We start from the raw sequence: 57,671 nt of genomic DNA, 5'->3' as shown, positions 1-57,671 counted from the left end.
CGGTTGAACCGGATTTTTTATTTTAAGAATGAATAGCTCTATTTTCTGTGGCCGCGAGGCAGGCTTCTTTCATGGCCTCCAAATAGGTTGGATGGGCATGTGAAATTCTTGAGATATCTTCTGCAGATGCTCTAAATTCCATAGCAGTTACGGCTTCACCAATCATATCGGCCGCTCTTGCACCTATTATATGTACACCGAGTATTTCGTCTGAAGTTTTATCTGCTAAAACTTTTACTAATCCGTCCACATCGCCACTGGCTGTAGCTCTACCGAGTGCTTTGAAAGGGAATGATCCTAATTTATAGGCAATTCCAGCTTGTTTCAGTTCTTCTTCGGTTTTACCAACTGCGGCAACTTCTGGCCAAGTATATACTACGCCTGGAATCAAATTGTAGTTGATATGCGGTTTCTGACCTGCAATAGTTTCTGCAACAAAAACGCCTTCTTCTTCGGCTTTGTGTGCCAACATAGCTCCTCTTACTACGTCACCAATAGCGTAAATATTGGGTACATTTGTTTGTAAAGTATGATCATCTACCAAGACTTTTCCTCTTTCTATAGCTACACCCGCTGCTTCCAAGTTCAAATTGTCAACATATGGTCTTCTGCCAATACTTACCAAACAATAATCGCCTAATATCTCCACTTTTTTGCCTTCTTTATCTTCAGCAGTTATTTTTACTTCTTTACCCAAGTTTTCTATCAAACTCACTTTCGTATTGAAATAAAACTCTGCTCCAAGTTTCTTTATTGACTTCTGCAATTCCTTACCCATGGTTTTGTCCATGGTAGGTATCATACCGTCGGCAAACTCCACAAAAGTAACCTTTGAACCCAGTCTAGCATAAACCGAACCCAGCTCCGCTCCAATTACACCTGCACCAATTACAACCAAATGTTTTGGTAATTCTTTCAGTGTAAGGGCCTCTGTTGATGTGATGATTCTGGTTTTATCATAATTCATAAAAGGCAAAATAGTTGGCTTAGAGCCTGTAGCAATTATAATATTTTTGCCAGTAATTTGCTCTTCCGAACCGTCTTCTTTCGATATTTTAACAGTATTTTTATCTACAAAAGAACCAAATCCATTTTTAACATCTATCTTATTTTTTTTCATCAAATAAGATATCCCGTCGTTCATTTTTTTAACAACTTGGCCTTTTCTATCTATCATTTTAGATAAATCCACTTTTATCTTTCCAGTGGTTATACCATGCTCTTCGAAATGATGCGTGGCATTATAAAAATGCTCAGATGAATCCAAAAGAGCTTTTGAAGGTATACAGCCCACATTTAGGCATGTTCCACCCATTACATTATATTTTTCAATTATGGCTGTTTTAAAACCTAATTGTGCACATCTTATGGCAGCAACATATCCACCAGGACCTGAGCCTATCACTACTACGTCGTATTGCATATTTGTATTGTTTTTATTTCAAAAAAGGCATCCAAAAAGATGCCTTATATTAATTTATACCTGAAGAAGCATTCTCATTGGATCTTCTAACAATTGTTTTACTCTTACTAAGAAACTAACAGAATCTTTACCATCAATAGTTCGGTGGTCGTAAGAAAGAGCCACATACATGATTGGTCTAATTTCAACAGAACCATTTATAGCCACAGGACGCTCAACGATATTGTGCATGCCTAAAATTGCCGACTGTGGAGCATTGATGATTGGGGTAGAAAGCATAGAACCGAAAATTCCACCATTTGTAATAGTGAAAGTTCCACCAGTCATTTCATCTATAGTCAATTTATTATCTCTTGCTTTTAATGCCAACCTAACTACTTCACTTTCTATCTGAGCGAAGTTCATTTTTTCGGCATTTCTGATTACAGGAACTACCAAACCTCTCGGTGCTGAAACGGCAATCGAAATATCAGTAAAGTCGTTGTAAACAATTTCTTCACCATCAATAAATGCATTTACAGCAGGAAATTCTAACAAAGCTATTGAACAAGCTTTAGTGAAGAAAGACATAAATCCTAAACCCACACCGTGAATATCTTTAAATTTATCTTTGTATTGTTTACGAAGATCCATAATCGGCTTCATATCTACTTCGTTGAAAGTAGTCAACATGGCTGTTTCGTTTTTCACAGCTACCAATCTTCTAGCAATGGTCTTTCTAAGAGAAGTCATTTTCTCTCTTCTTGACCCTCTGTCTTCTTTCGGTGCAACAACACTTGGATTTGGCTCAGATTTTGGAGTTACTGAGGGTGTAGGTGCTGCTTTTGCATTTAATGCATCTTCTTTAGTTATTCTTCCACCAACTCCTGTACCATTCACATCGGATGAAGCAAGACCTTTTTCTGCCATTACTTTAGCAGCAGCAGGTGAAGGATGACCTTCTGCGTATGTCGCATTTTCTGCTGTTTGAACAGTAGTTGGAATTGAAACCTCACCTTTTGCTTCTTTTGGTGCTACTGTACTACCTCCAACAGCCACAGCTGCTAAAACTCCACCTATTGGCACAACAGTACCTTCTTCGGCTTTTATAGTTAATGTACCTGCAAATGGGGAAGGTAATTCAAATGTTGCTTTATCTGATTCTAATTCACAAATAATCTCATCTAAACCTACTTGATCTCCTGTTTTTTTCAACCAACTGGCAATTGTAACTTCTGTAATAGACTCCCCAACAGTTGGTACTTTTATTTCTAAAACTTCGGATTTTTGAACCACTGTATGGGCGACAGGATCAGAAACAACTGCAGGTCTAACCTCAAGAGGCAAAGGCTCAGATTTTTCTGTGCTTGCTGCATTTTGCGGTTCTATAGAACAAATAGCAGCACCAATTTTTAAGGTATCGCCTTCTTTTCCAATAATATGGAGAATACCATCTGCCTCAGCAGGAAGCTCGAAAGTTGCTTTATCTGACTCAAGTTCACATATAACTTCGTCCATTTTTACAAAATCACCATCTTTTTTTACCCATGCTGCAATCGTAACTTCTGTTACAGATTCCCCAACCGAAGGTACTTTCATGTCAATAGCCATAATTAATTCAATTGAAATGCTTTGTCTAAAATTTTATTTTGAATTTCGTTGTGATTTTTAGTATATCCTGTTGCAGGAGAAGCACTAAGTTTACGAGAAATTACATCATCTACTCCGCCAGAGAATTCCCTAACGATAAATGACCAATAGCCCATATTTAATGGTTCTTCCTGTACCCATATTTTTTCAGCAGAACCATATTTAGCCAATTCAGCCTGAATTTGTGTCTTTGGAAAAGGATACAACTGTTCGATTCTAATTATCGCAATATCCTCTCTTTTTTCGTCTTGACGTCTTTTATATAAATCGTAATAAATCTTCCCGCTACAAAGCAAAACTCTCCTAACTTTTTTAGGGTCTACTGTAGTGTCACCAATAATTTCTCTAAAAGTAGTATTTTCTAAAAATTCGCTCATTTCCGAAATTGCCATCGGGTGTCTCAGCATCGACTTTGGCGACATATGTACACATGGCTTACGAAATGGTAATGTAACTTGACGTCTGAGCATATGGAAATAGTTGCTTGGTGAAGTACAGTTACATACAAAAATATTGTATTCTGCGGCAAGTTGAAGGAATCTTTCTGGGCGAGCATTTGAATGCTCAGGACCTTGACCTTCATAACCGTGTGGCAACAACATCACCAATCCGTTCATGGAATTCCATTTTGATTCGGCCGCTACTAAGAACTGGTCAATCATAATTTGGGCACCATTTGCAAAGTCACCAAACTGTGCTTCCCAAATAACCAAAGCTGAAGGGTTGGCCAATGCATAGCCATATTCAAAGCCCATAACGGCATATTCAGAAAGGAAAGAGTTATAAATCTCAAACTTGCCCTGATTTTCGCTTATATGAACCAGATTGTTATAACGTTCAAAAGTCTTTATATCGTGTAAAACTGAATGGCGGTGAGAAAAAGTACCTCTTTGAACGTCTTGTCCTGTCATCCTAACCCAATTGCCTTGTTGTAGCAATGAACCAAATGCCATCAGTTCAGCCGCTGCCCAGTTAAATGGTTTATTGCCAGAAAATATCTCTTTTCTTTCCTCAAGTACTTTTTCAATTTGTTTGATCGGAGTAAAACTGTTAGGAACCGTAGAAAGTGCTTTTCCCACAATATCAATAACATCTTTTGAAATTCCAGTTTTAGGTGACTCCTCAAAATCTTCGATTGTAGATCTTCTCAATTTTGCCCAATCTCTTTCAAGTTTTGGCAATTCATATGGCAATTGATTTTGTTTTACTTTCGCAAGTATGTCTTGAAGATTATCGTCAAATTGGGCTTTAATCAATTTAGCATCATCTTCATTTATAGTACCATCTTCTTTTAGTTTTTCTATGTATAACTCTCTTGGAGTCTGATGTTTGCTGATTAGCTCGTACATACCAGGTTGGGTAAACCTCGGCTCGTCAGCTTCATTATGTCCATGTTTTCTGTAGCATATCATATCTACAAATACATCTTTATTAAATTCTTGACGGAACTCAATCGCTAACTCCATAGCGTAAACAACCGCCTCAGGGTCATCTCCGTTTACGTGAAGAATAGGCGTATCAAGAATTTTTGCTACATCCGAACAGTATAAACTCGACCTCGCATCAGCATTGTCTGTCGTGAAACCTATTTGGTTGTTAATGATAAAATGAATAGCTCCACCTACATAATATCCTGGTAGATTCGACATCTGGGCAATTTCATAAACAATCCCCTGACCTGCCAATGAAGCATCCCCATGAACTATAATTGGAAGAATTTTATCATATATGTCCTGAAATTCGTTTGGTTTTAGACCATGACTTTCAAAGTGAGCATCAGCTCTGGCTCTAGCGTATCCTAAAACCACAGGATCGACAGTTTCTAAGTGTGATGGATTTGCCATCAATTTCATAGAAACTCTTTTACCTTCAGGTGTTTGGATTTGACTAGAATAACCCATGTGGTATTTCACATCGCCGTCACTAAACTCAAGTGTAGGTACATTTTCCTCAAACTCATTAAAAACCTGGTCATAAGGCTTTTGCATCAAGTTTGTTAGAACGTTCAATCGACCACGGTGTGCCATTCCTATTACAACCTCTTCTACTCCTAACTCTGCCCCTCTCATAATAGCCGCATCGAGTCCAGGAATAGCAGACTCACCGCCCTCAAGCGAGAATCTTTTTTTACCTAAAAACTTCGTGTGAAGAAAATTCTCAAAAGCAACTGCTTGATTTATCTTCTTTAGAATTCTTTTCTTTTTGTCAAAAGAAGGATTGTAGTTTAAATAATCTGATTCGATTTTTCTTCTAAACCAACTTTTGATTCTTCTATCACGTATAAATAAATATTCGAAACCAATTTTACCACCATAAATAGTTTTAAGAGAAGTCTCAATTTCTCTCAATGTTGCAGGGCGACCGAAAACTTCAACACCTGCTTCAAAAACTGTATCTAAGTCTTTCTCAGAAAGTTGAAAATATGCTAAATCAAGATTTGCATTGTATTTCCTGATTGAATAAAGAGGGTCAATTTTTGACATCATGTGTCCTCTTGATCTGTAACCTCTTATTAAATGAACAACTTCTCTTTCTTTAAAAATTCGTTCTTTCTCCGATAAATTTCCTGAAGGCACTGAAGAAGATGTTGATGAATCTGTATTCCAAGATTTAGAAAACTCAAAACCTTTGAAGAAAAACTGCCAACTTTGATCGACAGATTCTGGATTCTCGAGGTATTGTTGATAAAGCGATTCTATGGCGGCCACATCGCCATTGGCTATAAATGAAAACTGATCCATTATTTTTATTATACTCTTAAAGCATTATTTTAAAAACATTAAACTAAATGTGTCAAGTATTTAAACGACAGTAATTTTAATTTAATGCGAACTAAATATTTTTATTTTTAATAAGCAAAAATTTGTGTTTTTTTTATAAAAAATGTCCTTAATATTTCGATTTATTGAACTTTTTAAAGAAAAACTCTAGAATTTTGGCTTTTTTTTTGAAATTTCATTTAGATACTTTTCTAAATATTAAAATTTATCAAATAACCAACTATCTCCACCATTCTCGTCATTGTTATATTTTATCATAAATTGAAAAATACCGCCTAGTTGTAAGTTATTTGAAGGATTACTGCTTGCGTTCACGGCATTTGAATTATATGACAAACCAAAATTCAATGACTTTGTGGCTTTATATTCTAAAAACGGAAGAACGGAAGTGCTTTTTTGGTAATAGGAATAAATGTTATTCACCCTATAAGATGCCCCCATAGAAAACCTTTTGTTTACCCACATTTTAAGATTAAAGTCAATATTGTTTTTCTTTGAATTGAAATCATAATAATACAATGAATTTAGATTAAAACTTAACAATGACTCATTTTCAAAGATGTAACCCAAGTTGGCTAAAAAGGGTTTAGGTTCATATATTCTTTTGGAAGCGAATAGCATTGTATTTGAAAGTCCTAAAAAAGCGTTTTTATAAAAACCAAAAACACCTAAACCTCCATGTGGCATAACTTTTTGTGAGATTTGCGTTGACAATAAATTTGGTTGAATAAAAAAACCAGCATTTGCACCAATTTTCAGTTTCAAATCCCCAATTTCATATCCTTTAGCATAGCTCATACCAAGGCCAGTATTTATGATATTACCAGAATTGTTTCTGTAGCCCTGAAAGGCTATCCCTGATTTTTTATACAATTGGCCATCTAAAACAAGCAGTTGATTAACTGAATTAAAGTTTACAGAACCATTGAACTGCTTACCCATCAAGCCTTTCAATGTGAACGGGCTATTCTCGCCAGCCAGAGCTGGGTTTAAAGCCAAATAATTAAACTGATACTGGTTTATTAAACCAACTTGGGCATCCGCTACACCAAATGTCAAAAAAAGCAACGCTAATATTTTTCTCATTTTATTTTTCTCAAAAAAAAGACCGTTTATTTCTAAACGGTCAATTTAAAGAACTTCTTATTTAATTAATCCATTTGAAGGATTTTTATTTCAGTACGTCTATTGGCTTGGTGCTCTTGTTCAGTACATTGTACTCCGTCGGCACATTTATTAGTCAACATTGTCTCTCCGTAACCTTTATATTCTACTCTAGAGCGGCTAATGCCTCTTTTGAACAAATAATCGGCTGATGCTTTTGCTCTTCCTTCAGAAAGTTTTTGATTGAAATCAGAAGGACTTCTACTATCCGTATGAGATCCTAACTCAATTTTCATTTTAGGATAATCACGCATTAACTTCACCAATCTATCCAATTCAACTCTTGCGTCAGACCTGATGTTACATTTTCCATAATCAAAATAGATATTTTCAATTTCAACAACATCACCTTTAGTAAACATCAATATATCAGAGCTCACATTTTCGTTGGCTTTGCAATTAAGCTTTTTAAGCACCTTAGACTTTGATGCCATGCTTTCTTTTTTGCCTTCGATAGTATAATCACAACCTTCTAAAGCAGTGAATTGGAAGTTTCCATTTTTGTCTGAAAGTGCTGTTACTGTAGAACCATCACACCCATTTCTCAAAGTTACAACTACACCTTCTAAAGTTTTCTTATTTGACTGTGAGGTTACTTTTCCTCTGATTATACAAGTTTTATCATTAAGTCCTGGAACACTTTTGCTTGAATTAGAACCATTTACACCATTTGGATCCATGTTAATGTCGGTACCATCTTCTCCTAGTTTGGTAGACGCTGGAATCTCAGTGATTCTTTCTAAGCTATCGGCTTCGCTAGGTCTTTCGAGCGGAATTTCTAATCTTGAAGGTTCGTTATCACACTCATCAGTTGAATAACTTACGTTATTATTACTATATCCTTCTCTGGTAGTTTTAAAAGTATATTCATAATCGACAGCAACATTATCCAAAGCAATAATTCCTTCAGAATTGGTTACTAACTCAATATTGTTACCTAACTCGTCAACGTAATTAATAGTAGTATTATCCAGTGGCATTTTTGTTTCCGCATCGTAAACAGCGATTAATAATTCACAACCTTCTTTAAGCTCGCACTCTCTATCAAATTTGTAAATGTCGTCATCATTTCCACCGCGTTTTCTGTTAGAACTAAAATATCCACTTTGTCTTAACCCATCAGTAATAACTCCGAAATCGTCTTTACTAGAGTTTATTGGTGCTCCAAGATTAATCACTCTTCCTTTTTGTGTAACACCATCTAATTGTGTAAAGAAAATATCTAATTCACCTAGGCCAGGTAGACCATCTGATGAAAAATATAAGTTTCCTTTCTCGTCGACATAAGGGAACATTTCGTTTCCTTTCGTATTGATTGTATTGCCTAAGTTGACAGGTGCCGACCAGTTTGTACCATCGTATCTAGTTACATAAATATCAGTACCCCCAAACCCTCCAGGCATATCTGATGCAAAAAATAATAATTTTTCGTCAGGAGAAAGAGCAGGATGACCAGTTGAATACTCATCAGAATTGAAAGGCAATTCAGTTATATTTCCCCAACTGTCTTTTTTAGCTTCACCCATATAAAGCTTAAGTTTGATGATACCATCAGAACTTTTTTTAGCGGAACCACTAGAACTAACATTGTTTCTTGTAAATAAAACTTTTGATCCATCTTTAAAAAACGCGGCAGGTCCTTCGTGATATTTTGAATTTATTGAACCACTCATTCTATCGCTTTCTGTAATTGGCTTGTCAGAATAACCATATCCTTGAGAGATGTTTTTTCCACCATAAGTACCAATTGTGCGGGAATCATTAGCAGTTGGCATTGTGTATTCGTCAGAACCAACCATTCCTCCAGAGCCTGATTTTGTTTTTTTAGAGGAACCGCCACCACCAAGACCCGCTTCAGTAGCAGAAAGGTAGGCCACATCTTCTAAGTGATATAAATCAAGAAAAGGGGTATTATTCCAATTGAAAACTCTTCTTACTCCTGAAGTTGTTCGGCGATTTGAAACAAATATCAAACCGTTTTGATAGCTAGTTGGGCTAAAATCGGCTGCATTGGTATTGATTGATAAATAATCAACTTTATAACATGCAGCATTTTTAGACAATACACTAACATCGTTGTAAAGCTTTGAAAATCCTTTTGCTCTTGTATCGTTATCTACAATACCAAGATATTTCTGGTATTGCTCTTGAGATTCTTTATACTTACCATTGGAGGCTAAAGCTTGAGCATAGTTTAATAAAACTTTTGAATTATCTCCTGAAAAATCACTTGAAGAGCTCATCATGTCTCTAAGTACTCTTTCAGCATTTACTGCATCTTTAACTTTTAGGTAACTTTCTGACAAGTTTTTCATTGCAGAAAACTTATCAGTATCTGAAATACCTTTCTTTTTTAAAGCTTGCTCATAAGCATCAATAGCCTTAATAAAACTGAGATTCTCGAAATGATGCTCTGCAGTTTTCAACAATGCATTTTGACCGATAGCCATTACAGACATCAATCCTGCACACGTTAATAGTGTAATTTTTCTTTTAATCCTGACAAACATAATTTTTATTATTTATATGGGGGACTTTGGTATCTTTTAGAAATACCTCGGTGTGAGAATTTTAGACTTTCCGTATCCAAACTCATACCTTAGTAACCACTCATGCGTTGGTGTTCCTACTAACTTATTGTATAAAACTGAATTACCTGAAGTTTTTGTATTCAGTCTATTATTGTTGTAGTCGTAAGCATAACCTAATCTTATTTGAGGCGTAAGCTGAAGTTCGAACATTCCAACTACTGCATCAATATTATCTTGACCCGACAAAACTGTTTGAGATTTTCTACCTGAAACACCAAGTGCAATTTTGTCTTTGAACCAGAAGTTAATGTTTCCGTCAATGCCAAGTGGTGAGCCATTGGTGTATCTCAACATCGTAGAAGGTTTGATTTTAAAATTACCTTTTCCGATAACAAATCCCATCATAGCAAAATAATGTCTTTTGATTTTACCAATACTATTGGGATCATCAGGAGATATTTTTTGTTCGATCATCTGCGGCACAGAAAAACCGAAATAGCTTTTATCATTACTGATAAACATACCTAAACCCGCATTAAACATAAATCTACTTCTATCAACAGAGAATATCGGATCATTTAAATCAACCAAATTATTAACTTTTGAAAGAGCTTGACTCACATTTGTAATGGTAGGTTGAAGCCCCAAAGACATTGTAGTTTTGGCTCCAATTTTAAATCTATAAGAATATGCAAGATTCAATCCGGTATTGTCTGCAACTCCAATAGCGTCGTTATAGGCAACAAGTCCAATTCCCATTTTTTCGTTTTTAATAGGCATATCCAAAGAAAACGAATAGGTAGTTGGCGAACCTGGAATGTTTCTATCAAGCCATTGGTATCTACCTAATGCTGTTAAACTTAATACATCTCTACTACCTGCATAAGCTGGATTGATAGCTAATGTATTAAACATATACTGGGAATACATTACTTCTTGTTGTGCGAAGATTTTTGTGGTAGATACAAGGCAAAGTATTAATAATACCATTACCTTATTCGGGACAGAATTTAGGTGTTTCATTGTCTGTTTATTTATAAATATTTTCCTGAAATTTATTTTCTAATTGATTACAATAAAAAGAATTGACAATCAACAGATTAGCAAAAATATAAATTTTTTTAGTTTTTATAATAAATGGGGAAATATTTTATTTCCCCATTTAAATATTTTAACGTTTAACTGTAATATAATTAACTACTGGCTTACCACCGAACAATCTAGCATTTGTACTTGTAACCACATAATAATAAGTACCATCTGCTACAAAAGCATCATTTTCAAGTCTTATTCCCTGATTAGATCCACCATTCCAGCCTTTGCCTGACTCAGTATCTCTAATGTAGTTTTCAGAACGGTAAATCAAATGACCCCATCTGTTGTATATAAACACTTCGATGTTATCGTCCGCTGTCAATGTAACCGCATTGTTTTTGTCTTTGATTACTAACAAGTCGTTTTGCGTGTCACCATTTGGCGATAAACCATTTGTGATCAATACTTCAACAGCTGAAGTATCTTCGGTAGCTGGCTCTATAGTGATTGCGGTCGGTTCATTATCATTTCCAGGATTTCCATCATTGTTTTTATCTGGAATCATACCTGTCGACGATTTATCTGTTACAATAGTTGTACCAGAAAGTGCAGTTCCATTCACAGTGTTCAAATAAGTTTGAGCTTCGGCATCCGTATTCAACACTTTCACTTTAAATGTAAGTGTATCAGATTGACCTGGTAGTAATGAACTTTCACTTGGCAACAACAATCCTTTAGTAGAATCACCATTAAATGCGGCATTAACTTTCAGTGTGCTTGAATCGTTAAGTGTCGGCACTCCCATTAACACATACTGCGTATTATTGCTAAACACATCTGCTAAATCATCAGTCAATTGAATACTATCTAAAGTAACAGAACCATAGTTTTTAACTATTACTTTATATGTTAACAAGTAACTTCCATCTGCACTACTTAAAGTATCCACCGACTTAGCAATACCTAAAGGCGTAACTGGCGTAAGGTCAAGTAAACCTGTAAAGTCAATTACTGTTGGATCCGAATCATCAGAAGGATCTCCTGAAAGATTCTTGTCTGGATTCAATCCATTCACTGAAGGGTCTGAAGTAGAACCACCTGTGAAGTATCCGATTGCCAAGGCAATGTTTTCGTATTTCAATGTATCGGCCAAGTTCATGTCTACTCTTACTACTAAGCCTATTGTCTTGGTAGTTTTCAGAGGAAGACTAGAAATAGAGTCTGCCAACATATTAGTCAACTCGCCTTTTCCTGTATAATTGCTATTAGCTACTATTCCAGTTTCTGCGTCTTTAATCATCACAGAATCAATAATTACCTTGTCTCCAAATGTGTAAGCTAAGTTGTCTTGCAATTGAACTTTATCAAATGGAACAATACCATAGTTTTTCATTACAAACTTAAACTCCACATCGAATACCTTAGGTCTATTATCTACTGGTGTTATCGAAACCAAATTTTTAGCTAAACCTATCAGCTCATCTGGAATATTATCGTTGAAGTTCAAGATGGTAGGATTAGAACCTTCTGGTGCTGGATTAATTCCATCATTAGAGATATCTGATACTACTTGGCCGCTCGGACTAATAGAAGTAACCGTTACATTATTTCTAAATGGTCCATTGTTGCTGTTCAACTTAATATTTATTGTCCATCTTAATGTATCTGTTTGAGCTGAACCTAAACTACTTACAGTCGATTTCAAAAGACAAGTATTATCCACACCATTGAATGAAGTATCTGCAACTAAGCTACTTCCAGCATTCAAGTATGGTTTTACTGTAACAACCACCTCAGTAGGAGATGAGAATGTATTACTTAAAGTATCACAAATAGCTACATTTGTTAGATTCAGGTTACCACAATTTTTAATTATCGCTTGGTAGGTCACATTGTAAGTACCATCTTCAAGCTTTTGTTTATTGATTGTAGTTAATGCTAAACCTACACAAGTTGTAATCTCTGAACCTTGGTCTTGTGTACCAAAAATCAACTGCGTAGGACTACTTCCTGGCTCATCAGGATTAACGCCTGAGTTAGAAAGGTCAACAACAGTAGAAGTTGTTCCATTAGTAAGTGTACCTGTTCCTTGTGCTATCGCTTGGTTTTGGAATTCTGTCTTACCACCAGTTACTAAATTAATAGTAAACCAAATAGTATCTTGTTTACCAATAGGAAGTGTGCTAGGTGATAGAGTTAACGCAGGGTCAGTGCTTCCATTAAAGTTTGGATTTACTGCCAGAGTGGTTGAACCAACCGGAATAGCTGTACCTACCATAGTATAAGACGCTGGGTTTCCAAAGTATTTAGACAATGTGTCTGTAACTATTACATTGCTCAAATCAAGAGAACCATTGTTTTTAACAATCGCTTGGAATGTTACATTGTAGCTATCATTTGCTTGCTTAACAGTATCAATTACTGCTAGTACAATAGCAATACTTGGTGATTTGAACAGTTTAACAACTGTTGGATCATCCAAATCTGCAACTACTATTGAGCCATCATTTGACACATCCGAAACATTTTGTGCAATTCCAAAGGCTGTCATACCCACTGCCTTTGCAATTGTATTTGTACTATATGGCCCTTCGGTACCCATTGGTAGTAAATTAATTACAAACGTAACCGTATCAATTTTTCCTACCGCTAGTGTACTGGTCATTTTATTTAATACTGCAATATCACTTGAGCCATTGAAGCTATCGTTTCCAACTAAACTACTTCCAGCATTAGGAGTAGGTTTTTGAATAACTGTGAATTGTGTTGGACTTGCAAACATATTGCTTAAGTTTTCAATCAATTCAATACCTGTCAAGGCTACATTTCCACAGTTTTTCAATAGTGCGGTAAACTTAATATTATAACTTCCATTAGACTGCAATGTTGTGTCAGCTTTCAAGGCAGTGGATATACAAGTTTCCTGACAAGAGGTACATTCTATAGAGAAGTCGTCAGTATTATTACTATTAATTGGGTCATTTTGATCTGCTGACACTTTATTAATAACATTTACAACAGCACCAGCTTTTGTCAATTTAGCTACATAAGTGTAGGTTTTTGTTACACCTACAGCTAAAGTTGGGATTACAACTTTTAGATTGTTTCCTTCTGTTAACAAGCCTGGAGTTCCTCCTACTAACTCTAACCCTTCAGGAATTAAATTTATAACTTCAACATTCGTAGCATCTGATGGACCATTGTTTTTAACCTGTAATGTATAGGTTACCTGATCTCCGATTACAACACTTGTTTTGTTTCCAGTAATATTTACCTGAATATCTGCATCTCCTTGAACAACATTACAATCATCAATTGTTACTGTAATTGAAGATGAATTACTATAACATCCTGTCGCAGTTTTTTCGAAGACATAATAAGTTCCTTCACCAACTGCATTCGCTGTTGCCAACATCGATGACGTAGGACTATTACTTACGTGGAATTCAAATACTCCACCTGAAGTTGTAGGGTTACCCGTGATCTTACTAACCAAATCAACAGTTGTAGTAGGGCATGTATTTGCTGTTTGAGATGTTACAGTTGGAGCTGCCAAATTATTAGACATGTCAACTTGAATTCCCTCAGAACTTAAAGACATACATGAACTTCCATTTATGTATTTAACCGTATAGGTACCTGGAGTTTTTACAACAATCGACTTTGTAGTTGCACCATTACTCCACATGTATCCAAATGTACCTTCTTCACTCGCTGTAAGTGTTACTGAATCTCCCAGACAAATAATTGGTGATTTGCTAGAAGTAAGAGTTGGAATAGAACCAACACCATTTAAAGTAACAACTTTAGAAGCCGAAGCAGCCTGACAAGAACCTCCATTATCTGGATCATTTGTTGTCAATGTCAATGTTACGCTACCATTTATTATATCCTGAGCAGACATAAAGTATTTAGTTACAGGAGCAATTGAATTCTCAAAAGTACCCGTTCCATTTGTTGTCCAAGTAGAGGTGGTAGCTGCTCCGCCAATTGAACCATTTAGTTCAATATAATCTGTGCTTACACATAAAGTTTGATTTGCACCTACAGACGCTGTGGCAGGGTCAGTAGTACAATCAATTGGATTTTCACACGATACAATTCCTACGTTAATTCTTGCTCCTTCGCTATAACAACCGTTTCCAGATGAAGTAAAGGCATAGAATGTTCCAGTTGAACTTATCGCACTAGGATTAGACACAGCTGGTGAGGTAGGGCTATTACCTGTTCTATATATTATTGAGCCGCCTACAGGTGCTTGACTTGTAACCGCAGTGGTTAAGTCAGCAGTAGTATTAGGACATACATTAACTATATCATTAACTGTTGGCTTACTAACTCCAGCCCCAGTAACTACTACTGAAATAGAATTAGATTGACCAGACTGACATAAACCTGCATCACAAATTGCATAATAAGTAGTCAAAGTGGTTGGAGATACCGAAACTACAGCTCCTTCCATACCATTAGACCAAATTACAGTTCCAACACATCCGGCAGCCTCTAAGTTAGTGGTCAATCCAGAGCATATTACAGTGTTGTTACAAGTTACAATTGGTGGAATAGGATTTCCAACAGTAATAGTAGCAGCACCAGAGCTAGTACTTACACAGTTTCCGATAGAACAAGTAGTTGTATAAACTGTTGTTACTAATGGATTAATGTTTAATGTACTTCCAGTAGCTGTAGTGTTATCATAATGCCATGTTACAGTTCCTTCACATCCAATCGCAGTCAATACTAACGACTCGCCAACACAAATTCTACTTGCACTACAAGTGATTGTTGGAGGATTTGGAATATCACTTGTCTCTATTCTTATCGTATTTGAAGAAGGACTATCACAATTCTCATTACTCATTCTACAAATTGCAGAATATGTAGTAGTAACCACTGGATTAACGGTTATTTCTGAACCTGTCATGCCATTAGACCATAATATAGTTCCAGCACATTGAGTAGCTGTTAAAATCACACTTGATCCATTGCATACCACAGTACCGTTGCTAGTTATAACTGGAGCAGCTGGAGAACCAACTGTTACAGTAACAGGATTAGAAGCTACACTAACGCAAGTACCTGAGGAACAAGTTGCCGTAAATGTTTGAGTCGTACTTACAGTAACAGTAATTGAACTTCCAGATTGACTATTTGACCAATTTACAGTTCCAGAACAATTAGTGGCTGTCAGAGTTACACTTCCAGCTTGACACAATTGCGTGTTGCTAGCTGTAATACTTGGAGGCGTTCCTCCATTTGTTGATACATTAACCAATACACTTCCAGTTCCAGCACAATTTCCAGTTCCACATGTAGCAGAGTAGGTTGTTGTAACTAAAGGCGAGACAGTTATTGTTGCAGTAGTAGCTCCTGTGCTCCAAGTTAATCCTGAACTACAATTTGAAGCTGTTAAAGTAATTGACTCACCAGAACAAATATTTCCATTTGAAGCCGTTAAAGTAGGTATTGTTTGAAAACCAACAATGATTTCAAGACTTGCTGTTTTCTGACAAGCTCCACTACCACAAGTAACAACATAAGTGCTATTTTGAGAAGGAGAAACAGTTATAGTTGCTGAATTAGAACCTGTGTTCCACGAAATTGGGCTTGCACAGTTGGCTACAGTAAGTGTTGTAGATTGACCAGCACAAATATTAAGATTTGTAGTCGAAATAGTTGGAGTTTGACCTGAACCTACATTTATTGTCACGCTAGCAGAACCAGCACATGAGCCAGTACCACAAGTAGCAGTATATTCTATTGTTGCAGAAGGAGTAACAGTAATACTACTTGTAGTAGCACCATTGTTCCAAACTATTCCTGAACTACAATTCGTAGCAGTAATAGTTACACTTTCTCCTGAGCATATATTATTGTTAGAAGCCGTTACTGTTGGTATGATTTGAGAACCAACAATAATCTCTTGACTCATAGTTCTTACACAAGAACCTGATCCACACGAAACTGTATAAGTAGTATTAACAGTTGGACTTACAGTAATAGTTGCTGATGTTTGGCCAGTATTCCATGACAAACCTCCAGAACATCCTGATGCCGTAAGCGTAGTACTTTGCCCTGCACAAATAAATGCATTCGTAGTTGTTACAACAGGCGTTTGAGCTGGAACAACGTTAATTGTTATGCTAGCTGTTCCTGCACAAGAAATATTTCCACAAGAAGCAGTATATGTACTATTACTCGATGGTGATACTGTAATAGTATTTCCAGTCGCACCCGTATTCCAAGTAATACTTGAAGAACAATTGCTAGCAGTCAACACTACAGAAGTACCCGCACAAACATTATTTTCAGAAGCTATTATAGTTGGTGTTTGGCCTGTACCTATATTAATAGTTTTAGAAGCAGAACCAACACAACCTTCGACTGTACAAGTAACAGAATAAGTAGTAGCAACACTTGGATTAACCGTGATTGCTACAGTAGTTTGGCCTGTACTCCAAGCCAATGTCCCAGAGCAATTTGAAGCCGTAAGGGTTACGTTTCCTCCTGGACAAACTGTCTCTGAAGAAGCAGTGATTACAGGGATTTCAGTTATAACTTGAATTAATACTGGAGTAGATGCAGGACTAACACATCCGTTTACAGTACAAGTAGCTGAATAAGTTGTGCTAACAAGTGGTCTCACAACCATTATATTACCAGTTGCTCCATTCGACCAATTTACTGTTCCAGTACAATTATGAGCTGTAAATACTAAACTGTCACCACTACAAATTCTTTCGGCTCCACAAGTTACAATTGGTGCAACAGAATTTGGTGTTACATTAATTGCAATTGTTGCATATCCACTACATCCTGTACCAGTCGCACATGTTGCAGTGTAAGACGTTGTTGTTGAAGGTGTAACAGTGATTGTTGAACCTGTACCCAATACAACTGAAGTATTAGAAGATAATGACCAACTGATTGTTCCTGTGCAATTTGATGCAGAAAGAACAACTGGTGTGTTTTCACATACATTGTTAACAGATGCAATAATAGTAGGCGTCATACCTAAGCCACCAACATTTATTGTCGTTTGTGCCGTTGCAGCACAAGTTCCAGTTCCACAAGTTACTGAATATGTCGTGGTAGCTACTGGAGTAACTATCGTTGAAAGAGTTGTTGCTCCATTTGACCATAATACTCCTCCAGAACAATTACTAACGGTTAAAGTAACAGGCTCATTTCCACAAGTATTAGAATTTGAGGCTAATATTGTCGGCGTTTGAGAAGAACCAACATTTATTGTTAGACCAGCAGATGCCGGACTAACACATGTTCCGGTAGAACAAGTAGCAGTATATACTGTAGTTGCAACTGGTGATACTGTAACAGTAGCCCCAGTTTGACCATTTGACCATGTAACTGTTCCACTACAACCAACAGCTGTCAATACCGTACTTTGACCTACACAAATATTGCTATTCGAAGCCGAAATTGCTGGTGCAGTTGGATTTCCAGTAAGTGTAATGCTAATTGGAGAAGAAGGATTGCTTATACAAGTTAATATTCTACACGTTGCGGTATAAGATGTAACTGGTGCTGATGGGCTAACTTCAATTGAAGAACCTAAAACACCGTTATTCCAAGTTATTGTACCAGTACAACCAGAAGCCGTAAGGATAACTGAACCTCCTGTACAAACAGTTGTACTTGAAGCAGTTACCAATGGTGGAGCTACAGTGTTTACAATAATTTGAATATTGTTAGAGTTCGGACTTAAACAAGTTCCAACTTGACATTTTGCATTATAAATTGTGGTAACCGAAGGACTAACAGTAATAATATTCCCTGTCATTCCATTTGACCAAACTACAGTTCCATTACAACCAATAGCTGAAATAGAAACACTTTCGCCTGGGCAAATATATGGATTTGCACAAGAAATTAAAGGAGTTGTAGGATTACAAAGCTGTTGAACAGTAATCGTATTGGTATCATCATCATCTTCATTTCCACCATTATTTGGTGTCGAATCAGGATCTAACTGATCTGATTTTGTAACCTCTGCTCTGTTTGTTATACTTCCAGTGCCTGTAACAGTTGCTGTAATGTAAAACTCATCTTGCGAATTTGCCAAAATCGTAGCAAAAGATGCGGTAGCTGTATTTCCACTATTAGAATTTACATCCGCTCCAGTAACCGATACAAGAGTTAAACCAGCTGGTAATATATCCGTAACTTCAACATTTGTGGCATTGTTAGGTCCAGCATTTGAAACCCTAATTGTATAAATAATATTATCTCCCACTGAAGGTGATGAGTTATTCACCAATTTCTGCAAGCTCAAATCAGCAATTGGATTTGGTGTGATTACGTTAACTATTTCATCATCATCATCGTCTTCATTTACCGTTGAACCATTGCCAGGTGTAGAATCAGAATCTCTCTGATCTGCACTTTTAACTTCAGCAACGTTAATCAAGGTTCCGGTGCCGATTGCTTTAGCAGTATACGTTAAATAAATAGTTTGTCCAGCAGCTATAGTTGGTATTGCAGCAGTTAAAGTACCACTTGCATTTGCAAATGAAGAACTAGAAACAAACTGAAGACCTGAAGGTAGTTTATCTTCAATCACAACGTTAGTTGCAGCATCAGGGCCTGCATTGGCTACTTCAATGGTATAAATGATATTATCATTAACATTTACAGTACGCATATTTGCTGTTTTCAACAATGACAAATCAATTGTTAACTCACAACTTTTAGCAGATACAACAGCTTGAGTAGGATTACTATAACATCCAGCTCCTGATTTTTCGAACAAATAATATGTTCCAACGCCAACAGCAGAAGGGTTAGCAACTAGTGGAGAGCTAGGCAAGAAGCCTGTGTGCCATTCAAAAGTACCTCCTGGAGTTGTAATCCCGTTAATAATATGTGTATTCAAATCCGCCGTTGTTCCTGTACATATCTCTATTATACTTCCACATGAAGGATTTAGAGGCCTTTGGTTTACTACTAAAGCAACAGGAGTTCTGTCTGTTGGACAACCAAGTGCTACATTGCTTAATTGAGCATAATATACTGTTGTAGTAGTTGGGAACACTAGGTGATTTTGACCACTATTTGTAGTAAACATTGGTGTTCCACCTGAAGGAACCAAATACCAATTAATTGATATTCCATTTGATGAAGTAGCAACCAAATTAGTTGAGTCCCCAGAACAAATGTCTGAATCTACAGCAGATATAGAAATGATATCAGCACAGCTCGGCAAGTAGAATCCAGCATCTATTGTTTGATTATATTCACCTGCGGCAAGAACATATACTCCAGATTTTCCAGTTGTCATGTCTGCATCACTATCCTTAGCGTCATCTCCTCCTGAATTTGCTGGGCTAGACGAATAACCAGATGGCTTTCCGAAAACGACAACATAACTTCCAGGGACTAAGTTAGCAAATAGATATGCACCACTAGGATCAGTTGTAGTTGAAGCTACAAATGAACCATCAGGTCTTTCTAAAGTAACAAGAACACCACCTATTCCTGTTTCACCAGGATCTTGAACACCATTTTGGTTAACATCTAACCAAACAAAATTACCTATAGATGCTACTGGAGTTACAGTAATATCTGCGAAATCTGAATCGTCTTCGTCACCGCCAGTTTTTCCATTTTGTGCAATTTCATCATCAATTGAAGTACCATCATTGGCTGGATTACTGTCAGGATTTGAATCTATATCTGTAACAACTTCGCCAGAAGGGCCTTTAGCATCACTAATCTCTGCCGAGTTTCTTACTGGACCACCAGCGAAAGTACTACTAACCACAAAATCGATAGTCAATGGAACCGACTGTCCAGCTAAAATTACCAAACTTGGATTATTAAATAGAGCAGTTGCACCACTTTGAGTCCAATCTGGATCTGCAAGTGTTAATCCAGCAGGTATATAATCTGTAATTTTAACTCCAGTTGCCATTACGGTACCTTGGTTAAATACATCGATTTTGAATGTAACTGTAGATCCTGGGTAAATTGGGCCAGTCGTCAAAACAGTTTTTCTTAGAGCTAAGTCAAATACTGGTACTGTAGTAACATTGATTGTACTTATATCAAAATCATCTTCGTCACCTCCGGTTTTTCCATTTCCTGTTATTACATCGTCTTGAGATGTACCATCATTAGCGGGGTTATTATCTGGATTTGAATCTATATCAGTTACAACAGATCCACCTGGACCTTGTGCCGCTGAGATCTCTGCACTGTTTGTCAATGCTCCGCTAAATGTTGGCGAAACATTAAAAGTAATGGTCAACTTTGCGGTATCACCAACTAAAATACTCGCTATCGGCGTAATCCTTGTTGCTATACCTCCAGTAGCTGTCCAATTGGCATCTGCTAGCGTTAAACCTGTAGGTATGTAATCTGAAATCTGAACATTGGTAGCTTCTAAGTTACCTTGATTGAAAACATGAATATCAAAAGTTACTTGTCCACCAGCCACTACAGATGTTGAAACAGAAGTTTTCCTTAATGCAAGGTCAAAAATAGGTGCTGGTGTAACCGTAATTACGCCAATATCCGAATTATCATTATCGCCGCCTGTTTTTCCATTTTGTGTAATTTCGTCATCTATTGGAGTACCATTATTATTTGGATTATTATCCAAATCTGAATCTATATCTGTAACATTTTCGCCCGAAGGTCCTTTTGCAGAAGAAATCTCGGCACTATTGCTAAGACTTCCTGTGTAAGTTGATGATACATTAAATGTGATTGTTCGTGTTGCTGTATCGCCAGCTGCTAAAGTGGCAATTGGAGAAACCAATGTAGCCACACCACCACTCGCAGACCAATTGGCATCAGCTAAAGTTAAACCAGTTGGAATATAATCTGAAACTTGGATATTTGTAGCTACAATATTTCCTTGGTTATAAACTTTTATTGTGTAAGTTATTTGTCCGCCTGCAACAACTGTGTTAACATTTGGCATTTTTGTTAAAGCCAAATCAAAAATTGACCCTTGCTCAAATATTATAGCACAACAACCAGTAGCAGAACAGGTCGTTAAATTTGTAGTAAATGTATAAGATCCAATATCATTTATTGTTAATGAATTATCTCCATTCACTGTAGCGAAAGGAGACCCAGGTCCTATAGGCAAATTGTTTCTATACCAAACAATCCCAGTTCCATAGGAAAAGGGAGCAGGTACTTCTACCGTATATTGATCGCCCGAATAAAATGGTATTGGAACTGAAAAACATGAAGTAGCAATATCGTCTTCCGAAAGATCGGAATTTCCAGGCACAGAATCAATATCTGTATCTGGACTTGATTTTATTTCTGCAATATTAAAAAACACTCCTTGAGTTAAAACTGTACCTGATATTTCAAGTAAAAGAGAATCTCCACCTGCAAGACTTGGAACAGTCCATGTACCAATACCTGTTCCACCTATGTAAGACCAAGACCCACCAGTTTGTGTTGCTGAAACAGCCCCTAAACCTCCAATGGGTACTACATCCTCTACTACAATATTTGTAGCAGTAGTATTGCCTTGGTTTACTAAAGTAACCGTGTACTTTACAGTTGAACCTACGGTAGGCATTGAATTATCAACCTTTTGCTTGACAGCAAGGTCAACTTCAGCGGCAAAAGCAAAACTACTTGCAAACACAAAAAATATTGCAGCTGCAATATTGAATTTAGCAAAGTTTTGTTTACCAGTGTCGAGATACCCTACCCCCCCAAAACGATCTTTAATAGCATTTGCATTGAAGAACTTAAAAGGCAGTAAAAGACTGACAAATTTAATTAGGAAGGAAAGCTGTTTCATAAATTTGTAAAAAGTAAAATTGTAATTGTTATTTCCTAGTGTTTTTATAAATAAGTTGCTGTTTATCATATTGTTGTGCTTAATTTCCAAATGACCGTTTTGAGGATTATCACATAAAACATTTCCTGAAACCGAGTTGATTTCAATCTTGTTTTTGCCAAATAAAGATTTCCTACTTTCAATTGATTTTGAAAGTGGGCTTTTTGAATTTGCTACCGGTTTTATTTTGTAAATATTTTCCATTTGGGAAAAATTATAATCCTATAAAAATTGTTGAACAGATTGATTTAAAGCCAATATGCCCTACACACGAATTATATGTATCCAAAACTATGCCAATCAAAAAAAATAATATTTTATTTTTTAAACGGAGGGAAAAAAACTCATAAATTACTAAAAATCAGACAGCTATGTCATCTCAATCAAATTTGAGTATTTTCATGCTTTTTGAAGAATTTTGTATTAAAAATGGCTAAAACTATGGTAAGTATTTATCAACCAAAACTATGCCAATAAAAAATAAACAAAAATAGCCTAACATAATGCTAGGCTATTAAAAGAAAAAAAATGCTTATAAATTTAAAAATCTTTTCCTACTGAAATATATAATTTGGGCTTATTATAATCTTTATCTTCTTTACCAACAGCGTAGTCAGCTTTCACGAAAAGACCTAAAATTGTGGTTCTTACACCTACTCCCATTCCCATTAAAAATGGATTCTTGAAGTTTGTAACTTCAGCAAAAAACGGACTAATACCATCTGAACCAATCAAGATAGTATTCAGACTATTTTGCCTACTGAAAGGCCCCTTTGTTCCATTCCAAGCAGTCCCAATGTCATAAAAACCAACCACTTGAAGACTCCTAAGAAATGAACTCGACAAAGAACTCCTTGGAAAATAATCTGCTAAATGTGCTCTTAACTCTACGTTTGACAATATGTAATTATTGCCAAAAAGTCTCGCAAAATCAAAACCTCTTAATTGTCCTGGAAAATTATAAAAAAGTATATCTCTGAAGTCACCAGTTGGGCCTGGTAGTAAACCCTTTGCATCATAGATTGACCTATTGAGGTTGTTTTCTACACCGCCAAGAAACGAATACTTAGGAGCATTACCCATTGATCTTCCAAAATTAAACCTCCCTGCCAAAACAAGTCCTTTTACCAATTTCTGATAATGCCTTAAGTCTAAATTTAGACCTTGAAAATTCTGTGAATTATCTTTTAGATTTATATTTCTTTGGTATGAAATTTTACCTTTTGTTCCATATTCAACCCCATTGGCATTCCCTATCGTATTATCAAAAACCAATTGAAAATCTGATGAAAGGAAAGTACTATTTATGTTTTCACGACCTGGCAGGTCGTATTCTATGTCTGTGGTTTTTAAAAAAGTTGGACTAAAAACAAATTTAAGATTTTGAGTAAAAGGATATATAACACTCGCAGAAATAGTCTGAGAAAGGATTCTACGGGATAACAAAATCGATTTATCTGACTGTGGATAGATTTTTAAAGGCCTAAAAAGGTAATTATTAGATTCATCTATACTTTCAAAATTTATTGACCTTTTCTCAAATTTAAACAGATAATCTATTTTTTTAGCATAATTCCCATAAGAAAGCGAATAATCGTAATTCTTAAAAAATGGAGCTGAAGGCCTTACGTAAGTTTTTAAAGTAAAGACATTATTCTCTAATAGATCATTAAATATAAGCTTATAACCTACACCAAATCTTCGAGCTGGGTCCATCAAAATACTTATGTCATTACCGCCAGACACCAACAAATTCTTGTATGATTTTACTGGACTTATCTTCAATTCATCTGTACTTTTCTTAAACTTACCCGGCTTCTCTTCTATAGATTTTACCAAAGATAACTCATCATCTTTCTTTTGTAGTTTATATTTTTGAACATTTACTTCATCAAAAACGTAATTATCTGTATCTATTTCATTTGATTTGAGATTAGTCAATCCTACAGTAGCTTTGGGAGTCTCCACCTTATTAACAACCTCCGCCTTTTGTTCTATTTTAGAAGGGCCATCTATATAATAACTCTTCCATTCTTTTTGAAATTTACTAAAAGAAACACCCAAAGTACTTGTGATACTTGACTGTTCATTTCTAATAATCCTAGTAAGATTCAGAATGTTGGATATATTATCTTTACCATATTTTGATGCGATATAATGCCAAATAGACTGTCCTATTATCTCTGCATCTTTTCCAGTTATTTGCGATAATTTTTGGTTTTGATTTTTTTGTATGGTCTCTTTAAACAGTTGATTCTTTAGATTATTATCTGGCTCAGCTATGTAAGCAGAAACGCCGGTAATATACCAATCAGGAACCATAAGGAGCAATTGACTCTGGACAGCTTCCTTCAAACTACCGCCATACAACATATCATAAACAAATAAGGTGGCGATTTCTTTGATAAGTTTATTGTAAAAAAGTGAGTCATTTTTAGAATATGCAAGTTGAACTCTGGCCTTGGACAGATTCAATATTCCGCCATCAACATCATTAGGTGCCATACTTCCGATGTTGCTTTGACTGAGGTCATCAACCGAGTTATAAATGTAGATTTTCATTACCGAAAACGGTGTATAGCCCAAAGTTTCGGTAATTTTCTCGTATTCCTCTTCCGCCTTTTTAGCAGATTTTTTGGCGAGTTCTTCACCTCCACGATAGAAATTCAACTCAAAATTATTACTTCTGATTGTTTTCCAGTCGAATCTCTTCCTTTGAATTTTACTCTGCCCAAATTCTTCATCGGTGACACCATAATATCGCTGGCTGTAGCTTTTGATGCTAGTAGATACCAACAAAATGAGCAAAAATAGTAGTATATTTTTAGAATTCATTAGTTTAAAAAATTGGTCAAAAAAACGGTGAAGGCCAATTAAGGTTTACGAATATAACGAATAATGCCTTTCAATGTTTGCTTCTGGATTAATATCTTTTTGGTAAAATATAAAATCGAGTAATTGTCCCGTAAAATACGGTGCTAACGATACCCCTTTTGTTCCTAACCCATTAAAAATAAAAAGGTTTTTATATTTTGGGTGAACACCTACAAAAGGTCTCCTATCTTTAGTTGCGGGCCTAATTCCCGCTTGTTGATCTTCTATTTTAAAGTCAGAAATTAGCACTTTGTTCATAGTGGCCAAAAGCTCATCTTTTGCTTTTTCCGTCGGTTCGAAATCCAAACTATGCCAACTGTATGTTGCTCCTAACCTCACTTTATTGTTTCCCAAAGGCATCAACCACTTACCTTGGTTAACGATCGGTTTTACATTATAATTCTCAATTTCTCCAATCAGCGTCTCTCCTTTCACAGGATTAAATGGCAACCAATCGAAATACGGATTTTTAGAAGCATAAAACCCTTCACAAAAAATAATCTTCGAAACAAATATGTTTTTATAATTCACTCTCTCCTCTTCTGTCCTTAACAAACTATAATCAAAGTTTTCTTCAATTAAAGCTTCATTTTTTATTAATTTTTCTTTAATTCTAGAAACTAAAAGAGGTACATCACACCAACCCGCCTTTTGGGTAAACATTCCTCCCAATTCGATTTTAAAATGCTTTTGAAATTCAGTAACATCTTCAATAACCTCTAAATAATCTTCTAACCTATTTTTTTCAATTTGATTTAGAAAATGCTTTTTGTTTTCGGGATTAGAAAAAGGCCTAAACAAGCCCGTTTGATGAAAGAAACTTCCACCTAATTCGTTTTCTAAAGTACGATAATATTCAAACAAAAGACCAAAAAGCTCCTCATGCAGCCATGTTTTTGCCAAATATTTACCAGTAACTGGATTGACCATACCACCAGCTACTGAACTGGAAGATTTGAGCGAATTGTCTTGAAAAACAATAATTTTTTGACCTCGATTTAAGAGCTCATTTGCTATTAAAGAACCTGCGAGTCCATTTCCAACAATTATAAAATCGTAGGTTTTCATCCTCTAAGTTTTTGCGAAATTACCATATCCGCCAAAAGTATCACTTGGTCTACTTGCTCATCAAGCGTCATAAAAGTAGTATCAATAACCACAGCATCTTCGGCTTGCCTAAGTGGACTTTCGGCTCTGGTTGTATCTATGATATCTCTTTTTTCTATATTTTTTAAAATATCCTCTAAGTCTGTAATTTCGCCTTTAGCCATCAGTTCTATTTGTCGCCTTTGAGCTCTTACAAGCGGATCTGCAGTCATGAAAATTTTCAATTCAGCTTCTGGAAAAACAACGGTGCCAATATCTCGACCGTCCATTACAAAACCTCTCTTTTTGGCCATTTTGCGTTGTTGAGCAACCATTGCATGCCTTACTTCGGCTATAGCACTGACTTCACTTACTTTATTGGCTACATATAATTTCCGAATTTCATCTTCTACATTCAGCCCATTAAGATAGGTTTCGTTCAAACCAGTTGTACTCAACCTAAACTCAATATTTATATTTTCCAGAGCAGCTGCAACTTCTTTTTCCGAACTTGCTGAAACGTGATTTTGAATAAAAAACAAAGTTACGGCACGATACATTGCTCCTGTATCAATATAACTGTATCCTATATAAGCAGCGGCTTTTTTGGCAGTGGAACTTTTTCCACACGAAGAGTACCCATCTATTGCAATTATTATCTTTGACATTGGCTTTTATTTAGTGAAAGCGTAGAATTTTATTTTTTTAAATTTAAAACATCGATAGGCAAAAACCGAATTTTATTTTTTTTTATTTCAGTTTTTGCTTTAAAAAACTCAATATTTTTTCAATATCCTGAGCATCAAACCATTCGAAATTATCCTTGTTTTTAAACCAAGTCATCTGCCTTTTGGCATACCGACGGGTGTTTCTTTTCAACAAATCAACCATAGTTTGATAATCGTATTCGTTTTCCAGAAAACCAAACACTTCTTTATATCCAACGGTTTGAAGAGCATTTTGATTTTTAAATTCCAATAAACTTTCTACTTCTTTTACCAAACCGCTTTCGAGCATTTTATCCACTCTCCTATTTATTCGTTCATAAAGCTCCTCTCGTGGAGACTCAATTCCGATTTTCACAATGTCATAATCACGCTTTTTTGGTGCATTTTTTTGAAACAATGAATAAGGTTTTCCTGTACTCAAACACACCTCTAAAGCCCTAACTACCCTCTGTCCATTCTGAAGGTCTATGTTTTTATAAGTAATTTCATCCAGTTTTTTCAATTCTTCCTGCAGTTGCGAGAGTTCACCTTTTTCTAGCCTTTCCATCAATTGGGCTCTAAGTTGTAGAGGAGCCTCGGGCATATCGTCGAGTCCAGAAACCACGGCTTGTACAAACAAACCAGAGCCTCCAACCATAATGGCCACCTCTTTTTCTTGGAAATATTTATTTAGAAAACTATCGACATCTCTTTCAAAATCTCCCGCACTATAATGAATACCTACACTATGAGAATCTACAAAATGATGTTTAATGCCTTGCATTTCTTCCAAACTTGGCTTGGCGGTACCGATGCTCATTTCTTTATAAAACTGCCGAGAATCGCACGAAATAATTTCGCAAGAAAGCTTTTTGGCCAATTTTACAGCCAAATCTGTTTTGCCCACAGCCGTTGGACCAACCAATATAATAAGGGTATGTTTGATAATGATTTGTTAAAAATTTAGACAAATTTATGATATTGTTCTTAATTTAGATTTTCAAATCTAAAAAATACAACATGGAGTTTGTTTTGTTTATTATTGCTTTGGTAGTTGGAGGCTTGGCGTCATGGCAAATTTTCAACTGGATGTATGGCAAAAAACTCAAAGACAACAAGGAGAGTTTGAGAATAGAATCCAATATATTATTAGAGCGAATAGAGAAAGTATTTAAGGTAGTTTTAGCCGAAGGTTATTTTACAGAGATATACGACCACAACTCTCAGAAGGAATTTTGGGGAATGTTTAAATCTAGCAATAAGGCTTTAGTAGTGGCAAAGGCCAAGGTTTCAGTTGGGTATGATTTCTCAAAAATGAAGTTTAGAAAAGAGAATAATGAACGAAAGCTGATTATTGAGGAGTTTGCTCCTGCGGAAATATTATCAGTAGATACGGATTACAAATTCTATGATATAAACCAGGGTATTTTAAATAAGTTTAACAACGAAGATTACACAGCTATATTAGCTCAGGCTAAAAAACTGATGCAGGAAAAAGCTCAAGAGAGTGATTTGCCCCAAATTGCTGCCAACCAATTAAAATTAATGATGAATCAGTTGGCGGCATCGATGAACTGGGAAGTAGATTTAAATGCGATTCCTGGTCCTACCCAAAAAATGATAGAACCGAAATCAAAAGCTCAAAATTTATTAGAAAAAGCTACTGGTTTGGATGCTTAATTATTTCAAAGTTTTTTAAAAACTAGCGTAAGTTTTCCAGTATTGGCATAAATTTTATTCCCGATAAGTGTAAAAGATGAGTCTGTTACATTTTCGACATTAAGTCTTAAATCTTTTATTTCTTTGTTATTTAGAAAACGCCAATTCGAAAAATACATCACTTTGTTATTTTCTTCCAGAAGCCACTTACTTTCAACTTTTAATTCGTTTGGCTCACCTTTGCATTTTGTTTTATTTTCATATTTTTTAAAATCACCAGTTTTTTCAAATTCCCAGATATCATCAACCTCACAGTCTAGTGTGAGCGGATATGTATTAACAATACCGCTGGAATTTATTACTTCAATGGCAGTTGATTTTATTAACCATTCTTTTTTCTCTTTGCTTGTGAGCAACTCCTGAACAGTCGGCTCTTTAACTACATCCTCTTTATTACATGAGCCAAGTAAGGTTATTGAAATTCCGCTTATAAAAAGTAGTTTTTTTGAAAAAGTATTCACGTCTTTGTTTTTAAAATTTTAGGAAAGCACTAAATCCTTCATTTCAAAAAGTCTACCAAAATAGTTAGAAGTAAATTATACTTAGCCAACGGTTACATTTCTGTCTTTTTATTTAAAAAAGCCAAACTTAAAGCTAGCAATAATATTATTTCGGCAAAAAAGGCATTATTCATTACCTTTGCAGAATAATTAACGATTTATGGCATTAATAGAGGAATTAGAAGATCAGGGCAATGTTTTGTTCAAATATAGAAGTTACATCCCATTGGTATTTTTACTTTCAGGTTTGGGGGTTTATATCTATAAAATACACAATTTAAGCTATCCCAATCTCGGTTTCGATTATTGGCTAATATGTCTTGCCGTTGGCCTCTTGGGACTTTTAGTAAGAATTTATGCCGTTGGACACACACCTAAAAATACCTCTGGAAGAAATACAACGGAAGGCCAAGTAGCAGATGAACTCAATCAAACGGGCATATATTCGATAGTCCGCCATCCACTTTATCTTGGCAATTTTTTGATGTGGCTTGCTGTAGGAATGCTTACAGCTGACCTTTGGTATATTGTGGCTTTTACATTTATGTATTGGGTATATTACGAACGCATAATGTTTGCGGAGGAAGCATTCTTGAGAAGAAAATTTGGAGAAGCTTACCTAAATTGGGCAGCTGACAAACCTGCTTTCATTCCAAAATTTCAGGTGCCAACAAATCCGAAATATCCATTTTCGATAAAAAAAATATTAAAAAAAGAGAAAAATGGTGTGGCAGCAATGTTTGGCCTTTTCTATCTCTTTGAAGTAGTTGGTGAATACATAAAATGGGGAGAATATACTTTTAGGCCAACGTTTTGGTTCTGGGGTTTTGCCATTAGCACAGTGGTATATTTGATTTTAAAAACCATAAAAAGAGGAACTAATCTTTTAGAAGAAGAAGGTAGATGAGATATAATTGGGACAGCATATTAACGAAATCAGCATATTTGTATTTGAGTTTGCCTTTTCTGATTTTTTGCGTGTCATGGCTCAATTTACCCTCCGCTTTTGCCTTTTCGGCAATTACTTTAGTGTCTATTTTTTTTAGTTTAAAAAATGTAGACTCTGATCCTGAAATCAATTTTCTTTTGATCAAAAAGCCCAAAACAATCATTTGGGCATTAACAATCATTCTATTTATTATTTTCTTTTCTGGTATTGGTCACTACACTTACCAAAACAATGACCACTTATACCGAGGAGCACTTTTTGCAGATCTTGTAAAATATGATTGGCCAGTAATGTACCACGTCACAGGATTTCCGGGACATTTTCTCGAAGGCAAAACCACCATGATGACTTATTATCTTGGTTTTTATTTGCCGTCTGCTGCTGTTGGGAAGCTGTTTGGACTTAGTGCCGCTCGTTTTGCACTTTTCCTTTGGACCTTTATCGGAACAGTTTTGGTGGTGTTCCAAGTTGGCAAATATTTAAAGAGATTTAATCTTAAATTACTCCTTTTGTTTTTTGGCTGGGGCACCTTATTTTTCATTGGGGCTTTGTACAAAAACTCTTTCATTGACATATATGCAGAAAAAGCCAATCCGCTCTGGGCTGGAATGATATTATACGCTGACAGCAATCTTGGCTTGATATATTGGACATTTAATCAATCACTTACGGCTTGGCTAATTATTCTTTTGATATTCAACAAAGGCCCTAAAAAGAACCTATTATTTCTTTATAGTCTTTGCTTTTTCCTTAGCCCTTTTGCTTTTGTAGGCCTTTTGCCTTTTGTACTTTATTATTTTTTCACCAACCTCGAAGGCAAATTATTTCAAAACTTCTGGAAGCATTTTGTCCCCTATATCAGTTTTCAAAATATTTTGGGTGCAGGCCTAGTGGTTGCTTTAAACTTCCTTTATTTAAACTCAAACAAAGCCGCTAAGTTTTTTCAAGTTTTAAGTCATTCTCCAAAGAAATTCATCGTGTTCATGTTGCTTTCTTGGGTCATTATTGCTTTTTTGATTAGTCCAAGATTTAAGAAAAATGCATTGTATTGGTTAGTTGTTGCTGTCCTTATACCTTTGCCTTTTTTCCAACAAGGTTATGGCATTGATTTTCCAGGAAGGCTTTCAATACCGGCTTTGTTCTTATTGATGTTGAAGGTTGGGCAGTTTTTGATAGAAGAAAAAAAATCGTTTAGAAAATATGCCGTATTGGCTTATATGGCCATAAGTGCCACTTGGCATATCGGCTTTGAACTTGGCAAATCAATTATTTGGACTTCTGCCGAAAATATAAGCCATAAAACTTCAATCGATGACCAATTGATGGATTCCGACAATCCAAAACTTCAAGAACTTGGTAAAATATTAAAAGATATCGAAGGCAAAAATATTCTAATTCAAGACCACAAAACCATTGTAAACCCCAAAAACGATGTCATCTGGAACTATATGGCTGACATTGAAGGGTCGACGTTTTACAGGTGGTTTGCTAAGAAGAGGTGAATATTGGTAAAGTTTGTGGGGACACAAAAATTGGACACACAAACTTTGGACACTCAAACTTTGGCTGATAAGCCAAACACTTACCTATTAATTCTGGCAAGTGTTTGACAAAAAAAATCCTTAGTACCTTATTCCCCAAGGAAATCTATGCAAAGATTCTTGTTGTTTTATATAAGTATATATTGAATCATTATACGCTGCTAAGGCTATCTTTTTCCCTTTCAATTTTTTTGGCAATTTGGGAATCTCTTGTGCTGGATTAAAAATTATGCTTGTGGCCGTTAACACTATTGCACCTTCATCTATGTCCGTTTCTAAAATCATTCCAGGTAAACCATAAAATCGCTCAGGACCTGAGGAAACTGGAATTTCAGTACTAAACCAAGCTATTATTTTTTGATTCTTTACAGTGTCTACCATGCTGGCTTTCATACAAATATACCCTGCTACCTCCTTTATGTCATTTAAAACTTTCCATTTAGGCATTTTTAAACTATCCTCTAGAATATAAGTTTTACCCAACATTTCATGAATTTCCAAAAGCTTTTCGTTTTCAAAATCCCTCGTTATTCTATACTCGTCATTTCTCCAACTGTAAGTACCATCTTCAGATTGTTCTTGTTGATCTTGAAAGGTATAGTAACTGGTTTTATCATTAAAATCCAAAACCATTTTTTGCTTATACTCTGTATCATTTTTCCAAGTTTGGGCCATACGGTCTTTTTCTTCTTGTGACAGATAGGTGGCCTTACTCCTGATTTTTACCCAATCAGTTTTTCGCTCATAAATTATTTGTCCGGCCGACTTTTGAGCGAAAGTTGAAATTGCTGTTGCTATTAAAATTGTTATTAAAACTATATTTCTCATTTTTTGATTTTTTTTATTTTACTTTAAAACTACTCCCATCTACTTTTTTTAACTTTTGCCGATACCCCACGCATGTTGTAAGTATAAGTTACCATAAAATACCGTGTCAAAGTTTGGGTAACTGACGAAGTTATCACGTTTTGAAATGCTGATTGTCTTATACCTGCATTTTTCTTAAACACGTCATAAATACTGAATCGTATCTCAGACTTTTTGGCTTTGCCTAAAATCTTATAAGTACTCATATTCAAAATAGGAAGTTGTTGATTGAAGCCCAGTTTTTTGTTTTGATAGCTGGTATAATTAAAATCAGTCGTGAAATAAATAGACTTTGGCATCTGGATGGTCATATTTGCTCTTAGGTCGTTTTGCGTAAAACGTTGATTTTGTGTAGAAGCAATAGAATACTCAGAGAAATTGATTCCAGAGCCTCCCGAAAGAAATAATGAGAACCAATCAATTGGGGTTAAATCCAGACGAAAACCGAAGTGGTAATTTTGGCTTTTATTGTCATTTAGATTGTTGTTTATGTATATTAAATTCTTGCCAAAATTACTGTAAGAATCTAAATTAGCCGAAACCTTGGTCTTTTTGATTGGAAATCCAAAACTTAAATAATACCCGTAATTATTTCCACCTGAAATATTCTCAGGCGTTAAAGTTGTCACTAAACTTGCATCAATTTGTTGATTATAAACTACTTGATTTTTATAGCTGGCATAATTGAGGTTAGCAAAAACATTAATAAATGATACCGGATTGAACAAACTAAAACCTACATTTCCGCTTCTTGAGGTAGTAGGTAATAAATCTGGGTTTCCGTTCCTGATAAATAAAGGATTGCTATTATCTGTAAAAGGCGTTAAATCTCTGATTTTTGGAGCCGCTACACCAATTTCAAAACTACTGTATAGATATTTGTTGTTTTTAAGGTCAATATTTACACTCACGTTTGGTAAAAGTGACTGGTAAGTATTGCTAATATTGCCAATCAAAGCACCTTTTTGATTATTATAAAAATTGCCGTCAATGTTGAATTGTTGAGCTGCAGCACCGATTGCCAAATTATATCCTTTGTTAGAATATCTTAAAGCAGACCCTATTCTATTATAGATAATTTGGTTTTCAAAATACCTACTTAATGAATCCACCCGTGGTTTATTGTCAGAAAACAAATCATAAACATCTCTATCAACAGTTTGATTTAAATCGCTGAAATTATAGAATGTCTCTAAAAAAAACTTTTTGTTTAACGGTTCAATAAACAATAAACTAGACTTGAGCTCATAACTACTCGAAGGTGCCAACACGTTTTGGTTTAGATTCAAATTCCTATTTCCAATCGAGAAATTATCTCCAACTACTGTAAATTGATTAATATTGTTTTTTTGCACACTTTCTTGGTCATTAGAATTTTTATTGTAAGATCCTGACCAAGCAAAATTTCGACCTTTTTTCATAAACTTATGACGATAAACCAAAGCACTTTGTAAAATGAAGTTATTGGCCGAATAATTATTTAATTTATCTTGGTTTCTGAATTTCTCATCTCCAATGTTGGTAAAATCAGTCAAACTTGTTGAATTCTGGGAGCGATTACCAATTTTAGAGTTTACATTCAATATCAGGGTATTCAATGAGTCCACCATTTTTTCAAACCTAAAACTAACTCTATGGTTTTGAGAATAATTTGAATTAAAACTTGAATCCTTTGTGAAATAAGACTGACCATTTGGCAAAAAATACTGAGAATTCGTGGCCTGATTCATTGACTGGCTAGACTGATTAAAAAAGTAATTCGAGCTTACTTTTGTCTTTTTGGTGTCGTAGTTGTAGTTCATGCCACCAGCATAATTTTTCGACAAACCTTGTCCTGGTCGCCATGATTGAGGTATCTCTAGACCTTCCTCTTCATCATCACCAAAATATATAAACCGCATGCCCCCTTGTGAGAATCCGAAGTCAGCGTTGTCGTTCCAATTGTAAGACTGACTGCCTTTAAAGTCTTGGTAGTCGTTATTCGAAAGTCCTGTTTGGTTGATGTTATTTCCAAAACCCACAACAGCAAACTGGTTTTTACTGTCAAACTTATTGTAATTTCCTTTTGCCATTACTCTGCTATCCGAGCCAGCTCCAACTGTGCCTTTACCAAAGCCTCCTTTCTTAAACTCTTCTTTCAGTTCAAGATTTACAGTTTTTTCATGCTTTCCATCATCCACACCGGTTAGTTTTGACTGATCGGTTTTGTCATTAAAAACCTGAACTTTGTTTATAGCTTCGGCAGGTAAGTTTTTAGTAGCCAATTTAGGATCGTCACCAAAGAACCTTTTACCGTCTACTGTTACCTTTTTGACAGTTTCACCTTGAGCTTTCATGTTGCCCTCGGCATCAACCTGAAAACCGGGTAACTTTCTCAATAATTCTTCTACCGAAGAGCCTGGCGGTACTTTAAATTTGCTCGCATCGTATTCTACAGTGTCTCCTTTAATACTAATTGGAGCTTTGGCTGTTCGGATAACCACCTCCAAAAGTTCCTTTTGAATAGGTTTAAGTTCAATAACACCTAAGTCTAAAACCGGTACGTCTGGATTGTATTTGTGCAACTCTTGGTATGGAAAATATCCCACAAAAGTAGCCTTTACCAAATAATTGGCCTTTTTTACGTTTTTGAATTCGAATTTTCCAGCGTCATCAGATCTCACAAAAGTTACAAGGGCAGAGTCTCCAGGTGTCAACAAAAACACCGATGTAAATGGTAAAGTGTTTTTTTCTGAATCAATAAGCGAGCCTTTAATGGAATAGGATTGTGCTTTTGTGGTAAATGCAAAGCTTATAGCTATTGCAAAGAGTAATAGTTTTTTCATTTTTATTAGTGAGTATTAGTTTGCAAATTGGTCTGGGTTTTGATAGAAAAAAAATGTAATGTCTGGATTTTACAAATTTTAACAATTATTATCGTAACAAATGTTAAAACAATGTTAAAACAAGTAATTCGATTGTAACTAAAACATTAGTTTTTATAGAATATTGTATAAGTCCGAAAAGTTTTTTAAATCTTTTTCTGTATCAATGTCGCTAAGCGTAGGCAAAAAGTTGCAAGTATATGAAAATGAATGAATAATTTCTAAAGCTTCTTTTGCCACATTTTCGTGGCTCCAGGTTTTATTGAGGAATATTTGAGTTAAAAAATCAATAGTATTTATTCTTTCAAAATTAAAACCAAGGGCATAATACCCTCCATCTTTGGATGGCCCAATAACTATTTCAGAATCTTCCAAAAGAGTAAATCCGAGATCAAGAATGTCTGTAGAAACTTCGTAAATATCACTGCCTACAATCAAAGCTTTTGTGTAGCCAAGATCTTTGGCTTCTTCGAAAGCAGAAAGCATGCGTTGACCTAAGTCTGGAGATTGATTTTGTAATCTTTTCTGAAAAATATCATTCTCCCAAATGTCACTATGGTTAATAATGGAGGAATAGAACAGAAGTTTATCAGCATTTACATCCAAAGTCTTTTCATGGATATTTTCCAATAATTTATTAAAAATTTTTAGTGCATTTTCGTCCCCAATAGTATGTGCAAGTCGGGTTTTCACCTTTCCAAGTTCGGGATTTTTAATGAATATGAGGAGAGCTGATTTCAATCTTGTTGGAAGATTTTTATTGCAGAAATATTATTAAAAGATTCAATTTAACTGTTTTCCAGAAGGAATAACTTGAAGTTTCTCTTCTGTTAGGCTTTTATTTTGGGCATGTGTTGAGATTTTATCTATTTTGGCCATTAATTGCAGTTTACAATCTATTTCCTCTACTGGAAGAATTATCACCTCTAAACTTTTCTTTTGATATTCTTTCGGAATCTTTATTACCAAGGTATTCTCTGTACCTTCATAATATTCTCTAAATGCATTCATATAAAATACTTTTCAACAAATATAGAATTATAAACGGATTTTAGAAAATAAAAGATTTTAGCTACTTTTATTTTGCATTTCCAGAGGTAACTCTTCTTTTTTAGTTAAGTACCCAATTTTTCTTGGAAATTGAAAAAAAAAATAGATTTACGAATCCGCTAATTTCTATTAAAACACCTCAAACTGCCGTAAAATGTCGAGATTAAAACAGCATACCAAAAACCTGAAACTTATCACCATTTTTTTGTTATTCTTTACTCAACTTGTTTTTGGGCAAAAATCCATCAAAGGCAAAATAATAGACCATGAAACCAAAGAACCACTGGCCTACGGAACAGTAATTATTAACAATACCACGAAAGCTACTACTTCTGATGAAACTGGAAATTTTACAATCAATGATATTGGATTGGAAAAGTTTGAGGTGGTGGTCAGATATGTTGGTTATGAATCTTTTACAAAAGAAATAAATTTGCTAGGACAAACTAATGTCGACATTACGATAGAGCTAAAACTCGTCCCAAATCTGATGGGAGACTTCGAGGTTAAATCTAAAAAAGATAAAAACTGGCAAAAACAATATCAGCAATTTCAAAAACTGTTTTTCGGCTCAAGCGAATTTGCACAAAAATGCAGAATCGAAAATCCATACGAAATTGATTTTGTCAAAACGGAAAATGGTCTTAAAGCAACCTCAAAAGTACCGCTAATCATCACCAACGATGCGTTGGGGTACAAATTGATTCTTGATTTAAAGGAGTTTCACTCCGACGGGACCGACTACCGAATTGTGTCGAATATATTCTTCATTGAACAAACCCCAACTGACATTAAACAAAAACAATCGTGGGAAACATCCCGAGAAAAGGCCTTCAAATACAGCAGTAAGTTTATTTTCCAATCTATTCTTCAGAAGAATGGTAATCAGGAATTTTACATACCAAAGAAAAATTCGAACGCAGTCAGGGGAAATTACTTCTACTCCGAACTTGACAAATCAATAGTTAAGCTAAAAATAGAAGAGATTAAAATTGACACTTTGACTAATGGTACTTTCAAAATATCTATTCCAAAAAACCTTGAAATTCATGCAAAAAACAAAAAACCCTATAACAATCCTTATTCTGACATTAGCCATTCGGTAAGTTGGATACAGGCCGAAAATGACTTTATATTGACGGATAAAGATGGAAATGCTTTAAATCCGTACGATATTTTTCCTGCTGGCGACCTAAATTTCCTCAAGATTTCGGGAATACTTCCCTTAGATTTTCGGTCAAAAGAGCAACCGATTATCTCTACAATCAAGAACGAAGAAGTTGTCTCTTCAAATTCAATTGAAACGAGCGAAAGAATTTTAATACATGCTAATAAGTCTAGATTTTATGCAGGTGAGACCATTTGGTTTAAAATCTATCAGGAATACAAAACGCCATCTGAGCGTAAAAGTGGCGTAGTTTATATCGATTTGTTCAATGAAAAAGGTGAATTGCGAAATTCGAAAATTTTTCGTTCTGAAAATGGAATAAGTTGGGGAGAGTTTAATTTATCCGATACACTCCAGGCCGGAAAATATGCCTTAAGAGCTTATACTAATCAGATGAGAAGCTCAGGTAAATCTTCAATAGCAGAAATCGAGATTCTCAATAAAAATGAAAGTTTCACGAAGAATGTAGAAAGCATTTCCGATGAATCTCTAAGCATCCTTGAATTAGAAAAATCAATATTTAAAAACGGCGAGAATTTAACATTTGACATAAACGGACAGCCTAATGAGTCCTATTCCATTTCGGTTGTAAAGAAAGAATACAGTTCAAAGTCATTTTTTGAAAACGAAACAATCATGCAACACGGAACAAAAGAGAATATCTTTCCCGTAGAAATTGCGGGAAGGGCTTTTATTGGTAAAACTCCTAAAAAACCAGAAGCCACTGTTTGGAATTTCGGAGCCAACTACAGCAATGTGGAGTTTTTAGAATCTGACAAAAATGAGAAATTCTTACTTCAAAATATTTTTCAATCTGACAGCATTAGCCTTTCATTAAAAGGTTATGACAAGAAAAACAAACCTTTAAGAGATTTAGAGTTAACTGATTTTGGCAGACCAAAATTTGATTACATTTTCTCAAAATCGACAAAAAATATTACAGAATATCAAGAAACTGGAATAAAAAACAGTCCCAAATCTTATGATTTCGACCTTGACAAAATGATAGTTTTGGATGAAGTGGAAGTAAAAGCTAAAAAAACCGAGAATCCGCAATTGCTAAAGGAACGGAAGTTATTTGGCAATCCAAGTAAAAGTTTTAACCCTGATGAAATAGTTAAAACTAGTGCCCCGAATGTTTTGATGACTTTAACCAGTCTACTGCCCAACCTCAAAACGGTTTATGATGTAGAAAAACACACTTTAGATATCAGGTGGAATAGACCTGGATTGCTGACCCCACAAAGACCAAGCATAATTGTAGATGGCCTTGAAATTCAAAGTCCATCAGATATTCAACATTTAACTTCATCAGCTATTGCTAAAATAGACATCTATCAAAATCCGGTTACCACAGTTCAAGGGGCACAATCTTTAATAGTGATTTACACCAAAACTTACCTTAACGAACCTTCAAAAGCCATCACCAAGAAAAAAGATACGGATGTAAAAACTTTCAAATTTTTGGGCTTTTCTTATCCCAAATCTTTCTATTTGCCCACAAAAAACAAAGATGGGCATCGGATAGGTCAAATAGAACAGAGGTCAACCATCTATTGGAATCCAAATATCCAAAACGATGAATCTGGAAAATCCTATATTTCATTTGAAGTTTTGGCTATGCCAGGAGAATATATTATAGAGCTGGCTGGAAAAGATGAAAATGGGAAAGTGATTTCTGAAAGAAAAGTGATTGAAATAAGGTAAAAGCTATACCAAAAATACAACCAAACCTCTAGCTCCGTGTGCTCCTAAAACAAGTGACTGCTCAATATCAGCGGTTTTTGAAGGGCCTGCTAAAAACACACCAAAGCCATAATCTACTGAGCCAATATGCTCATAAGCCTGATGCATGGTAGGTAGAATAGTAGATTTGTCGATAATAATGGCCAAATATTGTGTTATGAAAGGAGCTACTCTTTGACCCATTTCAGTTTCAGTAAGCCAAATTGCACCATTTTCGGCAACGGCAAATTGACCTTTTATAATTAGAAAATCTGCGTCTTTTAATGTGTGCGGGTCAGCCAATTGCCAATCTTTGTTTTCCGAAAATTCGGATAATGTAGAAATCACTCTAGCATTAGGAGGATAGTTTGCTGCGATATACTTTTTAATTTCATCATTATGAGCCACTTGTATTACCTTCCCTCCTATTCCTTCAAGTATTTCGGTGAATTTTTCGACCAAATCAAATTGCTCTCCACCCAAAACCGAAAGATTAGGCAAAGGCAACAAATCAGGTTGATTTTGTTTTATTTTTGAAAGTATATTATCTCTGCTGCTCATATTAAATTTAACCTCACCCCTAAATCCCTTCTCCACAGGGAGAGAGGACTTAAATGTTTTTTCTATTTTTCTCTATTCTTTTTATACCAATCTCTAAAGCTTTCTTCCGGCGGCTCGGGCATTTCACGCTGTTTGTACCATGGATTCATGCTGTTATTTACCAAAAATGGTAATTTATCCATCAACATTCTACCTACTTTTCCTGAAAACTTAAAAACGCCAGGATTTGATAAAACTGTAGACATCCCTTTCATCGCCAAAGTTTTGGACGCTGGTGTATAGCCTTCTTGCACTAAAACTTGTCGCCATTTGTACAATTGTTGATGGATATCGATTTTAACTGGACAAACATTGCTACACGAACCACAAAGTGTACTTGCAAAAGGCAAATCAGCGTTGGCTCGCATATCCAGATTCGGAGCTAAAATAGAACCAATAGGCCCTGCAACGGCATTGTGATAACTATGTCCTCCACTTCTACGATAAACCGGACAAGTATTGAAACATGCCGCACATCGTATGCATTTCAACGAATTGCGAAAATCTTCACGACCCAATTGTGTTGAACGACCATTGTCCACGATCACGATATGCATCTGTTGGCCATCGCGGGGTTTCTTAAAATGGCTCGAATAGGTTGTTATTGGCTGACCAGTAGCACTCCTAGCCAACAACCTCAAAAATACCCCTAAGTGCTTTTTTTGAGGAATGATTTTCTCAAATCCCATACTGGCTATATGAACATCAGCCAGATGAGCTCCCATGTCGGCATTGCCCTCATTGGTACAAACTACAAATTCGCCCGTTTCGGCCACCACAAAATTTACTCCTGTCAAGGCTATAGGTCGAGTCAAAAACTTGTCTCTGAGGTGCTGACGAGCGGCTTCTGTAAGATACTGTGGATCTTTATTTCCTTTTTCTGTTCCTAGGTGTTTGTGAAACAACTCCCCTATTTCTTCTTTTTTCCAGTGAATACAAGGCATTACGATATGTGAAGGTGGTTCTTCGGCCAATTGCACAATTCGTTCACCCAAATCTGTATCAATAACTTCTATACCTTTTTCTTTCAAAAACTCATTCATGTGGCATTCTTCCGTCAACATCGACTTGGACTTAACCATGCCTTTGAAAGTATCAGCAGGAATATCGCCTTTGTAATATTCGGAAATAATTCCGTAAACTATCTCATTGTGTTCTAGGGCATCTGCTGCCCAATGTACTTTTATGCCATTTCGGAGGGCATTTTCTTCAAACTGCACCAAATAATTGTGCATGTTAGATAGTACATTATTTTTTATTTTCGAAGCTGTTTCACGCAAAAGCTCCCAATCATTTATTTGAAAAGCCGCTTTGTCACGTTTCTGACGAACAAAATATAGGGTTTCATCATGCCAAGTGGTACGATCAAAGTCCTTATTGAATATTTCGGCTGCTTCACTATGCGTTTTCATGAAATCGCTTCATTTAGAATTTCTGCAACATGCATTACTTTTATAGCATGCTTTTCTCTACGAATTATGCCTTCCAAGTGCATCAGACAAGAAGTATCGCCTCCTGTCAGAATTTCAGTACCGTTTTTTATATGATCTGTCAAACGGTCTTGTCCCATTCTAACAGAAACGGCCTCTTCAGATACACAAAATGTACCTCCAAAACCGCAGCATTCATCTTTTCTATCCAAAGTAACCAAATCCAAGCCTTTTATGTTCTTTAGCAAAAGCTCAGGTTTTGAAAAATAGGGAGCATTCAATTCTGACATTTGACTTAAGTGCAGTCCACGCTGTCCATGACAGCTTTGATGCAAGCCGACTTTGTGATTAAAGGTTCCTTCTAAGCTTTCAATTTTTAGAATATCAGTGATAAATTCAATCAATTCATAAATTTTTCCTTTTAGTGGAATATGCTCTTTAACGTGCAATGTACAGCTACCAGAAGGAGATACTACATAGTCAAATTTATCAAAATTATCTTGGAAAAGTTTGGAACAATCGCCCGTAATATGCTCATAACCTGAGTTAGCCATAGGTTGACCACAGCAGGTTTGATTTAGAGGAAAAACAACTTCACAGCCCAACTTCTCAAGCAATTGCAAAGTGGCAATACCTACTTTTGGGTAGAATTGATCAATATAACATGGAATAAAAAGGGCTACTTTCATTTGGAATTTCCGGAACCTAGTTTACCAAAATATTTTATGACTTCTGAAAAAAATGGATTTCCCGATTTTATAATTAAGGAACTGTAAATTTTATTATTACCAATGTCTAATATCTTAGAATCAACTTTAATAAATTCGTCTCCTTTAAAGTAATCTACCCATTTATCGAATTTCCTTTTTCTTGCAGCTTGTCTTGAATCCGAAGAATCACAGATGTACAAAATAGCATTTCGAGAACTCTTATTAAAAAAATCTCTGATAAGAAGAGAAATAGTTTCAGGTATTTTGGAATCGGAAGGAAGTTTTCCGTCTTTCGAAGGAATTGCTACGTCAATTACAAACTCGAAAACATCAATATCAAATTCTTTTAAGCCACTAAATAAATAATTACTTTGCTTAAATTTCGCTTCATAATAAACCTCGTTTTCAGTGACAAAAACATACGACTCATTTACTCCTCCTAAAAAGAAAAAGTCATAATGTTTTTTAGATTCACTTTGCATTTCTTCTTCTAAGCTCATCAACCCTTTTTATAAAGTCAGGATTTTGACCATCTTGTTTTATTTCCTCTAGTAATACCTTTTTACTTTCCAATAATTTTTTGGCCAATAAAATAGCATCAGGGCTACTTAAGCTTTTACTTTTTAAAGAAACTGTTATCATTTTAGTCTGATTTTAATTTTTCAAATATAAAACTAAACAAAAATTATCATAATCCAGTTGCAACAGTCTTTAAGCCCCTTTCTCCAATAAATGCATTACGAACATTCAAATCGCGGAAAATGCCGATTGGCGAAATAGCAGCACCCGCTCTCAATCTTGCTTCAGCTACTATTGGTCTTACGTCAGTTCGATACGCACCTTGAATGATTTCCTGGGCTTTTACCACGTCATTTGAAATCCTAGCTTCCTCAAGTGCATCAGCATCCACCAAAAGCGATTGAGCATAAGCAACCATAATAGCCTCCACAGATTGTAATAAATCTTCTAGTGGGTCTTTTATATTGTGGGAAGCATCAATCATCCATCCAAATCCTGAGCCTAATTCAAAAGGAGAATTGTTTGGCTGAGTTCCTTGGGTCAATTCATTAAAAATCAAGAACAACTGATAAGGATTTATACTTCCTACTGTTAGGTCGTCGTCACCATATTTTGAATCATTGAAATGGAAGCCTCCCAATTTCCCTTCCATCATCAACAAACTTACGATTTGCTCTATGTTAGCATTCGGCAAATGATGGCCTAAGTCTACCAATGTATATGCTTTTTCTCCTAATTTTGATGCGTACAGCAATGATTGTCCCCAATCTCCAACTGTCATTGAATAAAAGTTCGGTTCGAAAGCTTTATACTCAACAAACATCTTCCAATCCGACGGTAGTGCAACATAAATTTCTTGGAGACTTTCTAAGGTATTTTCAAATGCTTTTCTGAAATTCAACTGACCTGGAAAGCAAGAACCATCTGACAACCAAACTGTTAAAGACTTAGAACCCAAATCTATTCCATGTTTGATCACTTCTATGTTATGGTCAATAGCTTGCTTGCGAATTGCCTTATTTACATTTTGTAAAGAGCCGAATTTATAAGTTAAAGCCTGATCTGCTTGGTCCTGAAATGTGTTGGAATTTACTGCATCAAAAGCCAAACCATGCTGAGCAGCAAGTGTTTGGATATCTTTTGGCGAAGTCGGAATATCCCATGGAATGTGCAAAGATATTGCTCCAGAAGTTTTATTTAATTTATGTAAAAGTCCTACATCTTCAATTTTTTCTTCCAAACTTCGAGGTTCACCTCCACCAGGAAAACGGCCAAAACGTGTACCCCCAGTTCCTAATGCCCAAGATGGAATGGCAACTTGAAAATCGATAAGCCTTTGAATAATATTTTCAACACCCTCTGTTTCGTTTTTTGCGAAATCAAAAAGGATTTTATGTTTTGCCAATTGTTTGGCGTTATGGTCGTCTATTATATTTTGAGAAATTATCATATTTTGTTGTTTTTAATAGAACACGGATTAACATGGATTTGACACGGATTATCTTAATATTGACATTGATTTAATTATGCAAAATTTCCTAAAAGCAACATTTTTCGTTGGAGATTCTTGAAAAATTATCCGTGTTAAATCTGTTAAATCCGTATGCCAAAATTACCTATAAAAGCCCATCGCTACGCCGCCGTCTACGTTTATTGCGTTGCCGGTAGATTTATTCAACAAACCTCCCACTAAGGCGAAACATGCGTTGGCAATATCGTCAGGCAGGATGATTTCGTTTAACAAAGTTCTTTTGGCATAATAAGCTGGAAGCTCTTCAACTGTGATTCCATAAGCTTTAGCACGACCTTCGGCCCATCCGCCTGCCCAAATATTTGAATCAGAAATTACGGCATCAGGGTTTACTGTATTTACTCTAATTTTGTCAGCTCCAAGTTCGGCGGCCATCAATCTGGTCATGTGGGCTTGGGCAGCTTTTGCAGATCCATATCCAGGATTATTTGGTCCGGCTACAACGGCGTTTTTAGAAACAATATTTACAATATCGCCTCCAATTCCCTGCTTACGCATAATGGCTACTCCTGCTTGAGAAACAATGAATTGACCTTTTACCAAAATATCGTACAACTTATCCCATTCTTCTAAACTGTGCTCAGCTATTGATTTCGAAATACTTATACCTGCATTATTGACTACTATATCCACCCCACCAAATGCCAAGGCTGTATTTTCAAAAGCTGTAAAAGCAGAGTCTTTATCTGTTACATTCAATAAAGTAGAAGCCACTGCATCTTTTCCGAAAAGTTTTAAAAACTCCTCTTTTGCTCCATCTAATCTTTCTTGATTGATATCATTCAAAATAACGCATGCTCCTTCTTCCGCAAATTTCTTTGCGATAGCTTTTCCAATTCCTCCCGCACTACCTGTTATCAAAGCTATTCTACCTGAAAGAGCTTTAGGCTTAGGCATACGTTGCAATTTTGCCTCCTCAAGTAACCAATATTCAATATCAAATGCCTCTTGATGTGGCAATGCCGTATATTCTGAAACCGCCTCCGCACCTTTCATTACGTTGATGGCATTCGTATAATATTCTGAAGCCAGACGAGCCATTGTTTTGTCTTTGGCAAACGTAAACATACCAACACCTGGATAAAGAATCACAACTGGATTTGGGTCACGCATTGCAGGTGAATTTGGATGTTTGCAAGCATCATAATAGGCTTTGTAGCCTGTTCTATATTCTTCAAAAACAGTATCCAAATAAGCTTTATCCTCAATTTTTGCAGGATCTAAAACCAAAGGGGCAATTTTAGTTCTCAAGAAATGGTCTGGACAAGAAGTACCTAAAGGAGCTAATTTTGCCAAATCATTTGAATTGATAAATTCCAAAACTCTACTATCATCCGTAAAATGCCCCACCATTTTTCGTTCTGAAGAACAATATCCTCTCAATGTTGGAGCTAAAGCGGCAGCTTTTTCTTTTCTTTCAGTTTCTCCTAAACTTTCGATTTTTTGTCCACCAAAAACTGGTCTTGTTTTTCCAAAGTTATCTTCCAAATATTGAGCACATTTTTCGATAACTTCTAATGTATTGATATAACTCGAATATGCAGTATCTCCCCAAGTAAACAATCCGTGTGAGCCCAACATTATACCTTTCAAAGCTATACCTTTATCGGCAGCTTCCTGAAGACATGCTCTCAATTTTAAGCCTAAATCAAAACCAGGTCTTTGCCAGCCTACCCAACCGATTTCACCGTTAAATAGCTCCTCAGTTATTTTTTCACCATCTTTTGCAGCGGCAATAGCAATGGCAGCATCTGGATGAAGGTGATCTATATGCTTAAATGGCAAAAAGCCATGCAAAGGTGTATCGATGGAAGGAGCTTTTGAAGCTAAATCAAATATGCAGTGATTGAAAAGCTCCACCATTTCATCTTCAAACGCAATACCTCTGTATACATTTTCAAGATTCAATAATCTATCCATATATAAAGCAGCACATCCAGATTTTTTCAAGGTCCCTATGTCTCCACCAGAACCTTTGATCCACATTACCTCTGTTTCATTTCCCGTTAGAGGGTCTTTGTCTGTAATTTTTACTGAAGTGTTGCCACCTCCGTAATTGGTTAACCTAAGATCGGCCCCTAAAAGATTAGATCTATATATAAAAAGTGCTACTTCGTCACCCGCTAATTCTGCTGCTTTGGCATCATCCCATAGGTAACTGGCATGCTTAAATGAATCTTTATTAAATGACATTTGAATGAAATTTGAATGAAATTTGATTTCTATTTATTTTTTACAAAAATATATTTTCTGTTTTTTTAAACTGTCCTTTACTGTGCTGATTATCTTATTCAGTCCAGGAGTTTTGGCCATTTAATGGCATACAACCAATATACTCTCCTGGAACAGGATCATAAACCAATACATTTCTGCCGATTTCTTCAGAAGTGTAAAAACCCAAAAGAGTTAGACCTTTGATGGTTTTAAAGAAAGTAGGTTTAGGAGGGTCTTTTTCTAAAGAAATCCCCCACATATTTAAGCCTGAGCGAGGTTTGTCTTTATCTTCTTTTTCTAAATATTCTAATTTTTCTTTTTCTGTAATTTCAAGAAATGATTTACCAAATTTAGCATTAACTCCATCTTCAAAATTCCCTAATCCTTCTATCAATTCTTTTTGAGCAACTTCATCCATCGTTTCTTTTACCATTTTGTCGATAAACGGAGGCACACCCATTTCTTTGGCTCCTGGTGTTTTTGTTTTTGGCAAAATAGTTTCGGCTATCTCTGCCACCAAGGCTGCTTGGTAATTTGTAAAAAAAACTGGTTTCCAATCTAAATTCGCTTCTTTTTTACATGAAACTAATATCTCGGACATAGATATACCTACCAAACTTATTCCTAAGGCAGCCGCGGTATTTTTTATCAAATCTCTTCTGTTCATTTTTTTCAATTTTTAGGTATGAGTGCAATGCTATCCTCGATAAGACGCAATGCATTGCGTCTTTACAGGTTTTTCTTGTTAAGCTCATCTATAGCAAAACTTGCTGCCCTAGCTGTCAAGGCCATATAGGTTATAGATGGATTCACGCAGTTTGAGCTGGTCATACATGCTCCGTCTGTTATGAACACATTTTTCACATCATGCAATTGATTGTTTCCATTCAATACAGAGGTTTTTGGATCGCGGCCCATCCTGGCAGTACCCATTTCGTGAACACCTACGCCCATACCTCCGGAATTATCAAAGCTTCGGATATTTTTAAAACCTGATTGTTCCAACATTTCAACTGCATCTGCTTTGATTTTTTTCCTCATTTCCAATTCATTTTCCTTAAATCCTGCATCAAAAACTATCTGAGGCATTCCCCATTTGTCAGTTTTGGTATAATCTAAGTGCATCTTATTTTCATGATAAGGCAGTACTTCGCCAAATCCCATCAAAGACATATTCCAGCCGCCTGGTTTGTAAAGCGAGTCTTTAAAATCGGCACCTACGCCTATTGCATCTCCGCCTCTTCCCCAATTACTTCTACCAGAAGCTCCTTGATAATCGTATCCACGAAGGAAATCTTTGTTTTGTGTAGCTGCATCTAGATTAACATATTTCGGAATAAAAATACCCACTGGTTTCCGACCTTTGTAATAGTCTTCTTCCATTCCATCATAGTCGCCCATAGCACCTACATGGTAATGATGGTCCATGATGTTATGCCCAATTTCGCCTGAATCATTCCCCATACCATTCGGAAATCTATCAGATTTTGAGTTGAGTAAAATCTGTGCAGTAGCCATAGCTGAGGCGTTCAAGAAAATAATTTTAGCCTTAAAAGTATGCTCCTCCATTGTTTCGGCATCTATCACGACTACACCAGTGGCTTTTTGAGTTTGATTATCGTACAATACCTCCTTAACGACAGAATGTGGCCTAATTACAAAATTTCCCGTAGCGTTTGCAGCTGGTAGTGTGGATGCATTTGCACTGAAATATGCTCCATAAGGACATCCTCTGGAACAACGATTGCGGTTTTGGCACTTCCCTCTTCCTTGCTTTAACTGTTCCTCAGTGGGCTCGGTTAAGTGTGCAACTCTTCCTGAAGTTACATATCGACCTTTAAACTTACTTTGAATCTGTTGTTTGAAATGATCTTCGAGGCAATTAAGCGGAAACATAGGTTGAAACTCACCATCGGGCAAATGACTCAGACCTAATTTTTCTCCACTTACGCCAATGTATTTTTCAACATAAGAATACCACGGAGCTATATCTTTGTAACGAATAGGCCAGTCTATTGCAATTCCCTCACGAGCATTGGCTTCAAAATCATGGTCGCTCCAACGGTAGGTATGTTTCCCCCAAATCAAAGACCTTCCGCCAGTTTGATTACCTCTGATCCAATCAAAAGGTTGAATTTCTTGATAAGGATTTTCCAGGTCATTGGTCCAGAAATGTTTGGTATCTTCACCAACAAACCCACTTCTGATTTGAATATGGTGTTTTTTTCGATCTTCTACAGTTAAACCTCCACGGTGATCTTTATCCCATGGGTCTTGCATCATGGTTGGATAATCTTCGATATGATTCACCATTCTGCCTTTTTCAAGTACTAACGTTTTAAGCCCTTTTTCGGAAAGTTCTTTTGCTGCCCAACTTCCGCTCATTCCAGAGCCGACAACAATTGCATCATAGGTATTGGTAGCGTTAAGCTTTGTATTTAGGTTCGCCATTTAAAGTATTTTGGTTGAATAAATGCGAATTTAGGATATTGTTCAAATAAAATGGCAAAAAAATGGGTATAATATTAAAAACAAGGTTTCTATTTCTTAAAATAATTGCTTTATGATATATCGAAATATGAACTTTCAATAAACAATAGATTTTAAACTTTTACAAAAAGTGTGGGGAATTTTCAAAAAAAATAAGCCTCAGTTAAAACCGAGACTTACTTTTTGAAAACAAAAATCAATCAATCAATCAATATTTACTCTTCAAATAATCCAACGCCATTCCATAAGCAACTTTGGCGTTCTCTTCATCAAATTTTGGATTGCTTGGGTTTGCGAATCCATGTACACCGGAGAATATTTTGTAGGTTAATTTCTTGCCAGCCGTATTCATATTAGCGTCAAATTGTTCAATAACCTCTTTAGAAATTCTGGTTTCAGTGGCGAAAAGGCCCAAAACATCAGAATTTAGTTTTTTCAATTCGTCGATATCACTAACAGGCATGCCGTAATACATCACTGAACCGATTGTGTTTTTGCCTCCCAAAATAGCCGAACGCAATGACCAACTTCCACCAAAACACCAACCCACATTGGCTACTTTGGCTTTTGGACCTGCAAACGCAAAAGCACCGTTAACGATATTTACCAACCTAGCGTCTTTGGTTTCTGACATCAATTTTCCTGCTTCTTGTGGATTTGAAGATGATTTTCCATCATACATATCCACAGCCAATACATTTACATTTTCGCCCAAATCTTTATAGAATGTATCTGATTGACGCTCTATGTATTCGTTTAATCCCCACCACTCTTGGTATACAAACAGCCACTTATTAGATTTCTTTTTGGCCTTTATAAAATAACCCTTGGCATCCGTACCATCTGAAGTCTTGAAAGTTATCTTCTTTCCAATACCATCATAATCTAAAGGCAAAGGAGAAGCGTGTAAAGCCTGAAATTCAGGATCGAGAGCAAACTGACGCATATCGTCTGGAAGAAAAGTATGGCAAATAGTAATGCCATCGGTCGATTCTTCATAATTTGAACTTTGAGGCACAAAAAATATGAATGCAAAAATAACGGGCAAAAGAATCAAAATTCTATACATAGTATTTTATGGTTAAATGTTACGTTTTGGAATACAACAAAAAAAAACCGCGTTTGTTTTCGCGGTTTCTAATTTTTGGATTTTTATTCAGCAGGAGGAGGAGTTCTTCTTTTCATTACCAAGCTATCTGCCGGGTAATGTGCTTTTAATGAATCCATTTGAGCTTCTGCCCAAGTTATTAATATTTGTCTCTGTTCGTCAGTCAATTTCGCTTCTTTATGCAACCCAAAATAGGTATATGATTCCAAGGGCATTTCTTTTTTCTCCACCATTTCTTTGGTTTCTTCCAATTTATGATTTTGAACCGCAATCGGCATTTTTGTAAAAGTAGAAAGGTTTAAATGCTTTTTGCCATCAACTACATGATCGTTTAGAAACCATGCGGCAGGCTGGAAATTAGAATACCACGGATAAGCAGTTTTATTGGAGTGGCAATCGTTGCAAGCTACTTCAAGAATTTGCTTTACATCATCAGGCACATCATATTTGGTGGCAATAGCGTAAGTATTGTCGTCAGATAGATTTTTCTCAGGTTTAATAAACTGGATAACCACTAAAACTATGGCTAAACCGATAAGGATTTTTTTAAGCATTGTTGTAATTTTTAAGATGAAAGAATATATTTTTTGAAAAATTTACATGCAATATAGAAAATGAAACTGGTATTATTTTTTTAAAAGTCTCATTATAGTTCAGATTCTTATTTTGCTGATTTTGATTTTGTTTTTTTTGTCTGACTGAATACTCTCACTGGCAATTAGCATAAAATCTCCGGCATTCAATCCTGTTATTCCATTAGAATTTGCAGAATTTTCTACCCAAATTGTCTCAGAGGATTTTCCGTCCACTATTGTTCTTAAAGCGATACTAGATAAATTGTCGTCATCTTTGTTTTGTTCCCATAGCAAAACCGAAGATTTAGGCATTTTTACCAACATTTGGTTACGGGCAGTGGCATCATCCAAAACAAATATTTTCTTTCCATTTAAAGATGTCAATCGAATGCCCATTTCTTGATCAGAACCTGAAAACCAAGAAACTAATCCAGAATTTCCATCAGGTGTCGAAACTGCTCCATTATGAGGACAACCGTTGATTTCCCACTTATCATTGAAAATGATTTCAGGTTTTGAGAAAGTCAAACCATTGTCATACGAAGTCATTTTTGCCATATCTCTAATATTATCATTATTGTCTCTATAAATCACATTAAGAGAGCCATCATTCCCAATCATAAAGTTTATCGGGCAGCAGTCACATACAACAGGATCAATTAATCGCTCAGGCTGAAAAATACCGTTTTTTGAGAGCACCAATCTCAAGTCTCTTTCTTCTCTTTTCGTGCTGTTAGCCACATCTTTAAGATATGAGACAGCTATTTCGTCATTGGTCATCACCACTGCATCAAAAAAACCACGAACTATGCCTTTTTTTGGGTCAGAATCCACATTGGCGGGTTGACTCCATGTTTTCCCGCCATCTTTTGACTCACAGAAAACAATATTTGAAGACCTCCCTCCCCTTCCAGAACTGCTTCCTTGGCTCTCTTCTCTATTTGCAAAAATCGCGACAAAACCACCATTTCTTTTACTTAAAACTTTGGCTCTCATCATTCGGCTGTTGCCTATTCCAGTACCTGAGAAAATCACATTTTTCTTAGAAAATGTTTCTCCTTTATTTTTTGAAAAAGCCACACAAAAAGATACAATTCCTTTCTCGTCTTTTTCAGTCCAAGAGATCATTATTTCTCCATTTGAAGTATTTGCCAAAAGAGGTGAACTATACGTTTTGTTTGGGTCGTTCTCAAAAGGTATCTCAATACCTTTCACTTCTTTTTGATCTGTATTACTAGAATATTTCGAAAAACTGTTTTGAACTGAAGTATTACAAATTGTAATTTCTTGTGAAGGTGAAGTAGCTTTATTTTTGGAAAAATTTAAATTCCAAATACTTAAAAAGAATAACGGGAAGAAGAAAATTAAACGGAACATACGCTGTAAATTTTGAATTTTGCCAACAATTTGGCTTTAAAACTAATGTTCAAAAGTATAAAAATCAGAGAGGAAATGTCAGGAATATTATATAATGTGAGAGAAATATTCGACAAAATGGGATGGGGATTGGGCGTGAAGTCAGTGAGGAAACAGACTTGGGCTAGTAAAGTCAGTGGGGGCATTGACTTGGGCGGGTAAAGTCAGTGAGGACACTGACTTAGGCGGTGAAGTCAGTGGGGACACTGACTTGGGCGGGAAGATATGGGCTTACCCAATGCCGATTTCCTTTCCATTTCGAGACCATTCGCTCCATGAACCAACGTAAAGTTTTGGAATTTCAAAGCCTGCAGAAACCATGGCCAATATAGAATGACAAGCGGTAACGCCTGACCCACAATGTACGATTACCTTATCCAAAGGCCTGCCGTTTATTACTTCTTCGTATTTTTTTCTTAAAATTTCTGGAGAAAGAAATAGGCCGTTTTCATCTAAATTCCCAGTCAAAGGAACATTGACAGCCCCTGGAATGTGACCAGCCACTAAATCAATAGGTTCGGTTTCTCCTCTATATCTTGCAGCATCTCTAACATCTATCACCAAATAATCTGGATTTTGAGCGACATTCTCTACAAAATCTATTTCAACAGTTGGGCTTTGCCAATCAATTATTTGGTAAGTGCTTTCAGCGGTCTTTTTAGTAATATCTGACGAAGTTAAAAACCCAGCTGAAACAGCAGCAAGCATGCCTCCATTTAGTACTTGAACATTTTTATGCCCAATAGCATTTAACATCCACCAAAAACGTGCTGCTGCATTTGCCCCACCTTTATCATCATAAACCACGACATGGCTGCTTGGAGATATTCCGAGGTCATTTAAAGTGTTTGAAAATTGCGAAAGACTTGGTAAAGGATGGCGACCTCCATCTGCAAAATCTGCTTTAATATCAGCCAAATCCGTATCCAAATCAACATAAACCGCTCCTTCTAGATGCTGAGAAAGGTAATTAGTTTTTGCATTTGGACCTTGACTAGCATCTACTAATATTAGATTTTCTTGGCCTTTAAGTTTAAATAAATCTGCCGCTTGAATTATAGCGTTTTTCATAATATTTTTACATTGAATTTCCAATACCTACCAATACAATCGAAAGTAACATCACAGCTATTCCAAATAAAAATGTTCTGAAAGATTTTTGTGAAACACCTTTCCATTCTTTTAAATATAAACCCCAAAGATTAGCCGTTAAAATTATGGTAGCCATGTGAAGTATCCAAGAGCTTGCACCATTTCCTAACTTGCTTTCGCCCATACCATAAAAGAAAAACTGAAGAAACCACATGGTTCCGGCAATTCCCGAAAACAAAACATTGCTTGCTATAGGTGTGTTTGTATTTGTATAATCTCCAAATGTTTTATTCTTGAAATTCAAATACATACACCAAATAAAATTGGTGGTAAGACCTCCCCACATTACGATAATATAGGTTACATTATTTTGAAAAAGCGGGTTGTTTCCAGTAGCAACAGCCGCCTCCGCCATTGGCTTTCCTGCTTCTATTCCAAAGTTGAAAAATGAACTCAAAATACCAGAAATAATAGCGATTATAAGACCTTTTACTAAACTAAATTCTTTTACGCTGGCTTGCTGTTGCTCTTGGGTTAGACTTTTTTCCTTTAATAAACCTGCTCTACCTAAAATTATAATTCCGACTATGCAAACAACGACTCCACTCAAAACTATCTGACCACCAGAGCTATGCAACATTTGAGAAAAGGAAGTTTTGCCATCTGTTGGATTAAAATCGTAATAAATAGCGGGCACCAAAGAACCAAAAGCAGAACAAAATCCTAGAACGACAGAGTTACCAAGAGACATACCCAAATACCTAACGCCTAAACCATAGGTAAGCCCTCCAATACCCCAAAGTAAACCCATTAAAAACGCAACGTTGGTAACAGAAGAAGCTGTGTTTGATATTATTTCAGCAAAATTTGGTATGGTTAAATAAGCCGCAATTGGTGGTACAATCAGCCATGAAAATAAACCTCCGACTATCCAATAACTCTCCCAAGCCCAGCCTTTTACTTTTTTGAAAGGCATATAGAAACTACCTGAAGAAAATCCGCCAATTGAGTGAAAAATTATTCCGAGTAAGGCTTGCATAAGTATTTATAGGGTTGATATTTAAATTTTACAAATATAAAAAACAAAATCCTTTATTACTCTCCTTTACTCTCCTTTTAAAGCAAGCAACACTTAACTTATTAACTGTAAACCGTTAGTATCAAAATCAACAAAATCATTATTAAGTGGCATCATTTTTGTGATTTAATTTACTGTACAATGCACATTAAAACGTAAGAGATTATGAAAAAAATTTATTTCATGCTTCTTACGTGCTTTCTAATAAATATAAGTCTAACGTCTTTTTCTCAAATTCAAGTAACCAAAACGGTTAGTGTGAGCAGTGCTGATCCTAATGTACCGTTTACTTACACAATACAAATCCAATGTCCTAGTACATCTGGAACATGTAATAATGTGGTAATTACTGACCCTTTTAATATCAATTTGGATTATTTGGGGGCTAGTTCACCTACTGGGAACGTTCAATCAATTAATTATAATAGCTCCAATAATACGGTTTCTATTACAATGAATCCGATATTGAATGGTACTACTGACGAAGTACAATTAGTAGCAGCAATAAAAACAAATACAGCAGATGGTACAATAATACCAAACGTTGCTTACGGTGGTCCAGGGAATACTCTACCAAGTAATACTACAAACGTCACAACAACAAACGGAATAATTTACGCTTGGGAGAATGAAATATATAATTATAAATCAGGATATACAGAGGCTTCTGCTGGCAATGGTAGTATTTATCAATTTATGTGGTCAAATAGAAGTCAAAACTTTGCAATTGACAATTTGGTCCTTACCGAAGTATTGCCTTCGCAAATCCGACTTACAAGTCTTCATCCAATAACATATTCGAATGCAATTGGAATAAACTATAACATTTATTTTAAGACTAATTTAAACGCAACCTACAGACTCGCTACAGGTGGTCCCTATGACTTAAGTCAGGCATATTTTTTAGATCTTACTCCTTTTTATCTTATCACAAATGAATATGTAACAGAATTAAGGTTTGATTATCTCAATCCAATCCCAGGTGGTGGACAATTTTATGATTGGTCACCATTTCTAGATATGGGTATAATATACGGGCAGGTAGAGCCGTCTACGCCCGTTGGGACTGATATGATAAATTGTATTTCGTCTACGGGAACAATTAACTCCATTGCAAAAACGGCATCCGCCTGTGCAACTATCAAAACTAGTACACCAACACTGAGTATTTTAGCTGAAAAAGAAGTTGAAAATTTCAGGTCAGGATACTTGCCTGGTGACACATTAGTATTTAATCTTTTTAGTGGTGTAGATGAAGTATCGGGGAAAGACTATGTTAATCCCACTGTTATTGACCTTTTACCACCTGAATTTGAATACATATCCTATGTAGCTGAAGAGGCTTGGGGTGATCCATTTAACGGGACAAACCTACAACCAAGTTTTCAGAAAATTGACGACTACCAAGGAACAGGTCAAACCTATCTAAAGTGGAATTACAATGCCACTATTTTACATAATCCTTTGGCTCAAGCCAAAGTTTTCACTATTAAATTAAAAGTCAGAGTTAAGCCTGGTGTTCCTTCAGGACAACTAAAAAATAAGACTTTTTATAGTTCAGATATAAATGACGAAGTTCTATTCAGCAATTGGTGGGGCTGGTTATATCCAGAAAACTATACAAACATTCTGGATACTGATGATTTAGATAATGACGGACTAACAAATGATAGCTTAACAACAGCTTTTAGGTATTTAAATGTGGTATTTCCTTCTGGTGCAGGCCTAGAATCTATCAAATGGGTAAAAGGAACTTTGGATTCTGATTACACACGTTATCCAGTTATAGGAAATACGTCTCCAGGTGGAACAGCCGATTACAAATTACAAGTAAAAAACTCGGGAGATGTTGCTTTAAAAGAAATTAAAGTAATTGACATTCTACCGTTCGTAGGGGATAAAGGCGTAATAGATTTAAGCAATAGAAATAGTGAATGGAGACCTTTTTTGATTGATGAAATAACTGCTTCAAATCCTGGGGTTTCTGTTTATTACAGCACAGTTTCAAATCCTTGCAGAGATGAATTAACACCTGGAATTCCCACGCCTTGTGTTAATCCGAACTGGAGTTTAACGCCTCCAATGGATATTACAACTGTGCAATCACTAAAGTTTGACTTTGGAGCTTTAGTAATGCAACCAAATGACACGATTGATCTTAACTGGCCTATGCGTGTTCCAATGGGAGCACCTACTGCGGGTGAAACTGCATGGAATTCATTTGGCTATATTGCTACCAGAGATGATAACAACTCGGTCCTTTTAGCATCAGAACCGATAAAAGTTGGAGTAAAAATATTGCCTTCGATTCCGCCTGTTATTGGAAACTATGTATGGGAAGATGTAAATGCAAATGGATTACAAGATGAACCAACAAATAAAGGTTTAAACAATATCTTAGTTGAATTATTTAAACCCTACGGATCTTCACCAAATCCAGCTACTGATTCATTAGTTTCATTTACACTTACCAGCAATGATTCATTTGGAAATCCGGGTTATTATGAATTTTCTAATGAATCTTTAGGTGACAGATACCTAGTTTTTCATAATCCTGGTGGTGATTTTTTGGTTTCACCAAAAGATAGTACTAATAATGACAATATAGATTCGGATGGTAACTCGATCACTCTTTCTGGCGGTGAAATAGTAGGTGTAACAGATATTTTTACTGTAACTGCAATAGTAAACAACACCTTTGATCAGGGATTTCATCATCCATGTTATGTCCCAATCACTGCCTCAGCAAGTAGTAATTCCCCAGTTTGTGAAGGAACGAATATTAATTTACTAGGAGCCTCTGTTGGTGGAACTTTATATAGCTGGACTGGGCCAAATTCTTTTAATTCAAATTCGCAAAATCCAACTATTAATACAGCAAGCACCTTAAATGCGGGCATTTATACTTTAATAGTGACTGATGGAACTGCATGCTCAGCTACAGCAACCACAAATGTTGTAATATCTCTTAGTGTTTCAACTCCAACTTTCGCTCTTGGAGCAACTTCTACAAGATGTCAGGGTGCGGGAAATGTGACTTACAGTGCATCGGCAGCTAATTCAACAGGAATAACTTATGCTTTGGATGCAACAAGTATAGGGGCTGGAAATACGATTAATACTTCGACAGGGCAAGTTTCTTACGTAGCTGGATGGTCAGGTACATCAACAATAACCGCAACAGCGGCGGGTTGTAATGGACCTGTTTCATCAAATCATACTATTACAATTACACCTACTGTTTCTGCACCAATTTTCGCTCTTGGAGCTACTTCTTCAAGATGTCAAGGTGCTGGAAATGTAACTTATAGTGCGTCGGCAGCTAATTCTACAGGAATAACTTATGCTTTAGATGCAACAAGTTTAGGAGCTGGAAATACTATCAATTCTTTAACTGGAGAAGTAACTTTTGCAGCTGGATGGTCAGGTACTTCAACAATAACCGCAACAGCGGCGGGTTGTAATG

The 57,671-nt window shown here is 35.9% G+C and carries 36 protein-coding genes; 6 read left to right on the top strand and 30 right to left on the bottom strand.

Annotated features, from left to right (window positions below; all coding sequences use genetic code 11):
• Positions 1-22: 22 nt before the first annotated feature.
• The 11 genes from lpdA to miaA all read right to left on the bottom strand — a co-directional run bounded on the left by lpdA (position 23) and on the right by miaA (position 27,984).
• On the bottom strand, positions 23-1,423 hold the full coding sequence (lpdA, locus tag EGI22_RS17180) for a dihydrolipoyl dehydrogenase (RefSeq protein WP_255069665.1): 1,401 nt from the start codon (positions 1,421-1,423) through the stop codon (positions 23-25).
• Positions 1,424-1,477: 54 nt separating this feature from the next.
• Positions 1,478-3,013, bottom strand: a complete 1,536-nt coding sequence (odhB, locus tag EGI22_RS17175) for a 2-oxoglutarate dehydrogenase complex dihydrolipoyllysine-residue succinyltransferase (RefSeq protein ID WP_255069664.1) — start codon at positions 3,011-3,013, stop codon at positions 1,478-1,480.
• A gap of 2 nt (positions 3,014-3,015) precedes the next feature.
• The gene (locus EGI22_RS17170) at positions 3,016-5,793 is read right to left on the bottom strand and encodes a 2-oxoglutarate dehydrogenase E1 component (RefSeq protein ID WP_255069663.1); all 2,778 of its coding nucleotides are present in this window, start codon (positions 5,791-5,793) and stop codon (positions 3,016-3,018) included.
• A gap of 237 nt (positions 5,794-6,030) precedes the next feature.
• The gene (locus EGI22_RS17165) at positions 6,031-6,918 is read right to left on the bottom strand and encodes a type IX secretion system membrane protein PorP/SprF (RefSeq protein WP_255069662.1); all 888 of its coding nucleotides are present in this window, start codon (positions 6,916-6,918) and stop codon (positions 6,031-6,033) included.
• A gap of 65 nt (positions 6,919-6,983) precedes the next feature.
• Positions 6,984-9,506: an OmpA family protein gene (locus EGI22_RS17160; RefSeq protein WP_255069661.1), complete on the bottom strand. Its 2,523-nt coding sequence runs from the start codon at positions 9,504-9,506 to the stop codon at positions 6,984-6,986.
• A 36-nt stretch (positions 9,507-9,542) separates the two neighbouring features.
• Positions 9,543-10,550 (bottom strand): type IX secretion system membrane protein PorP/SprF, encoded by a 1,008-nt coding sequence (locus EGI22_RS17155; protein WP_255069660.1) that lies wholly within the window; start codon positions 10,548-10,550, stop codon positions 9,543-9,545.
• Positions 10,551-10,698: 148 nt separating this feature from the next.
• Positions 10,699-22,596 (bottom strand): SdrD B-like domain-containing protein, encoded by an 11,898-nt coding sequence (locus EGI22_RS17150; RefSeq protein ID WP_255069659.1) that lies wholly within the window; start codon positions 22,594-22,596, stop codon positions 10,699-10,701.
• Positions 22,597-22,932: 336 nt separating this feature from the next.
• Positions 22,933-25,227 (bottom strand): hypothetical protein, encoded by a 2,295-nt coding sequence (locus EGI22_RS17145; RefSeq protein WP_255069658.1) that lies wholly within the window; start codon positions 25,225-25,227, stop codon positions 22,933-22,935.
• Between the two features lie 45 nt (positions 25,228-25,272).
• The gene (locus tag EGI22_RS17140) at positions 25,273-26,334 is read right to left on the bottom strand and encodes an FAD-binding oxidoreductase (protein ID WP_255069657.1); all 1,062 of its coding nucleotides are present in this window, start codon (positions 26,332-26,334) and stop codon (positions 25,273-25,275) included.
• A complete protein-coding gene (gene cmk / locus EGI22_RS17135) occupies positions 26,331-27,020 on the bottom strand; it encodes a (d)CMP kinase (protein ID WP_255069656.1) in 690 nt (229 codons plus the stop codon). The genes EGI22_RS17140 and cmk overlap by 4 nt, the downstream gene beginning before the upstream one ends.
• Positions 27,021-27,102: 82 nt before the next feature.
• On the bottom strand, positions 27,103-27,984 hold the full coding sequence (gene miaA, locus EGI22_RS17130) for a tRNA (adenosine(37)-N6)-dimethylallyltransferase MiaA (protein ID WP_255069655.1): 882 nt from the start codon (positions 27,982-27,984) through the stop codon (positions 27,103-27,105).
• Between the two features lie 95 nt (positions 27,985-28,079).
• Between miaA and EGI22_RS17125 the strand changes: the two genes are divergently transcribed.
• Complete coding sequence (locus EGI22_RS17125; RefSeq protein ID WP_255069654.1) at positions 28,080-28,739, top strand: DUF4230 domain-containing protein; 660 nt, start codon at positions 28,080-28,082, stop codon at positions 28,737-28,739.
• 5 nt (positions 28,740-28,744) lie between these two features.
• On the opposite strand, the gene EGI22_RS17120 is transcribed toward EGI22_RS17125, so the two are convergent.
• Positions 28,745-29,239, bottom strand: a complete 495-nt coding sequence (locus tag EGI22_RS17120; RefSeq protein ID WP_255069653.1) for a hypothetical protein — start codon at positions 29,237-29,239, stop codon at positions 28,745-28,747.
• Positions 29,240-29,438: 199 nt separating this feature from the next.
• On the opposite strand from EGI22_RS17120, the gene EGI22_RS17115 reads away from it, so the two are divergent.
• Complete coding sequence (locus EGI22_RS17115; RefSeq protein WP_255069652.1) at positions 29,439-30,185, top strand: isoprenylcysteine carboxylmethyltransferase family protein; 747 nt, start codon at positions 29,439-29,441, stop codon at positions 30,183-30,185.
• Entirely contained in the window at positions 30,182-31,729 is a 1,548-nt protein-coding gene (locus tag EGI22_RS17110; protein WP_255069651.1) for a hypothetical protein, read from the top strand. The genes EGI22_RS17115 and EGI22_RS17110 overlap by 4 nt, the downstream gene beginning before the upstream one ends.
• Positions 31,730-31,849: 120 nt before the next feature.
• Here the strand turns inward: EGI22_RS17110 and EGI22_RS17105 are convergent, their stop codons facing one another.
• The 4 genes from EGI22_RS17105 to EGI22_RS17090 form a co-directional block, all read right to left on the bottom strand.
• Positions 31,850-32,596, bottom strand: a complete 747-nt coding sequence (locus EGI22_RS17105; RefSeq protein ID WP_255069650.1) for a GLPGLI family protein — start codon at positions 32,594-32,596, stop codon at positions 31,850-31,852.
• Positions 32,597-32,625: 29 nt separating this feature from the next.
• On the bottom strand, positions 32,626-35,460 hold the full coding sequence (locus tag EGI22_RS17100; RefSeq protein ID WP_255069649.1) for a TonB-dependent receptor: 2,835 nt from the start codon (positions 35,458-35,460) through the stop codon (positions 32,626-32,628).
• A 153-nt stretch (positions 35,461-35,613) separates the two neighbouring features.
• Positions 35,614-36,240 carry a TIGR04282 family arsenosugar biosynthesis glycosyltransferase gene (locus EGI22_RS17095; protein ID WP_255069648.1) on the bottom strand — a complete coding sequence of 209 codons (627 nt, stop codon included), beginning with the start codon at positions 36,238-36,240 and terminating at the stop codon, positions 35,614-35,616.
• Between the two features lie 42 nt (positions 36,241-36,282).
• Complete coding sequence (locus EGI22_RS17090; RefSeq protein WP_255069647.1) at positions 36,283-36,510, bottom strand: hypothetical protein; 228 nt, start codon at positions 36,508-36,510, stop codon at positions 36,283-36,285.
• Between the two features lie 193 nt (positions 36,511-36,703).
• Between EGI22_RS17090 and EGI22_RS17085 the strand changes: the two genes are divergently transcribed.
• Positions 36,704-39,424, top strand: a complete 2,721-nt coding sequence (locus EGI22_RS17085; RefSeq protein WP_255069646.1) for a carboxypeptidase-like regulatory domain-containing protein — start codon at positions 36,704-36,706, stop codon at positions 39,422-39,424.
• Positions 39,425-39,427: 3 nt separating this feature from the next.
• On the opposite strand, the gene EGI22_RS17080 is transcribed toward EGI22_RS17085, so the two are convergent.
• The 12 genes from EGI22_RS17080 to EGI22_RS17025 all read right to left on the bottom strand — a co-directional run bounded on the left by EGI22_RS17080 (position 39,428) and on the right by EGI22_RS17025 (position 51,996).
• Positions 39,428-40,003, bottom strand: a complete 576-nt coding sequence (locus tag EGI22_RS17080; RefSeq protein ID WP_255069645.1) for an LUD domain-containing protein — start codon at positions 40,001-40,003, stop codon at positions 39,428-39,430.
• A 62-nt stretch (positions 40,004-40,065) separates the two neighbouring features.
• The gene (locus EGI22_RS17075; RefSeq protein WP_255069644.1) at positions 40,066-41,454 is read right to left on the bottom strand and encodes a lactate utilization protein B; all 1,389 of its coding nucleotides are present in this window, start codon (positions 41,452-41,454) and stop codon (positions 40,066-40,068) included.
• A complete protein-coding gene (locus EGI22_RS17070; protein WP_255069643.1) occupies positions 41,451-42,161 on the bottom strand; it encodes a (Fe-S)-binding protein in 711 nt (236 codons plus the stop codon). Before EGI22_RS17070 ends, EGI22_RS17075 begins: the two co-directional genes overlap by 4 nt.
• Complete coding sequence (locus tag EGI22_RS17065) at positions 42,158-42,682, bottom strand: DUF6169 family protein (RefSeq protein ID WP_255069642.1); 525 nt, start codon at positions 42,680-42,682, stop codon at positions 42,158-42,160. The genes EGI22_RS17070 and EGI22_RS17065 overlap by 4 nt, the downstream gene beginning before the upstream one ends.
• Positions 42,654-42,824: a hypothetical protein gene (locus tag EGI22_RS17060; protein ID WP_255069641.1), complete on the bottom strand. Its 171-nt coding sequence runs from the start codon at positions 42,822-42,824 to the stop codon at positions 42,654-42,656. Before EGI22_RS17060 ends, EGI22_RS17065 begins: the two co-directional genes overlap by 29 nt.
• A gap of 46 nt (positions 42,825-42,870) precedes the next feature.
• On the bottom strand, positions 42,871-44,151 hold the full coding sequence (locus EGI22_RS17055; RefSeq protein ID WP_255069640.1) for a sugar isomerase: 1,281 nt from the start codon (positions 44,149-44,151) through the stop codon (positions 42,871-42,873).
• Between the two features lie 162 nt (positions 44,152-44,313).
• Positions 44,314-46,425 carry a bifunctional aldolase/short-chain dehydrogenase gene (locus EGI22_RS17050; protein WP_255069639.1) on the bottom strand — a complete coding sequence of 704 codons (2,112 nt, stop codon included), beginning with the start codon at positions 46,423-46,425 and terminating at the stop codon, positions 44,314-44,316.
• Positions 46,426-46,519: 94 nt separating this feature from the next.
• Entirely contained in the window at positions 46,520-47,113 is a 594-nt protein-coding gene (locus EGI22_RS17045; RefSeq protein WP_255069638.1) for a gluconate 2-dehydrogenase subunit 3 family protein, read from the bottom strand.
• Positions 47,114-47,175: 62 nt separating this feature from the next.
• On the bottom strand, positions 47,176-48,897 hold the full coding sequence (locus tag EGI22_RS17040; protein WP_255069636.1) for a GMC oxidoreductase: 1,722 nt from the start codon (positions 48,895-48,897) through the stop codon (positions 47,176-47,178).
• Positions 48,898-49,144: 247 nt separating this feature from the next.
• Positions 49,145-50,005 carry a dienelactone hydrolase family protein gene (locus tag EGI22_RS17035; protein ID WP_255069635.1) on the bottom strand — a complete coding sequence of 287 codons (861 nt, stop codon included), beginning with the start codon at positions 50,003-50,005 and terminating at the stop codon, positions 49,145-49,147.
• Between the two features lie 83 nt (positions 50,006-50,088).
• Complete coding sequence (locus EGI22_RS17030) at positions 50,089-50,598, bottom strand: heme-binding domain-containing protein (protein WP_255069634.1); 510 nt, start codon at positions 50,596-50,598, stop codon at positions 50,089-50,091.
• A 99-nt stretch (positions 50,599-50,697) separates the two neighbouring features.
• Complete coding sequence (locus EGI22_RS17025) at positions 50,698-51,996, bottom strand: sialidase family protein (RefSeq protein ID WP_255069633.1); 1,299 nt, start codon at positions 51,994-51,996, stop codon at positions 50,698-50,700.
• A 45-nt stretch (positions 51,997-52,041) separates the two neighbouring features.
• Between EGI22_RS17025 and EGI22_RS17020 the strand changes: the two genes are divergently transcribed.
• A complete protein-coding gene (locus tag EGI22_RS17020) occupies positions 52,042-52,197 on the top strand; it encodes a hypothetical protein (RefSeq protein WP_255069632.1) in 156 nt (51 codons plus the stop codon).
• Positions 52,198-52,266: 69 nt separating this feature from the next.
• On the opposite strand, the gene EGI22_RS17015 is transcribed toward EGI22_RS17020, so the two are convergent.
• Together EGI22_RS17015 and rhaT are read right to left on the bottom strand one after the other, a co-directional pair.
• Positions 52,267-53,106, bottom strand: coding sequence for a sulfurtransferase (locus EGI22_RS17015; protein WP_255069631.1), 840 nt, complete (start codon positions 53,104-53,106; stop codon positions 52,267-52,269).
• 7 nt (positions 53,107-53,113) lie between these two features.
• The gene (gene rhaT, locus EGI22_RS17010; protein WP_255069630.1) at positions 53,114-54,166 is read right to left on the bottom strand and encodes an L-rhamnose/proton symporter RhaT; all 1,053 of its coding nucleotides are present in this window, start codon (positions 54,164-54,166) and stop codon (positions 53,114-53,116) included.
• Between the two features lie 204 nt (positions 54,167-54,370).
• Here rhaT and EGI22_RS17005 point away from each other — a divergent pair.
• Positions 54,371-57,671 (top strand): SdrD B-like domain-containing protein (locus tag EGI22_RS17005; RefSeq protein ID WP_310588178.1); only part of this gene is annotated, 3,301 nt, incomplete at its 3' end.

The sequence above is a fragment of the Lacihabitans sp. LS3-19 genome (genome assembly GCF_024343575.1).
Classification (GTDB): Bacteria; Bacteroidota; Bacteroidia; order Cytophagales; family Spirosomataceae; genus Leadbetterella.
The sequence above is the reverse complement of the archived record's forward strand: the minus strand, read 5'-3'. Positions and strand labels throughout refer to the sequence as shown.

Bases quoted from the DNA above. Each gene is read 5' to 3' on its own strand.
- EGI22_RS17070 (WP_255069643.1), bottom strand. From the start codon at position 42,161: ATGAAAGTAGCCCTTTTTATTCCATGTTATATTGATCAATTCTACCCA.
- EGI22_RS17155 (WP_255069660.1), bottom strand. From the start codon at position 10,550: ATGAAACACCTAAATTCTGTCCCGAATAAGGTAATGGTATTATTAATA.
- EGI22_RS17020 (WP_255069632.1), top strand. From the start codon at position 52,042: ATGTTCAAAAGTATAAAAATCAGAGAGGAAATGTCAGGAATATTATAT.
- odhB (WP_255069664.1), bottom strand. From the start codon at position 3,013: ATGGCTATTGACATGAAAGTACCTTCGGTTGGGGAATCTGTAACAGAA.
- EGI22_RS17060 (WP_255069641.1), bottom strand. From the start codon at position 42,824: ATGATAACAGTTTCTTTAAAAAGTAAAAGCTTAAGTAGCCCTGATGCT.
- EGI22_RS17030 (WP_255069634.1), bottom strand. From the start codon at position 50,598: ATGCTTAAAAAAATCCTTATCGGTTTAGCCATAGTTTTAGTGGTTATC.
- EGI22_RS17140 (WP_255069657.1), bottom strand. From the start codon at position 26,334: ATGAAAACCTACGATTTTATAATTGTTGGAAATGGACTCGCAGGTTCT.
- EGI22_RS17110 (WP_255069651.1), top strand. From the start codon at position 30,182: ATGAGATATAATTGGGACAGCATATTAACGAAATCAGCATATTTGTAT.
- EGI22_RS17040 (WP_255069636.1), bottom strand. From the start codon at position 48,897: ATGGCGAACCTAAATACAAAGCTTAACGCTACCAATACCTATGATGCA.
- EGI22_RS17145 (WP_255069658.1), bottom strand. From the start codon at position 25,227: ATGAATTCTAAAAATATACTACTATTTTTGCTCATTTTGTTGGTATCT.
- EGI22_RS17105 (WP_255069650.1), bottom strand. From the start codon at position 32,596: ATGAGAAATATAGTTTTAATAACAATTTTAATAGCAACAGCAATTTCA.
- EGI22_RS17150 (WP_255069659.1), bottom strand. From the start codon at position 22,596: ATGGAAAATATTTACAAAATAAAACCGGTAGCAAATTCAAAAAGCCCA.
- EGI22_RS17125 (WP_255069654.1), top strand. From the start codon at position 28,080: ATGGAGTTTGTTTTGTTTATTATTGCTTTGGTAGTTGGAGGCTTGGCG.
- cmk (WP_255069656.1), bottom strand. From the start codon at position 27,020: ATGTCAAAGATAATAATTGCAATAGATGGGTACTCTTCGTGTGGAAAA.
- lpdA (WP_255069665.1), bottom strand. From the start codon at position 1,423: ATGCAATACGACGTAGTAGTGATAGGCTCAGGTCCTGGTGGATATGTT.
- EGI22_RS17050 (WP_255069639.1), bottom strand. From the start codon at position 46,425: ATGTCATTTAATAAAGATTCATTTAAGCATGCCAGTTACCTATGGGAT.
- EGI22_RS17160 (WP_255069661.1), bottom strand. From the start codon at position 9,506: ATGTTTGTCAGGATTAAAAGAAAAATTACACTATTAACGTGTGCAGGA.
- EGI22_RS17025 (WP_255069633.1), bottom strand. From the start codon at position 51,996: ATGTTCCGTTTAATTTTCTTCTTCCCGTTATTCTTTTTAAGTATTTGG.
- EGI22_RS17045 (WP_255069638.1), bottom strand. From the start codon at position 47,113: ATGAACAGAAGAGATTTGATAAAAAATACCGCGGCTGCCTTAGGAATA.
- EGI22_RS17075 (WP_255069644.1), bottom strand. From the start codon at position 41,454: ATGAAAACGCATAGTGAAGCAGCCGAAATATTCAATAAGGACTTTGAT.
- EGI22_RS17100 (WP_255069649.1), bottom strand. From the start codon at position 35,460: ATGAAAAAACTATTACTCTTTGCAATAGCTATAAGCTTTGCATTTACC.
- EGI22_RS17090 (WP_255069647.1), bottom strand. From the start codon at position 36,510: ATGAATGCATTTAGAGAATATTATGAAGGTACAGAGAATACCTTGGTA.
- EGI22_RS17015 (WP_255069631.1), bottom strand. From the start codon at position 53,106: ATGAAAAACGCTATAATTCAAGCGGCAGATTTATTTAAACTTAAAGGC.
- EGI22_RS17170 (WP_255069663.1), bottom strand. From the start codon at position 5,793: ATGGATCAGTTTTCATTTATAGCCAATGGCGATGTGGCCGCCATAGAA.
- EGI22_RS17080 (WP_255069645.1), bottom strand. From the start codon at position 40,003: ATGAGCAGCAGAGATAATATACTTTCAAAAATAAAACAAAATCAACCT.
- EGI22_RS17085 (WP_255069646.1), top strand. From the start codon at position 36,704: ATGTCGAGATTAAAACAGCATACCAAAAACCTGAAACTTATCACCATT.
- EGI22_RS17055 (WP_255069640.1), bottom strand. From the start codon at position 44,151: ATGATAATTTCTCAAAATATAATAGACGACCATAACGCCAAACAATTG.
- rhaT (WP_255069630.1), bottom strand. From the start codon at position 54,166: ATGCAAGCCTTACTCGGAATAATTTTTCACTCAATTGGCGGATTTTCT.
- EGI22_RS17035 (WP_255069635.1), bottom strand. From the start codon at position 50,005: ATGTATAGAATTTTGATTCTTTTGCCCGTTATTTTTGCATTCATATTT.
- EGI22_RS17115 (WP_255069652.1), top strand. From the start codon at position 29,439: ATGGCATTAATAGAGGAATTAGAAGATCAGGGCAATGTTTTGTTCAAA.
- EGI22_RS17165 (WP_255069662.1), bottom strand. From the start codon at position 6,918: ATGAGAAAAATATTAGCGTTGCTTTTTTTGACATTTGGTGTAGCGGAT.
- EGI22_RS17065 (WP_255069642.1), bottom strand. From the start codon at position 42,682: ATGAGCTTAGAAGAAGAAATGCAAAGTGAATCTAAAAAACATTATGAC.